43 protein-coding genes and 2 pseudogenes (1 of these 45 cut by a window edge) are annotated in these 57,671 nt (G+C 32.0%); 21 read left to right on the top strand and 24 right to left on the bottom strand.

What is annotated here, in order from left to right; genetic code table 11:
* From Q4Q47_RS01540 to lysA, 5 genes are all read right to left on the bottom strand, one after another.
* Positions 1-1,028 carry the beginning of a S41 family peptidase gene (locus tag Q4Q47_RS01540; RefSeq protein WP_303304893.1) on the bottom strand. 2,215 nt of this gene lie to the left of the window's left edge, so the window shows 1,028 of its 3,243 coding nt (coding positions 1-1,028); the start codon lies at positions 1,026-1,028; its stop codon lies off the left edge, out of view.
* A gap of 47 nt (positions 1,029-1,075) precedes the next feature.
* Entirely contained in the window at positions 1,076-2,497 is a 1,422-nt protein-coding gene (locus Q4Q47_RS01535) for an amidohydrolase family protein (protein ID WP_303304892.1), read from the bottom strand.
* A 34-nt stretch (positions 2,498-2,531) separates the two neighbouring features.
* Positions 2,532-3,830 carry an APC family permease gene (locus Q4Q47_RS01530; RefSeq protein WP_303304891.1) on the bottom strand — a complete coding sequence of 433 codons (1,299 nt, stop codon included), beginning with the start codon at positions 3,828-3,830 and terminating at the stop codon, positions 2,532-2,534.
* Between the two features lies 1 nt (position 3,831).
* Positions 3,832-5,016, bottom strand: a complete 1,185-nt coding sequence (locus Q4Q47_RS01525; RefSeq protein WP_303304890.1) for a DUF1624 domain-containing protein — start codon at positions 5,014-5,016, stop codon at positions 3,832-3,834.
* Between the two features lie 221 nt (positions 5,017-5,237).
* Positions 5,238-6,479: a diaminopimelate decarboxylase gene (gene lysA, locus Q4Q47_RS01520; protein ID WP_303304889.1), complete on the bottom strand. Its 1,242-nt coding sequence runs from the start codon at positions 6,477-6,479 to the stop codon at positions 5,238-5,240.
* 363 nt (positions 6,480-6,842) lie between these two features.
* On the opposite strand from lysA, the gene sucC reads away from it, so the two are divergent.
* The gene (sucC, locus tag Q4Q47_RS01515; protein WP_303304888.1) at positions 6,843-8,033 is read left to right on the top strand and encodes an ADP-forming succinate--CoA ligase subunit beta; all 1,191 of its coding nucleotides are present in this window, start codon (positions 6,843-6,845) and stop codon (positions 8,031-8,033) included.
* Positions 8,034-8,119: 86 nt separating this feature from the next.
* Here sucC and Q4Q47_RS01510 read toward each other — a convergent pair whose 3' ends face one another.
* Positions 8,120-8,434, bottom strand: a complete 315-nt coding sequence (locus Q4Q47_RS01510; RefSeq protein ID WP_303304887.1) for a DUF1456 family protein — start codon at positions 8,432-8,434, stop codon at positions 8,120-8,122.
* Between the two features lie 370 nt (positions 8,435-8,804).
* Here Q4Q47_RS01510 and Q4Q47_RS01505 point away from each other — a divergent pair, with 370 nt between their 5' ends.
* Positions 8,805-9,212: a TerB family tellurite resistance protein gene (locus Q4Q47_RS01505; RefSeq protein WP_303304886.1), complete on the top strand. Its 408-nt coding sequence runs from the start codon at positions 8,805-8,807 to the stop codon at positions 9,210-9,212.
* A gap of 78 nt (positions 9,213-9,290) precedes the next feature.
* Here Q4Q47_RS01505 and uvrB read toward each other — a convergent pair whose 3' ends face one another.
* From uvrB to Q4Q47_RS01465, 8 genes are all read right to left on the bottom strand, one after another.
* Complete coding sequence (uvrB, locus tag Q4Q47_RS01500; protein WP_303304885.1) at positions 9,291-11,294, bottom strand: excinuclease ABC subunit UvrB; 2,004 nt, start codon at positions 11,292-11,294, stop codon at positions 9,291-9,293.
* A 27-nt stretch (positions 11,295-11,321) separates the two neighbouring features.
* Positions 11,322-14,876, bottom strand: coding sequence for a T9SS type B sorting domain-containing protein (locus tag Q4Q47_RS01495; protein WP_303304884.1), 3,555 nt, complete (start codon positions 14,874-14,876; stop codon positions 11,322-11,324).
* Positions 14,877-15,061: 185 nt separating this feature from the next.
* Positions 15,062-20,170, bottom strand: a complete 5,109-nt coding sequence (locus Q4Q47_RS01490) for a T9SS type B sorting domain-containing protein (RefSeq protein WP_303304883.1) — start codon at positions 20,168-20,170, stop codon at positions 15,062-15,064.
* Positions 20,171-20,338: 168 nt separating this feature from the next.
* Complete coding sequence (locus tag Q4Q47_RS01485) at positions 20,339-25,234, bottom strand: T9SS type B sorting domain-containing protein (protein ID WP_303304882.1); 4,896 nt, start codon at positions 25,232-25,234, stop codon at positions 20,339-20,341.
* 506 nt (positions 25,235-25,740) lie between these two features.
* Positions 25,741-28,191 carry a T9SS type B sorting domain-containing protein gene (locus Q4Q47_RS01480; RefSeq protein WP_303304881.1) on the bottom strand — a complete coding sequence of 817 codons (2,451 nt, stop codon included), beginning with the start codon at positions 28,189-28,191 and terminating at the stop codon, positions 25,741-25,743.
* Between the two features lie 4 nt (positions 28,192-28,195).
* A complete protein-coding gene (locus tag Q4Q47_RS01475) occupies positions 28,196-30,952 on the bottom strand; it encodes a T9SS type B sorting domain-containing protein (RefSeq protein ID WP_303304880.1) in 2,757 nt (918 codons plus the stop codon).
* Positions 30,953-30,979: 27 nt separating this feature from the next.
* Entirely contained in the window at positions 30,980-31,813 is an 834-nt protein-coding gene (locus Q4Q47_RS01470) for an ABC transporter permease (RefSeq protein ID WP_303304879.1), read from the bottom strand.
* A 19-nt stretch (positions 31,814-31,832) separates the two neighbouring features.
* Entirely contained in the window at positions 31,833-32,729 is an 897-nt protein-coding gene (locus Q4Q47_RS01465) for an ABC transporter ATP-binding protein (RefSeq protein ID WP_303304878.1), read from the bottom strand.
* 123 nt (positions 32,730-32,852) lie between these two features.
* On the opposite strand from Q4Q47_RS01465, the gene Q4Q47_RS01460 reads away from it, so the two are divergent.
* Complete coding sequence (locus Q4Q47_RS01460; RefSeq protein WP_303308432.1) at positions 32,853-33,914, top strand: hypothetical protein; 1,062 nt, start codon at positions 32,853-32,855, stop codon at positions 33,912-33,914.
* Between the two features lie 32 nt (positions 33,915-33,946).
* Here Q4Q47_RS01460 and Q4Q47_RS01455 read toward each other — a convergent pair whose 3' ends face one another.
* The 5 genes from Q4Q47_RS01455 to Q4Q47_RS01435 all read right to left on the bottom strand — a co-directional run bounded on the left by Q4Q47_RS01455 (position 33,947) and on the right by Q4Q47_RS01435 (position 38,067).
* The gene (locus Q4Q47_RS01455) at positions 33,947-34,459 is read right to left on the bottom strand and encodes an IS1096 element passenger TnpR family protein (RefSeq protein WP_303304877.1); all 513 of its coding nucleotides are present in this window, start codon (positions 34,457-34,459) and stop codon (positions 33,947-33,949) included.
* 36 nt (positions 34,460-34,495) lie between these two features.
* Positions 34,496-35,512 (bottom strand): COX15/CtaA family protein, encoded by a 1,017-nt coding sequence (locus tag Q4Q47_RS01450; RefSeq protein WP_303304876.1) that lies wholly within the window; start codon positions 35,510-35,512, stop codon positions 34,496-34,498.
* Between the two features lie 4 nt (positions 35,513-35,516).
* Positions 35,517-35,966 carry a GNAT family N-acetyltransferase gene (locus tag Q4Q47_RS01445; protein ID WP_303304875.1) on the bottom strand — a complete coding sequence of 150 codons (450 nt, stop codon included), beginning with the start codon at positions 35,964-35,966 and terminating at the stop codon, positions 35,517-35,519.
* A 1-nt stretch (position 35,967) separates the two neighbouring features.
* Positions 35,968-37,386, bottom strand: coding sequence for a CCA tRNA nucleotidyltransferase (locus tag Q4Q47_RS01440; RefSeq protein ID WP_303304874.1), 1,419 nt, complete (start codon positions 37,384-37,386; stop codon positions 35,968-35,970).
* Between the two features lie 120 nt (positions 37,387-37,506).
* A complete protein-coding gene (locus Q4Q47_RS01435) occupies positions 37,507-38,067 on the bottom strand; it encodes an L-threonylcarbamoyladenylate synthase (protein WP_303304873.1) in 561 nt (186 codons plus the stop codon).
* Between the two features lie 125 nt (positions 38,068-38,192).
* Here Q4Q47_RS01435 and Q4Q47_RS01430 point away from each other — a divergent pair, with 125 nt between their 5' ends.
* The 9 genes from Q4Q47_RS01430 (at position 38,193) to Q4Q47_RS01390 (ending at position 47,443) form a co-directional block, all read left to right on the top strand.
* Positions 38,193-39,125, top strand: coding sequence for an FkbM family methyltransferase (locus tag Q4Q47_RS01430; protein WP_303304872.1), 933 nt, complete (start codon positions 38,193-38,195; stop codon positions 39,123-39,125).
* A gap of 20 nt (positions 39,126-39,145) precedes the next feature.
* Positions 39,146-39,952 carry a glycosyltransferase family 2 protein gene (locus Q4Q47_RS01425; protein WP_303304871.1) on the top strand — a complete coding sequence of 269 codons (807 nt, stop codon included), beginning with the start codon at positions 39,146-39,148 and terminating at the stop codon, positions 39,950-39,952.
* Positions 39,942-40,706, top strand: a complete 765-nt coding sequence (locus Q4Q47_RS01420; protein ID WP_303304870.1) for a Kdo domain containing protein — start codon at positions 39,942-39,944, stop codon at positions 40,704-40,706. The genes Q4Q47_RS01425 and Q4Q47_RS01420 overlap by 11 nt, the downstream gene beginning before the upstream one ends.
* 162 nt (positions 40,707-40,868) lie before the next feature.
* On the top strand, positions 40,869-41,849 hold the full coding sequence (locus Q4Q47_RS01415) for a GDP-mannose 4,6-dehydratase (protein ID WP_303304869.1): 981 nt from the start codon (positions 40,869-40,871) through the stop codon (positions 41,847-41,849).
* Position 41,850: 1 nt separating this feature from the next.
* A complete protein-coding gene (locus tag Q4Q47_RS01410; RefSeq protein WP_303304868.1) occupies positions 41,851-42,936 on the top strand; it encodes a DegT/DnrJ/EryC1/StrS family aminotransferase in 1,086 nt (361 codons plus the stop codon).
* A complete protein-coding gene (locus tag Q4Q47_RS01405) occupies positions 42,926-43,861 on the top strand; it encodes a glycosyltransferase family 2 protein (RefSeq protein ID WP_303304867.1) in 936 nt (311 codons plus the stop codon). The genes Q4Q47_RS01410 and Q4Q47_RS01405 overlap by 11 nt, the downstream gene beginning before the upstream one ends.
* 6 nt (positions 43,862-43,867) lie before the next feature.
* Complete coding sequence (locus tag Q4Q47_RS01400; RefSeq protein ID WP_303304866.1) at positions 43,868-44,605, top strand: class I SAM-dependent methyltransferase; 738 nt, start codon at positions 43,868-43,870, stop codon at positions 44,603-44,605.
* Positions 44,602-46,014 (top strand): hypothetical protein, encoded by a 1,413-nt coding sequence (locus Q4Q47_RS01395; RefSeq protein WP_303304865.1) that lies wholly within the window; start codon positions 44,602-44,604, stop codon positions 46,012-46,014. The genes Q4Q47_RS01400 and Q4Q47_RS01395 overlap by 4 nt, the downstream gene beginning before the upstream one ends.
* 577 nt (positions 46,015-46,591) lie before the next feature.
* On the top strand, positions 46,592-47,443 hold the full coding sequence (locus tag Q4Q47_RS01390) for a glycosyltransferase family 2 protein (protein WP_303304864.1): 852 nt from the start codon (positions 46,592-46,594) through the stop codon (positions 47,441-47,443).
* A gap of 39 nt (positions 47,444-47,482) precedes the next feature.
* Here the strand turns inward: Q4Q47_RS01390 and Q4Q47_RS01385 are convergent, their stop codons facing one another.
* Positions 47,483-48,238, bottom strand: a complete 756-nt coding sequence (locus Q4Q47_RS01385) for a glycosyltransferase family 2 protein (protein WP_303304863.1) — start codon at positions 48,236-48,238, stop codon at positions 47,483-47,485.
* A 38-nt stretch (positions 48,239-48,276) separates the two neighbouring features.
* Positions 48,277-49,374, bottom strand: coding sequence for a UDP-galactopyranose mutase (glf, locus tag Q4Q47_RS01380; RefSeq protein WP_303304862.1), 1,098 nt, complete (start codon positions 49,372-49,374; stop codon positions 48,277-48,279).
* A 68-nt stretch (positions 49,375-49,442) separates the two neighbouring features.
* Between glf and Q4Q47_RS01375 the strand changes: the two genes are divergently transcribed.
* A complete protein-coding gene (locus tag Q4Q47_RS01375; RefSeq protein WP_303304861.1) occupies positions 49,443-50,486 on the top strand; it encodes a beta-1,6-galactofuranosyltransferase in 1,044 nt (347 codons plus the stop codon).
* 12 nt (positions 50,487-50,498) lie between these two features.
* Here Q4Q47_RS01375 and Q4Q47_RS01370 read toward each other — a convergent pair whose 3' ends face one another.
* Both Q4Q47_RS01370 and Q4Q47_RS01365 read right to left on the bottom strand, forming a co-directional pair.
* Positions 50,499-51,542 carry a glycosyltransferase family 9 protein gene (locus tag Q4Q47_RS01370; protein WP_303304860.1) on the bottom strand — a complete coding sequence of 348 codons (1,044 nt, stop codon included), beginning with the start codon at positions 51,540-51,542 and terminating at the stop codon, positions 50,499-50,501.
* A gap of 70 nt (positions 51,543-51,612) precedes the next feature.
* Positions 51,613-52,428 carry a 2,3,4,5-tetrahydropyridine-2,6-dicarboxylate N-succinyltransferase gene (locus Q4Q47_RS01365; protein WP_303304859.1) on the bottom strand — a complete coding sequence of 272 codons (816 nt, stop codon included), beginning with the start codon at positions 52,426-52,428 and terminating at the stop codon, positions 51,613-51,615.
* Positions 52,429-52,738: 310 nt separating this feature from the next.
* Here Q4Q47_RS01365 and Q4Q47_RS01360 point away from each other — a divergent pair, with 310 nt between their 5' ends.
* The 7 genes from Q4Q47_RS01360 to Q4Q47_RS01330 all read left to right on the top strand — a co-directional run bounded on the left by Q4Q47_RS01360 (position 52,739) and on the right by Q4Q47_RS01330 (position 57,261).
* Positions 52,739-53,068, top strand: coding sequence for a hypothetical protein (locus Q4Q47_RS01360; RefSeq protein WP_303304858.1), 330 nt, complete (start codon positions 52,739-52,741; stop codon positions 53,066-53,068).
* A gap of 153 nt (positions 53,069-53,221) precedes the next feature.
* Complete coding sequence (gene ruvX / locus Q4Q47_RS01355; protein ID WP_303304857.1) at positions 53,222-53,632, top strand: Holliday junction resolvase RuvX; 411 nt, start codon at positions 53,222-53,224, stop codon at positions 53,630-53,632.
* Between the two features lie 172 nt (positions 53,633-53,804).
* The gene (gene def, locus Q4Q47_RS01350; protein WP_303304856.1) at positions 53,805-54,395 is read left to right on the top strand and encodes a peptide deformylase; all 591 of its coding nucleotides are present in this window, start codon (positions 53,805-53,807) and stop codon (positions 54,393-54,395) included.
* A gap of 55 nt (positions 54,396-54,450) precedes the next feature.
* Entirely contained in the window at positions 54,451-54,888 is a 438-nt protein-coding gene (locus tag Q4Q47_RS01345; RefSeq protein WP_303304855.1) for a DUF5606 family protein, read from the top strand.
* Positions 54,889-54,986: 98 nt separating this feature from the next.
* Positions 54,987-55,658 (top strand): Crp/Fnr family transcriptional regulator, encoded by a 672-nt coding sequence (locus Q4Q47_RS01340; RefSeq protein WP_303304854.1) that lies wholly within the window; start codon positions 54,987-54,989, stop codon positions 55,656-55,658.
* A 75-nt stretch (positions 55,659-55,733) separates the two neighbouring features.
* Entirely contained in the window at positions 55,734-56,627 is an 894-nt protein-coding gene (locus Q4Q47_RS01335; protein WP_303304853.1) for an anti-sigma factor, read from the top strand.
* 73 nt (positions 56,628-56,700) lie between these two features.
* Positions 56,701-57,261, top strand: a complete 561-nt coding sequence (locus tag Q4Q47_RS01330) for a TlpA family protein disulfide reductase (RefSeq protein ID WP_303304852.1) — start codon at positions 56,701-56,703, stop codon at positions 57,259-57,261.
* Positions 57,262-57,341: 80 nt separating this feature from the next.
* Here the strand turns inward: Q4Q47_RS01330 and Q4Q47_RS23765 are convergent.
* A pseudogene (locus tag Q4Q47_RS23765) lies at positions 57,342-57,482 on the bottom strand (lycopene cyclase domain-containing protein); the annotation flags it as partial.
* Here Q4Q47_RS23765 and Q4Q47_RS01320 point away from each other — a divergent pair.
* A pseudogene (locus Q4Q47_RS01320) lies at positions 57,426-57,638 on the top strand (IS3-like element ISPto4 family transposase); the annotation flags it as partial. The pseudogenes Q4Q47_RS23765 and Q4Q47_RS01320 sit on opposite strands and share 57 nt — an antisense overlap.
* Positions 57,639-57,671 lie beyond the last annotated feature (33 nt).

Below are 57,671 nucleotides of genomic sequence, written 5' to 3'. Positions count from 1 at the left end.
TCTCCTTTTTTTGCAGGAATAGTGATAATGTCTCCTCTAAAATCCGTTACGACACGTGTGCCAGATGGAGAAATTGCCCCGCTTCTTATATAATTATTACCAGATACATAACGCGGCCTTAACTCTAATAAGTCAGTAGTAATATTAATGTTAAGTTTGGTTACATTACGAGAAGCTATATTGTAGACATGCAAGTAGCCTGCTTGTTCAAATATGATATTATCTTTATTGGCAGATAAACTAATAACAGAAAAATCTTTAAACTGAGTCAATTGACTAATTGATTTTGTGCTTACATGATAGCTGTATAAATTAAACTCACCATTTCTATCACTTTTAAAATATATATAATCTCCAGACCATTGTGGATTGCTATCATTACAGCCACCAGTTGGTTTTGATATTTCTTCTACTTTATGTGAATTATTATTGTATACCCAAATACGAGAAATGCTACCACCTCGATAATGTTTCCACTGATTAAATACATCGTAAATTGGAGTATAAGCAAGCTGTTTTTCGTTATCTGAATAGGATGCCCAAAAAGCATTTGGAATTTCTGATTGGGTAACGGTGCCACCGTTTACTGATATTGAGAATAGCTGAAAATATCTATTGGTATGTGAATTGCGTTGGGATACAAAAAATACAGTAGAGCCATCTGCTGAGAAATCACGAACCAAGTCGTTATAAGGATGCCAAGTCAGTCTTTTTGGTATGCCACCAGAAACAGGTACTACAAAAACGTCCGAATTACCATCATACTGTGCATTGAATGCAATTTTAGTTCCGTCGGGCGAAAATATGGGGTTAGATTCTATACCTTCATCAATAGTAAGTCGTTTAGGGTTAGAACCATCTTTATTGGCTACCCATAAATCTTCAGCATAAATAAATGCAATATGAGAGTCGCTTATAGCTGGTTGAGACAATAAACGTGTGCCCTGAGCATAACTGCTTATTGAAGAAAATAACGTGATACAAAAAATTAAGTTTAGAACTGATGATTTTTTAATTGATGTTTTCATTAACTAGGTTTTTAAATAATTATACTTGAAATATTTATATGATTTGGTTAGTACAATCCTACTTTTCCTTTTACCGATTCGAATAGTTTTTTGGAATCAAAACCAACACCATCTTTAAACACAATTTCCATATTTCTAATATTTTTTATATCAGACTCTAAATCGGCATCAATTAGGATAAGGTCGGCAATTTTACCTATTTCTAAGGTACCTATGCTAGAATCTTGTTCAAGAAACTTCGCACCATTAAGTGTGCAAATCTTTATGGCCTCCGGAATAGAAAAACCACCTTCAACTAAAATTTCAATAGTTCGTTGGTTAGCATAACCAGCAACGGTACGCCCAGCACCTGTAGGATCTGTTCCCGCAACCAGTTTACCACCTTTTTCATAAAAACGTTTTATCCAAATTAAATTTTTATTAAACCGATGAAGATGTTGAGAATCGTTATTAGCAGATCTATCATAGATGCCTTTAACATCTTTAAGTACTTGAGGGGCAACAGCATCTTCTCCGCCTCCAGGAATTAGTTCTCGATCCGTCCATGGTTCAAAAACATTTGGTGTTGTTGTTATGGTCGTTCCATTTTTTATTAATAAATCTATAAGGGCATTTATTTTAGGACTATCAACAGGTTCATTTGTTAAAGATTTTCTGGATTCGAAGGGGTCACATATGTCAGATTCTTTATTTTCAATAAAATCAGATGCTGTCATGAAACCATGTTCTAAATTATCAATACCTAAGTTAGAAGCTTCTTCGTATGTTATAGAACATATATGACCTGTCACTTTTAATCCACGTTTATGAGCTTCTTCTATACACACTTTCATGTCTTCTTTAGTAACATTGTTATACAGTTTGAATGATGTTACACCTCTATCTGCCCAAAAATTAACAATTTCGGATACCTCTTTAGTGTCTTTAATAAAACCCAACTCTGCAATTGGTGGCCCTTCTCTTTCTATAAAAGGACTTGTAACGTCCATTTTTGGGCCAGTCATTTTTCCCTCATTAATCCATTTTTTAACATTTAAATCGCTTTGAGGTTGAATACTTCCTCCGGTGCGCATGGTGGTGACACCTCCTGCCAAATATAGCCTTGGGAAAGTGAATGTCATTTGTCCAACACTAAACCAATTTTCAAAGAATTTAGTATAAAACATATGTTCATGTAGCATGACTAGTCCTGGGATAACTGTTTTTCCTGAACCATCAATTATTAAAGTTTTTGATGGTATTTTTATTGTTTTTGAATGGCCAATGCTTTTAATTTTATCATTCTCAATAATAATAGTCTGATTGTTTTTTATATGGCCTCCAGTACCATCAATTACTTTTACATTGGTAATAGCAACACTATTTGTGTCTACGAGAATAAAATTTTTGACCTGAGGAGTAAAGTTTTGGGCATTTAATTGAAACGTTATTAATAATAATAATAATAATGTCAAAAATTTAGAGTTCATACTGTTACGACTTAATTTAAGTGTAGCGTTTATTTTAATCTACTTTGTTTAGTTTTCTAAATATACCATAAATAATGGTTAAAATAGCTATAAACGCAGCTGTTACTATCATTTCTTTTATTGATAAATTAGACAGGAAGTATAAAATAATAATAATTGAAAGTATAGGTACTGTATAGCCTCCAGGGATTTTGAATTCACCTTCTTTAGGTTTTTGTGATTTACGCAATTTTATAACTGATAATGCTACGCCTAAATAAATAATTAGCATAGCGCTGCTGGCAATAACTGCTAATTTTTCAAAACTACCTGTTGCTGAGAATGTAAAACCTATAGTTGCATATACGATAATCGCTATATATGGTGTTTTAAATGATTTATGAATTTTAGACAATGCTTTTAATGGGATCACTTTGTCTCTGGATAACGCATACGGAACTCTTGGATTATTAAGTATCGAGCCACTTAAGAAACCAAACATGGAAACGATAGCTCCTATAAATAATATGGTAAATCCAATAGGACCAAAAGCAACTTTAGCTGTTTCTGCAAGTGGAGATGCTTTAAAATTGGGTAAATCACTACCTAAAACTCCTTGTGATACGGTTTGAATTAATACATAGATGCATACTACCGTTAAAATACTAATAAAAATAGCCTTAGGAACGGTACGTTTTGGGTTTATAACTTCACCGCCAACAACAAGCCCTGTTTCTGCCCCTTGAAAAGCAAAGAATAAAATCAATGATGCTTCTCCTAGCTCTCTAATACCTGGCATGGCATCAATATATAGATTGTTAAATGATACGCCTTTCCATCCAATGAGTATTAGTAAAAGTAAGGGTATTAATTTGGCAAGCGTATTAAATTTCACCAGGCCTATACCTTGTTTTAATCCAATAATGTTAATACAAGCCAGTCCAAAGAAAATTATAAACAGAAATAATAATCGAACCCAGTCATTTTCAAAAACGGGATAAGCAGATGCTAATATATTCACTAAGGCATTCGATACTGCTGCGTCTGCAAACAAGGTGCCACTTATGGCAAAAATACCTCCTATAAACCCGGCATAATTACCAAATGCCGTTTCAATATAGGTGTAAGGCCCCCCCGTATTGGTTATCTTACTACCAGCTTCAGCAAAACATAGCATAACAAATGCTATTAAAATACCACAAAAAATATAGGCTATAATACTAGAAGCACCCATTTTTGAAGCTATAACAGCTGGCAGCGCAAAAATACCTGCACCTATAATGATATTGATAATATTGGCAGATAATCCTAAAACACCAACACTTCTTTTTAAATCTTCTTCTTTTTTATTCATATTATAAGTAGCTTAACCACCATTTATTTTTATTATTGGTTTTGTAAATCATATATTTTTTAGATGGGAAATATAGAAGTGCTATAACGCCTATCCATACTAAATAAACAATAAATAGTGAATAACCGTAATTAGCAAAATTTGGGTTGTTAAAAGCGTTAGAAGATAGTATCATGTCTTTCCAATTACCTCCAAAAATTAAAAGGCCAAGAATGGCTAAAACATGTATGACGAACACATGCAAGAAATAGTAAAATAGAGGAACACGTCCAAATACTAAAAAGAAGTCTGAAATTTTATTTTTAATAGTTTCAATACCATATAAAAATAATAGCGAAGGACCAATAGTTATTAATATAAATACTAACGAAGGCGGGTATTTAGTGATTTTAAAAAACGATAGAATAGTCTTTGTTGTGGTATCTTGAGCAGACCACGGTACTAAATCACCGTAAACGTTGAGCCCTCTTAAGATAAAGAATAGTGCTATTGAGCTAATACCCAATATAGCTAACCATTTTTTACGTACGGCAATATTAAAACCTTTTTTATAAAAAGAGCCAAAACAAAACCCTAAAGCCATGACTCCAATCCAGGGAATAATTGGATAAGCAAATACCAGAAAGCGAGCAGAATCTACAGGCATAAACTGTTGTTGGTGTAATATATACCATATTATGGACTTAAAACTTGTTCCTTGCATAATTATCCCATCTAAAATGTTGTGACCTGCAACTAATATGATACCAATAATTAGGATCACTCTTTTGGGGAGATAAATTAAAAAAGATAGAAAAACCATACTTAAACCAATAGCCCAAATTACTTGAAGTGCTATAAAGCTATAGGTCAAGTCAAACCACCATAATAAATTATTCAAAACTAGTTCTAAAAAAATTAACCATATCCCTCTGGTCAATAAAAATTTGAACAACTCAGGCTTGCTCCTTTTTGTAGCGTATAAATAAGCAGAAGTACCTGCTAAAAAGACAAAAACAGGTGCGCAGTAATGTGTTATAAACCTGGTAAAGAATAAAAAGGGAGTTGTAGTGTCTAAGTTTGTAGGGTCACTACTAAAAGCACCAAAATGAAAAAAGTCTCTAACATGATCTAATGCCATAATAACCATTACAACACCTCTTAAAATGTCTATAGATTCAATGCGTGTTGATTTTACTAGAGCCAATCTTTTATGTTTTTTGATTAGTTACTGTAAAAGGAAAAAATTAAATAAATTCAAAGGCATATCAATGTTAGTGAATTTATTGCATAAAAAAAAATAGCCAACAATGAACGTGGGCTATTTAGTAATATGTTTTTAGACCTGTCAGGTTTTTAAAACCTGACAGGTCTTATAATAAGAAGTTAACGTAAAATTAATTTTTGTCAGGTACTTGGATAAAATACTTATTTTGCTAGAGTTGTTTGTTTTTCTTTTTTAACAGCGAAATCAATTTCAATTTGATTTTTAGTAATATCCTCAAAAGTTTCTCTTTTTCTAATTAAATGTGCTTTGTTTTTATACCATAAAACTTCAGCAGGTCGGTATCTGGAATTATAGTTACTGGCCATAGAGAAACAATAAGCCCCCGCATTTTTAAAACATAAAATATCACCTTCATTAATTTCATTGATACGTCTGTTATTTCCAAAAGTGTCTGTTTCACAAATATAACCTACCACTGTATAAAAACGTTCACGTCCTTTTAGGTTAGATATATTTACAATATCGTGGTGAGATCCATAAAGCATGGGTCTAATAAGGTGATTAAATCCAGAATCTACTTGTGCAAATACTGTTGAGGTTGTTTGTTTTACAGCGTTTACTTTAGTTAAAAAACTTCCGGATTCGCTTACTAAAAATTTACCAGGCTCAAAAGCTAAGGTTAGATCTTTTCCATAATTTTTGCAAAATTCGTTGAACCTTGCTGTTAGTTTTTTTCCTAACTCTTCAATATTGGTTTCAATATCTCCCTGTTTGTAAGGTACTTTAAATCCAGAGCCAAAATCAATAAAATCTAAATTTTTAAATTGTTTAGCAGTTTCAAATAATATTTCACTGGCATATAAAAAGACTTCAATATCCAAAATATCGCTACCTGTATGCATATGTATACCATTAATAGTCATTTTAGTATTTTCTACGATACGTAAAATGTGTGGTATCTGATGAATAGAAATTCCAAATTTAGAATCGATATGCCCAACCGAAATATTACTATTACCACCAGCCATAACATGTGGGTTAATACGAATACATACAGGTGTTTTTGGATGTTTTGTTCCAAATTGCTCTAATATTGAAAGGTTATCAATATTGATTTTAACACCTAATTTAGCCGCTTCTTCTATTTCAGTTAAGGATACGCCATTTGGTGTGAAAATAATCTGTTCAGGTAAAAAACCTGCAGCCAGACCAAGTTGAACCTCTTGAATAGATACTGTATCGATACCAGATCCTAGTGTGTTTAAAAGTTTTAATATAGATATATTAGATAATGCTTTAACTGCATAGTTAATCTTAAGCTTTTTTACATTTTTAAAGGCACTAGTAAGCCTTTTGTATTGGTTTTCAATTTTTTCAGCATCATATACATAAACTGGACTCTCAAAATCTTGTGCAATTTTCAGCAATTGATTTTCTAACATAATTTTTCTAATTTTTGTCAAAGATATTTTATTAGAATAAATAAAAAGCAAATAGTTAAAAAATTATACAAATTAAACACATTGTTAATTATTTAACAATTAGATGTGCCATATTGCTATTGAACTCATTTAGACTTTTTGGATTTAAGCGAAAATTAGAAGTTTTTGTCTCTGTTGAAGACTTTTTTGAGTTGCATAGCAGAGCTACGGAAGGAAAAAAAGACAAAAACAGAGTTGAAAACAGCCATTTTTTAGCAAATTGAAAAAGTCTAAATGAGTTCATTGGTAAGTTTTCATAATTAAATATTAGGGTAAGTAATTGCTATTATTTACATTTGCCTTTCTTAAACGATTAAGCGAATTATGAATTTACACGAATATCAAGGTAAAGAGATATTAAGTAGTTTTGGAGTACGTATACAACGTGGTATAGTAGCTCAAAATGCTAATGAAGCAGTTGCTGCTGCAAAACAATTAACAAGCGAAACAGGAACCAGTTGGCATGTTATTAAGGCCCAAGTTCATGCTGGAGGACGCGGTAAAGGTGGCGGTGTAAAACTAGCCAAAAATTTGCAAGAGGTTGAAGATATTGCAGGGCAAATTATTGGGATGGATTTAATAACGCCTCAAACGTCTGCTGCTGGTAAAAGGGTACATCAGGTTTTAATTGCTGAGGATGTTTATTATCCAGGTGAAAGTGAAACTGATGAGTTTTACATGTCTGTATTATTAAATAGAGGAACCGGACGTAATATGATCATGTATTCTACTGAAGGTGGTATGGATATTGAAACTGTTGCAGAAGAAACGCCAGATTTAATATTTACTGAAGAGGTTGATCCAACAGTTGGTTTATTACCATTTCAAGCTAGACGCGTTGCTTTTAATTTAGGGTTATCTGGTTTGGCTTTTAAAGAGATGACAAAATTTGTTGCTGCTTTATATACAGCTTATGTAAAATCTGATTCATCTTTATTTGAGATTAATCCGGTTTTAAAAACAAGTGATAATAAAATAATGGCTGTAGATGCTAAAGTAACTATTGACGATAATGCACTTTATAGACATAAGAACTACATTGATTTACGCGATGTGCGTGAAGAAAGTGCTATAGAAGTAGAAGCTGGAGAACTTGGCCTAAACTATGTAGATCTAGATGGAAATGTTGGCTGTATGGTAAATGGAGCAGGGTTAGCCATGGCTACAATGGATTTAATAAAACAAGCAGGAGGAGAGCCAGCTAACTTTTTAGATGTTGGTGGTACTGCTGATGCAGCTCGTGTGGAAGCGGCTTTCAAAATTATACTAAAAGATCCGGCGGTAAAAGCTATTTTAATAAACATATTTGGAGGGATCGTACGTTGCGATCGTGTGGCACAAGGTGTTATTGATGCTTATAAAAATATGGGAACGATAAATGTACCTATCATTGTGCGTTTGCAAGGAACCAATGCCGATATCGCTAAGGAATTAATAGATAATTCTGGTTTGGATGTGATGAGTGCCACAGAATTTCAAGAGGCAGCTGATAAAGTACAGCAAGTTTTGGCTTAATTCCTGTGAAGGCAGGAATCTAAATATAATAAAAGAGCAACATTAATGTTGCTCTTTTTTGTGTATTAGATGAGTTGAAGTTTTTGTTAATTTCGGGCTTTTTTAGAAATTACATCAGGTTTAGATTTATTTTCTAAAGATTTGCTTTTGGAGTTTTGTATTTTACTCTTTTCTCCCTTCTTAGGCATAGGACCTCTTAAATGAATGACAAGCCCATTTAAAAAATTACGTAAAATTTGATCACCACACTCCATATATTTAGGGTGGTCTTCTTTTCTAAAAAATGCTCCCAGTTCACTTTTAGATATTCTGAAATCGACCAGGCTTAAAATTTTTACAATATCATCGTCACGCAGTTTTAAAGCAACACGTAATTTTTTTAAAATATCATTATTTGTCATAAGATTGATTTCTACTTCTGTTAATACTTAAAATGGTTCAATTAATTCAAAGGAATATGCCTTTTTGGCGTTTTCTTCGCTTTTGCAAAGATACCTTAAATATTAATTTTTAATGATTTGTATGAAAGATAAGTTTTTTGCGACTAAACACTTGTAAGTTAGGTGTTTGTGAGTGTTTTTTTTAGCAAAAGTAAATTGATGTAAATGACGAAATGCAATTTTATTAGACGAATAAAACACAATTATTGATGAAATAAATAAAAGTTACGACAAAATACCTATGGTTTTTCGATAAGTTACATTATATAGACGATTATTAAATTACTGTTGTGTGTACCTTTATAGTATAATTAATTAATCCCCTAAAGAAATGATTAATAGAGTAGAAAAACTAAGTCTTTTGTCCGAAATGATTGCATTTGCAAAGTATGATAAAGACATAAAAAATATAGAATATAATTTTCTATTAGGTGTTGCGAAACAACTCGATATAGCACGAGAAGATTTTGAATATTTAATAGACCATCCTGTTACTTATACGCATTTAAAATCTCATAGTGAGCGTATTGTTCAGTTTCATAGATTGGTATTATTAATGAATATTGACCAAGAAAATGAAGGCAACCCTTCCGGTGCGATAAAATTATATAACTTTGGTTTACGTATGGGACTAAGCCATGAGTCCATTACTAAGGTACTTTATTTAATGGAAAGTTTTCCAAATAAAATTGTACCACCTGATGTGTTGATTGATATTTTTAAAACACAGTATAATTAATAATAATCTGCTAAGTTCTTATTATAAAATGTGTTTTATTTGAGGCCCTCCTTGTGGGGGTATGGAAAAGCTAAAAGTTTAAACTTTTAGCTTTTCTAGTTTATCTTGATAACCTTTAATTTCGTCACGTAATTTTGCGGCAATAATAAAATCTAAGGCTTTAGCAGCTTCTTCCATTAATTTACGCTTTTCTCGGATTTTCTTTTCTAATTCTGGTTTCGTTAAATACTCGCTTTCTGGTTCTGCAGCCTTTAATGCCTCCAACTCATAGCTGTATGTACTTACTGAATTCTTTGACAAAGCATTATCTAAACTTTTATTGAGTGCTTTGGGGGTCACATTATGTTTTGTATTGTAAGCAATTTGTTTTTCACGTCTGTAATTAGTTTCATCAATAGTCTTTTGCATACTATTAGTAATTTTGTCTGCATACATGATGGCTTTTCCATTCAAATTCCTTGCGGCTCTACCTACAGTTTGTGTCAATGAACGCGTTGACCGTAAAAAACCTTCTTTATCTGCATCTAAAATAGCAACAAGAGATACTTCGGGTAAATCCAAACCTTCTCGTAAAAGGTTCACACCGACTAACACATCAAATAGCCCTTTGCGCAAATCTTGCATAATTTCAACACGCTCTAAAGTATCTACATCGCTATGAATATATCGGCAGCGTACCTGTATTCTGTCTAAATATTTCGTTAGCTCTTCTGCCATTCGTTTTGTAAGCGTCGTCACTAATATGCGCTCATCTTTCTCAATTCTTTGTTGTATTTCTTCTATTAAATCATCGATTTGATTTAAACTTGGTCGTACCTCAATAATAGGATCTAATAACCCTGTCGGACGAATAACTTGTTCTATATAAATACCATCTGTTTTTTGAAGTTCATAATCTGCAGGCGTAGCACTTACATAAATAACTTGATTTTGAATGGCTTCAAATTCTTCAAATTTTAATGGACGATTATCCATAGCCGCAGGCAGTCTAAAACCGTATTCAACCAGATTTTCTTTTCTGCTTCTATCACCACCATACATAGCATGTACTTGAGAAATAGTAACATGGCTCTCATCAACAACCATTAAATAATCATCTGGAAAATAATCTAATAAACAGAAGGGGCGCGTACCGGGTAACCTACCGTCAAGATAACGTGAATAGTTTTCTATACCCGAGCAATAACCCAATTCACGTATCATTTCTAAATCGAACTCTGTACGTTCTTTAAGTCGTTTGGCTTCTAAATGTTTACCAATTTCTTTAAAATAATCATGTTGTTTTACCAAATCATCTTGAATATTTTTAATAGCACCTTGAAGCACTTCAGGTGAGGTGACAAACATATTTGCAGGATAAATGGTAAGCTGATCATATTTTTCTATAACCTCGTTGGTCTGAATGTTAAAAGATTCGATATCTTCAATTTCATCGCCAAAAAAATGAATCCTAAAGGCATCATCGGCATAACTAGGAAAGATGTCAACGGTATCGCCTTTTATTCTAAAGTTTCCATGTTTAAAATCAGCTTCTGTTCTAGAATATAAACTTTGCACTAATTGATGTAATAATTTCGTTCTGGAAATAACCTGATCACGTTTTATGGCCACCACATTTTTTTGAAACTCAATGGGGTTTCCAATACCATAAATACATGAAACCGATGCAATCACCAGAACATCGCGACGACCAGAAAGTAAGGAAGATGTGGCACTTAAACGCATCTTCTCAATTTCTTCATTAATGGATAAATCTTTTTCTATGTAAACACCAGAAACAGGAATATAAGCTTCTGGTTGGTAGTAATCATAATATGAAACAAAATACTCCACAGCATTATCTGGAAAAAACTGTTTAAACTCTGAGTATAATTGGGCTGCCAGTGTTTTATTATGTGCTAAAACTAAGGTTGGACGTTGCACTTCCTTTATAACATTAGCAACAGTAAAGGTTTTTCCAGAACCTGTTACACCAAGTAATGTTTGATATTTTTCATTAGAAGTAATACCATCAACCAGTTGTTTTATGGCTTGTGGTTGATCTCCTGTAGGGCTAAATTCAGATTCAATTTTAAATTGCATGTTGCAAAATTAAGCAAAATAAGTAAGCTATCGCTTTAAAGTAAAATGACCTGAAAACTCTCTACCGTCTTGTAGAAAAACTTTAAACCAATAATCATCAGTTGGCAATAGCGTACCATTAAAAGTACCATCCCAACCATCAGATTGCACGGTAAGTTGTTTTAATAATTTTCCATACCTATCGTAAATTAAAACAGTACTATTTGGTTGAAATGTGGCATTTATGCCTTTAATTTTCCAATGATCATTAATAGTATCGCCATTGGGTGTGAAAAATTTTGAATGGCCAATAACAGAAATATCTAAAGTTGAGATACCACAAATAGCATCACGAACATAGATCGTGTAAAAGCCTGCTTTTACATTATTGAAGGAAGGATCCTCTTGATAAACTGTAAAAGGAGCGTCTTCTCCTCTTAGAGCATATTCATAATCACCAAGTCCGAGGTTGGTAGGATCGATAATAACCGAGTTGTTTTCGGATAGGTCTGTAATGGTAACGTCATCTTGAGTAATGGTTGCTTTTTCTGAAGCTTTCACATCTACATGCAAGGTTCTGGAGCAACCCGTGCCATCAGTTTTAGTTAAGGTGATTGAGTACCTTCCAGGGGTTGATACTGTTAATGTAGAATTATTAGAAAGTATAGAACCATCTTCATAAGCCCACTCATAAATAAACGGTTCGTTAATATTAGTCTCAATAGGGTCTAACATGACGGTAAATGTTGGATCGGAAGTACAGACAATTTCTTCCGGGTTAATGGTGAATTCCGGTAAAGGGTTCACTACGAGTTCAATAGTTGTAGTAGCTGTACAAGACATATTATCAGGGTTTATAACCTCTACTACAATCGTTTGATTTCCTGAAATCAAGGGATTTGGTAAGGAAGGACTGTCTATAATTGAGTTGCCATTTTCATCAACATAATCAAAATAGATTTCTGTACTAGATTGAGTTCCAAGAACCGTACTACTAAATACAGAAGTATCAAAAGGAAATACACCATCATCATCCAAATCACCCGAGTCACCATCACATACTATTAGGGGTGAAACAGGATTTGCTATGGGTTGGATATCTACTTTGAACTCAATAGCTGTTTCATCATAGCAAGCACCGTCAGGATCTAAGGTGTTATTGTTTGTTACTCTAGCTATAACAGTTTGGTTAGGTGTTAAAAAGGGGGTTGGTAATGTAGCTGAATTGATCACGGTAATACCATCAATATCTAAATAGGTGAAATTTACAGAAACATCAGTTAAAGATTGTCCGTTAAGTAAAGTTGTTTCAATTAAAGTTGTATCAAAAGGAAACATACCATCGTTAATATCTATATCATTATCACATTCAATTTGAGGGGGAATAGGGTTGGCAAAGGGCAAAGCTTCAACAGTTAATAAATTCGGAAATGCTTCTAATCCCAAACAATTATTACCTAAATCACTTTTTACGCGCACCCAAATGTCTTGCGTATTTGGTGAATTTGTATTTTGATGATTAGCAATATCTAGGATTTCGTTTGTCTCTAATTCAGCGTCCAATTGACTTTCATAAAAATGGACAGTCACATTAAACGTAGAAAATATAGTTGTAGAAATATGATTTTTAATAAGTGATATATCAAACGTAGAAACACCGTCTCTATCGTCTAGGCCGTCATCACATTGATATATAGAAGTAGGGTTGTAAAGTGCAAGTGCAGCACTTGAAGGTGTGACTTCCAAAGTAATTGAAACCAAACTAAAACACCCATTAGAATCTTCAACTCCAATCCAAACTATTTCAGGGGTAAATGGCGTTGAATTTTGAAAAATCTGTGGATTAGGAATTGGATTGTTTACACTACTATCCAAATAATAAGAAAAGATAAGATTTTTAGCAACATGATCAGGATCTATTTCTTCTTTTATAGAATTTAACGTTAAATTGAATGAAGCTACACCATCATTGGAAGTATCATCACATTGCGAATATGTGCTGGGAGTATTTAAAATAGGTAATTCAAAAACCTCAATTTTAAAATAAGTATCTGTATAACAATTATTTAACCAATTGTTGGTCATTCTCACATATATGGTTTGTCCACCAGAAACATTATTTGAAAATGCATTAGGAGTGAGTATTGGCGATAGATATGTTGCATCTGTGAAATAGGTTAATGAAAAATCTGAAGCAGATTGTCCATTTAGAATTTCAGTTTCTCTTTGAGTTAGATCAAAAACAATAAACCCATTGGTATCGGTTCCCACAGAGGTGTTATCACATTCTTGTATTGGAGTTATATTGGCTGCACCCAAAGGGAAAGCAGAATCATAAACTTCTAAATCAAAACTAGATATATCAAAACACGATGTGTTTAAATCGTTTTCAACGCGAGCAAATATGGTCGTATTTCCGCTTTCAAAAGGGCTGGTAATTGGGGCATTTCCAGAGTTTGCATCAGCTCGAGAACGATGATAAGTTATTTGTGCTCCTGATGTTGGACTTATTATTACATCTTGCAAAGTTAAATTGAAAGGCATGGTGCCATTATTATCATCATCACATAGTTGTATGTCAGGTGCCGTGTTGATATATATTTGATTGTATGTGACTTCTTCAGTAAAGAAATGACATTTATTATTGAGTAAGTTAGTTGAGTTGTGTGCAAATTTAAGCCGAATAGCATGCGATGTATTATTGTTTTCAGGAATGGTATAATTTAGAGTGTTCGATGTTTCATTAGAGATATCAGTCCATATTCCAAATGTTGTTGATTCTTGCCATTGCATAACAAAATTATTAGGGATGTTTGCAGATATGTTTATAGTTAAATCGTTAGAGTCTGTGACACAAAAGGATGTGTTATTGACTATACTACTTGTTGATTGATCTATAATATCGATTTGAGGACCACAGGGCCTTACTTCAATATCATCAATAGCCAGATCATTTCCAGCAGTTCCAGAAACATTGTTTTTTAGCATAAAATAAATATTTTCAGTTCCAACTGGTGCTGAAAAAATTAAATTTCTTCTATGCCATCTATTTGCTCCAATACCTTCAATAGGGCCAGAATCTGCCTCTATTGGAGTACCAAGATTATCATCGTTAATATCCGTAAATCCTATTATTAATTTAATATTAGGATCAATAAAATAATCAGGCGCATTTGTTTTTGCAAACCAAGCCGAAAGCTCATATTCTATATCAGGACATAAACCATCAATTTTTTGAGCATAAAAAACATTTAAATCTTCCTTGGCATCACAATAATATAGATAACCATTAAAATTCCCTGTATGGTCTGAGAAACTATCATTCCAACTTGCGCCACCTGGTGCAGCATCTTTTGGATTTTTCATAATACTATATTGATCAGGACCAATGCTCCCAGTTCCAACATAAGTGTACAAATCTGCTGGCCTAAAATTTGGATGTACATTGTTAATTGGATCTTGATTTAATGATGGACCTAACCTACTAGTGCCATTCCCGAAATTTTCAATGAAGACGGGGTCTCCTAATGAACATACTTGAGCTTCAGAAGGGGTACTTATAAAAGCTATAAGGCAAAATAATACTATGAATATTTTAGACATATCATTTTCATTGAAAACAAATATATGGAAAAACAACAAATGTGTTCGAGAACACTAATCTGTACTTTAGTAATTTTCTTAAACGATTTAATATGTCATTTTAGTTTTCGAATTGTGCAAAAAACAAAAAGGTTGTCATGTGTCATCATTTATAAATGACTTAATCACAATAAAGAATTTAAGAGTTATCGCTTTAAAGTAAAATGACCTGAAAACTCTCTACCGTCTTGTAGAAAAACTTTAAACCAATAATCATCAGTTGGCAATAGCGTACCATTAAAAGTACCATCCCAACCATCAGATTGCACGGTAAGTTGTTTTAATAATTTTCCATACCTATCGTAAATTAAAACAGTACTATTTGGTTGAAATGTGGCATTTATGCCTTTAATTTTCCAATGATCATTAATAGTATCGCCATTGGGTGTGAAAAATTTTGAATGGCCAATAACAGAAATATCTAAAGTTGAGATACCACAAATAGCATCACGAACATAGATCGTGTAAAAGCCTGCTTTTACATTATTGAAGGAAGGATCCTCTTGATAAACTGTAAAAGGAGCGTCTTCTCCTCTTAGAGCATATTCATAATCACCAAGTCCGAGGTTGGTAGGATCGATAATAACCGAGTTGTTTTCGGATAGGTCTGTAATGGTAACGTCATCTTGAGTAATGGTTGCTTTTTCTGAAGCTTTCACATCTACATGCAAGGTTCTGGAGCAACCCGTGCTATCAGTTTTAGTTAAGGTGATTGAGTACCTTCCAGGGGTTGATACTGTTAATGTAGAATTATTAGAAAGTATAGAACCATCTTCATAAGCCCACTCATAAATAAACGGTTCGTTAATATTAGTCTCAATAGGGTCTAACATGACGGTAAATGTTGGATCGGAAGTACAGACAATTTCTTCCGGGTTAATGGTGAATTCCGGTAAAGGGTTCACTACGAGTTCAATAGTTGTAGTAGCTGTACAAGACATATTATCAGGGTTTATAACCTCTACTACAATCGTTTGATTTCCTGAAATCAAGGGATTTGGTAAGGAAGGACTGTCTATAATTGAGTTGCCATTTTCATCAACATAATCAAAATAGATTTCTGTACTAGATTGAGTTCCAAGAACCGTACTACTAAATACAGAAGTATCAAAAGGAAATACACCATCATCATCCAAATCACCCGAGTCACCATCACATACTATTAGGGGTGAAACAGGATTTGCTATGGGTTGGATATCTACTTTGAACTCAATAGCTGTTTCATCATAGCAAGCACCGTCAGGATCTAAGGTGTTATTGTTTGTTACTCTAGCTATAACAGTTTGGTTAGATGTTAAAAATGGGTTTGGTAATGTAGGTGAATTGATCACGGTAATGCCATCAATATCTAAATAGGTGAAATTTACAGAAACGTCAGTTAGAGATTGTCCGTTAAGTAAGATTGTTTCAATTAAAGTTGTATCAAAAGGAAACATACCATCGTTAATATCTATATCATTATCGCATTCAATTTGAGGGGGAATTGGATTGGCAAAGGGCAAAGCTTCAACAGTTAATAAATTCGGAAATACTTCTAATCCCAAACAATTATTACCTAAATCACTTTTTACACGCACCCAAATGTCTTGTGTATTTGGTGAATTTGTATTTTGATGATTAGCAATATCTAGAATTTCGTTTGTCTCTAATTCTGCGTCCAATTGACTTTCATAAAAATGAACAGTCACATTAAACGTAGAAAATATAGTTGTAGAAATATAGTTTTTAATAGTGGACATATCAAATGTAGAAATACCGTCTCTATCGTCTAAACCATCATCACATTGATATATAGAAGTAGGGTTGTAAAGTGCAAGTACAGCACTTGAAGGGGTGACTTCCAAAGTAATTGAAACCAAGCTAAAACACCCATTAGAATCTTCAACTCCAATCCAAACTATTTCAGGGGTAAATGGCGTTGAATTTTGAAAAATTTGTGGATTAGGAATTGGATTGTTTGCGTTACTATCTAAATAATAAGAAAAGATAAGATTTTTAGCAACATGATCAGGATCTATTTCTTCTTTTATAGAATTTAATGTTAAATTGAATGAAGCTACACCGTCATTGGAAGCATCATCACATTGCGAATATGTGCTGGGAGTATTTAAAACAGGTAATGGGTGAACGGTTAATACAATTTCATCAGAATATAAACCACAACTGTTTCCAGCTAAATTTAAAAAAGCTCGATATTGATAGGTGTTATAAGATAAAGGCGTATTCGTAATATTTAAATCAGCTGTTTGAGACCCCATATAAATAGTATTATCAACTACGGTATTCCAGTTAATACCATCAGTACTAACTTCCCATTGAATAGTGTCAAATGTTGATGATACTGGAGATATTATGGCATTTGAAAGTTCACAAATTTCAGTATCAACGGGTTGCGTTGTAATAGCTATAGGGGCAACATTTAAATAATTACTATTAGGAATGGTATAACCATCACTAGCATTTGTAACTAATCCGGTAGCATTTGTTGTGACCAAATTGTCTCCTAATAAATCGTCCCCATTTGCATCAGAAAAATCAGCTTCAATGACATCGCTACAGGTATCACCATCACTATCTAAATCAAGATAAGTAAATATGGAATCATTATCTAGATCATTTGGTGTATACCCAATGATGTTACTGTCGGGAGCAGTTTCAGCGGCATCCGCCCATCCGTTTGTACCATAAGTTGGACCATCTTCAACACCATCTAGATTGGTATCGGATAATGTAGTACCAAGCTGCCCAGATTCTATTAAATCGTAGATCCCATCATTGTCACTGTCTAAATCGTAAAAATCGAAAACACCATCAGTATCAGAATCTAAAGGCAAAATGTTAATATCAAAAATGTCATCTAATCCATTAATATCTATATCTGTATTTGATAATGTTATCAGTGTACCTCTATTTTCAATAATATCTGGAAGTCCATCATTATCACTGTCTAAGTCAAATTCATCTTTAATACCATCTAAATCTGTATCTTTTTTAAAGCAGGTAAGGGATATCTCACCACTAAATGTGGAAGCTGTAGTTGTGTTTATTAATTTATGGATAAAAGAAAACCCATCAACTTGATTAGCAAAAAATTGATAAGGCGTATTGCCTGAAGGGGTAGGGTTTATTTTAAAATGAATTTCGGATCCCGAAATTTGAGTCACATTTGCTTCAAAAACACCATCAAAATTGGAATCGATTAATAAGCGATCATCGGGGTCTATGAGTGTGATGTTTTTATTTACAGGTGAAATTTTTGCAACAAAAGATTCACCAGTGGTTGCCACATGTGTAATTGCTGTATCTTCCATGAATTTCACATTCACTGATTCAGTAAAAGCTAATGAATATGTACTTTCTGCATGAGCTGCCGGTTGAACAATGCTTGTAAAACCACCAGAGTTTGTGCCTGTAATGGTATTTGTTGTATTTCCAGAACTATTATTTTGAATGAATGTCGATGAAGTTATTGAAGTATTAACGGTATTATCCTGAAAAATAAGTTGTGGTTGGTTCGTATTCGCAATATTTACAGTAACATCACCTCTTGATTCTGTACAATTAAGTATACCGTCATTATCATTATCTATATCAATGTTATCAATAATACCATCATTGTCAATATCGTCTGGACAGATGCTTACAGGTACTTCTGCCGATTCTAATCTTTCTAATGTACATGTAATGATGCCAATTAATTTATATTTCCCTGGTACAGTTGGTGTTAAAACGGGTGTACTTATAGATAGGTTTTGGAACCCAGATCCATCATCAAACCACCATTCAAAACTATCAAAGTTTTGAGTGTTAGCAGCTTCTAGAGTGATATTGGGAATACAATTTCCCAAGGTTGCAAATTGTGCGTCAAAATTAATTTCTGGTGCCGAAGGAAAGCCAGAATAAAAACTTCCGGATGTTGCTGCGCCATTAAAATTAAAATAAGCGCAATATAATTCATCACTACTTTCTACAGATATATTTCCAAAAAGGCCAGTAACTTTGTAAGTGACATAATCGGATTTCCCATTAACAGCACTCGGACCAATTGTAGAAAAACTTGATATGGGCGTGTTATTAATAGTTATGGTAGCTCCAGATTTTGTTACTACGGTAATACCTCCTGTATAATTAGTGCCCCCAATATGTTCAATATTTGCTATATTATCCAGATTACCTCTGGCTTCACAGCTTAATGGTGGTACAAAAAACATCCCTTGATTGGCTTCACTATTTGTAGCTCCTACACCTTGATAAGCAAAAGTAGGTAAAGAGGTTTCTACATACATATTGCCATTAGCATTATAGTTGTTTCCCTCTATTAAATAATAATCTCCTGCATTAATTGTTGCTATTGGAGTATTGCCATTTATACTTATAGTTGTATTATCTGTATGTGCTACTATTAAAATATTCTCCCAGGCGTTATCACCATCACCTTTAACAAAAATATATTCTGTACCGACTTTTGATAAATCAACAATTTGGTCTATTCCATAATCTCTACTGTTACCGTTATGAAAGCTACCATTAGCAGAACCACAATTTACTACGACGGGTTTATCCGAATTTATTAAACACCCTATTAATCCATCGCGGTTAATAACTGAGGAACTACTGTTTGTTGCTATAGTATAACTTTCACCTTTGTTTAAAGTGGTGTTTATAGGAGTGGTTCCCGTATAATTTTTTATAATAATACCGGCAGGAAGGTTACTAAAAGTGACTAGTGTATTATCTTCGGTTGCCATGACAGATGCAAAATTCAAATAATTGTCTTGAGGGTTTTCATTGGTATAACTACCTACTCTAAAAGTAGTCCCTAATGCAGAAAGCCCTTTACTAACTAAAGCCCCAGCCTGAGCACCTCCACCTGCATTCATTCTTACAGATACATAGATAGTACTTTCAGCTTCAATAATATACCCCTTATTATTAACGACTACGCTGGTTTGTGATGAAGGAATGAATAACTGTCCATTTCCAAAACCTAAGGAGATTTGTTGAGGGGTTGTATTAGAAACATTACCAGTTATATAGCTAGAGATGGGTTGACCTACAGGTTTAATGGTAAATGGAACATCTGTTGCACTGGGTGTTGATAAATAGATATACTGATCTTCTGGATTGGCATTTCCAAACTCGGCACTTGTTAATGGTGGGATATAATGTGTTTTACTTAATTGCGAATAACCTTGTGTGGTAATAGTAATTATAAATATTAACAATGTTTTTTTGTAAAAAGCAGATGATTGCATAAGTCTATTGTTAATAAGTAAACTAAATACTAAAATATAGTATTTAGTTTACTTAGACTTTATAAAACCAAGAAGGTTTAATCTTTTTAGATAAAAAGATTAAAATGGCGATTATTTAGTAAAATAATTGTTGCAATTATCTTACTTTAATAATAAAATAGGGTAGTATTATCGTTTTAATGCAAAGTGCCCTTGAAGATTAAAAGCATTACCATTCTGAATTACCTCGGCAGAGAACCAATAATCATCAGAAGGCATGTTTTCCCCATTATAGGTACCGTCCCAACCAATAGATGTGTGTGGTAAAGTTTTAAGAAGTTTACCATGTCTGTTGTAAATATGTACAACTGTACCTGGTAAGAACTCAATACCTACAATGTGCCAAGTATCGTAAAAACCATCACTATTCGGGGTAACAAATTTTGGAACATCAAAAACCATAACATCTTGTGTCACATCCATACATCCATTTAAATCTCTAACAGTGACCGTATGCATTCCAAATGTGACATTTTCAAAGATATTGGATGTTTGCGGTTCCCCATCATCTAAGATAAATACATAATTGCCAGTATTATTAGTATTAATGTCAACTGTAATACTATTTGGATCTGCAAAATCAACCGTTGTAGTAAAGTTTATAGTAGCGGCTTCAGATTCTATGACAGAAAAAGGATGCGTATAAGGGCAATTACCGGTGATATAGGATCTGGTAACTGTCACTGAGTAATTTCCTATATCATTAATATCATTTAGTAATATTTCTGATGTTGTTGCACCTGTAGACCATAAATAGGTATCATCAGGATGACCAGTTTCTGCACTAATTACCAAAGGTAAATTATCTGTACATAATGGAACAATATCATCAATAGGGATGACTGGTAAAGGGTTGATACGCGTTGTAAATTCTGTTGTATCAAAGCAACCTGTATGATTGTTTTCAATACGGGCATAAATGGTTTCTCCATCAGATGCTAGATAATTATTGTTTATAGCATTGGTCCCTGCTCCGGCATTAACAGAATCATTATAATAGGTAATATTATAGTCTGGGGCGTTTTGAGTTCCCAAAATGGTATTAGCAGTTAAAGTTAGTAAATCAAACTCAAAAAGGCCATCAAAATTATCATCACAAGTAATTAAACTTGCAACTGTATTAGCGACAGGGTTTGGGTTTATTTGTAAATCAAATGAAGGTGCAATAAAGCAACCTGTTACAACATCCGACACCCTTATAAAGATAGTATGACTACTTGCTGTATAATTAAATATATTATTTAGTGGTGCCAGATTATTGTCGGCATCGCCTTGTGTATTGTGATATGAAATATTGATTGAGCTAGGGTCATCCACAATCATAGCATCGACAGTTGATAAATCAAAAGTATCTGTATCATTATCACATATGGGTATCACTCCTATGTTATTAATAGGAGGGGGAAGGTTTACTCTTAATTCCAATGGAACAACACTGAAACAACTAGTTAAAGTATTTGCTACTTTAATATAAACGGTTTTAGCGCCTGAATTAAAACTTGATGGTGTCGTTATTTCATTGGTATTATCTAAGCCATCATTTTGATTAATATCGCCTAAATCTTCAAAGTAATTTATTATAAGATTGGTTTGAATTCTATCTAAAATTTCAAAATCTGCCGTTGTTAAATCAAATGCAGTGATACCATCGTAATCTTCATCGCAAAGTATTAAGGCCGTTGGGGTAGTAATATCTGGAGCAGCAAGAATATTGATGCTGACCTCTTCTATGACAAAACATAGGGAATCATCGCTTTCAATCCTAGCGTATAAAGTTTGTGGGTTTCTGGTATTTGTATAAGTGAGAGGTAGTGCATTATTATTGTTCTCAGCATCCACTCGGGTAAAATGGAATGTGATATTTAAAGGTTCTGGAGGGGTAGAACCTTCTATCTCTAATATTTTTTCGTTTAAATCGAAAGTATCTATACCATCATTACTAATGTCATCACATCTTAAAAAAGGAGCTGGGACATTATAAACTGGGTCTGGTGACACTTGTAATATGAATGATGCGGTGTCAAAACAGTTAGCATCCGTTATGTTTTCTACACGTACATAAATGGTCTGCGGGCTCGATGTATTTTGATATATGTTGTTTTTATCAATTGATAAAGTAAAAGCGGCATCTTCAAAATAAAAAACTTCTTTACCTGTTTGCCCATTTAAAATTTCTGCATCTTTATCAACTAATAAGAAATCGGCAGTACTACCACCACCTATTTGACAAATTTGAAAGTTACTAATGGCTGGAATATTGGGTAAGGTATTAATAATAACTTCAAGTTCAACAATATTATAGCACCCAGAAGTATTTGTAGTGCTTTCTACTCTGATATAAATAGTCTGAGTGGTTGCATTAAAAGCCGTAACGTCGCTTGAAGGAATAGGGTTTGTAAAGGTATTAGCATCATCAAAAGACGTAAAAAAATCTATGTCTAATCCAGTTGGGTCCGTTACTACTTCAGGGATTTTATCCTCAAGATTTATAATAGAAAAACCATCGTCATCAGTATCACAAATTAGAAAAGGTGTTGGTTGTGTCGCGGCAGGCGCTAAAACAACTTCAATTTGAAAAGAATTTATAGTAGCACATAGAGGGTTAGCGTTATTTTCAATTCGAGCAAAAATAGTTTCTATTGAGTTCGCATTTGTATAAAAAGGTGGTAGCTCATTTAATTGGGTATCTGCATCCGCAAAGGAGGTGAAATAAGTAACCGAAAAATCCGGATTACCATTTGTTACCATATCGTCAAGTGAATGTAAATCAATACTAACAATGCCATCATCGTCCGTATCACAATAAGGGATAGGATTTGCAGGATTAAATTGTAATATGGGGTTTAATAGAAGTGTAATATCACCAACTTCTGTACAGTTACCATTATCCAGACGCACATATAATACTTTAGGACTTAAAGCTTCATAAAACGTACCCTTGGGAATAGGATTAACATTATTATCTCTATCTGGCTCTGTTTCATAAAATGTTACAGTAGCTGGATTAGGTAAATCGTTATTTATTTCGGTTTCTACAGTAGTTAGATCAAACCTAAATATATCGTCACTAATATCATTATCATCACATGTAGCAAAATCTCCTAAGTCTGTACCAGTTAAAAGCAGGTTGGTATGAATCTCAAGAGAGATAATAGAAGCACAGAGTGTCGTATCATCTTCTATTCTTATGTAAATAGTTTGTTGTTCAAAGTTTGTATTTTGATAATTCGTTTCATTAGTAATAGGATTAATACCAGCATTTGCATCGTCAAAGCTCTCATGAAATGTTGGGGTTACATTGGCAGGTAAACCACCGACAATATTATTTAAAGCATCTGTTAAATCAAAATTGGCTGTCCCATCTAAATCTCTATCACAGGCATCCAGATATAAAGTCTCTCTATCTACTATGGGGCTAATTGTAATGTCAACCGATAATGTTGCAGAACTATTAACACAACCTGTTAATGCGTCTATCACACGAACGTAAACTACTTCTGCATTTGGAGGTGCATTTGTATTAACATATGGTGATGATATAGGATTGTTACCCGTATTGGCATCTGCTGGATTACGGTGATAAGACACTATAAGATTATTTTGACCATTGGTTATTTCATTATCCTTTTGTGTTAGGTCTATGATGGCAAAACCATCAGGAGAATCATCTTCATCACAAATTTCTAAGTTTGATGGAGAGGTTATATTAGGAACTGGATTTACAACTAAGTCAAAAGTAGTATAAGCAAAACAGTTACTGTCTAAATCGTCTATTCTAACATAAATAGTTTGTCGCGGACTAACTGTATTGGGGATTTGGGTAGTAATAGCATTAATATTGCCTCTGGCATCTGCATCTGAATAATGATATGTAAACGTATAACTTGAAAAGGGAATGTTATTAATGAGCTCCGTATTTTTAGTTGAAAGATCAAATATTTCAACACCATCACCACTTACATCATCGCATAATTGATAATCACTAATAGGCGTAATAGGTTCTTCTGTATTTAATGTGACATTTATTTCATCTTCTTCAGGACAACTCGCACCATTTAAGTCCACAGTCACTACAACTCTATAGGTACCACTTTGTATGGCATTATAGGTAGGGTTTATAGCGCCAGCTATTAAGTTATTATCTAAGTACCAGGCATAAGTAGCTAAAGGGTTTTGTATATCTGCATCTAAAAGCGTTGCGCTGGCACAAGTTTCTATATCTTCACCTAAGTCTAAAATTTTAAAACTATCTCCTTCAATAAATACTGCGGAATCAAAAGTGCCATCATTTTGATCTGCAATGATTATTTTAATATGATATTCGACATTAGGCATAATGGTCGTTGATGCCGTTAATACGTTGGTTCGTCCAACATAATTTGTGTCACCTATATTGTAACCATCAAAATACTGTTCGTTTTGAGGTGCACAGGCAGGCAGTAAGTTAGGGCGTATGTTATTTGTGTTAACAGGATCTGACGTACCTGGTACTAAAGCAATATTTTGATAAGGTCCCGTACTGGTCGCTTCTCTAATAAGAAATACAAAGCCATCAGAAACTAGACAGGGATTAATACCATCATAGTCTTCTGAAGCAAATAAATAGTTAAATTGGATTTGGTTGGATATAGATACGATGTCAAATTCTATAGATGTCGCATTAAGTGTATTTGTAATACCCAAAGCGGTTTCTAAATCCGGATCTGTTCCCCAGGTTGTAGAACTTTCACTAAGCGTAGGCGTGATGACACCGTTTCCACCAGATGCTGCACTACCAGTTGAGAGCATGATACCATTTTCAAAAGGGAAATTTGAGCTGGCACGCTCAAAATAACCATAGCTCGGTAAACCATGGGTATTACCATTAACTGATGATGTTATATTAGAAATATCTACACAACCATCTACTAGGTTATCTTCTATAAGTTGCTGTAAACCAACATTACTGTCTACTGATATTTGCTGAGCAAGTATAAAGTTGTTACCGCAAATGAATATAAGCAAGAAATAGTAAATAAATCTCATGGTTTGTAGGTATTCTTTTTTATTCTTTTAGACTAATATTTACTTAAATAGAATAAAGGGTAAATTATGCTCGGAAAGTAGCTGTTTTTTGGGTGAAACACAAAAAAACACAACGAAACGCATTTTTATTAGTTTTGAGGTCTTTTTTTAATGAACTTATCTTGATTTTTTTATTCAAGCGAAAAGTCATGTGCCAGCAGGCAGGAGCTTCTAGATGAAGACTTTTTTGAGCATCATAGTATTGTTACGATGTAATAATACCAATTCTCATTAGATATTACCCTAATAAAACGCCCTTTTTTCCTTTATATCTCAGCATAAAAAGAAACCGTAACTATGGCTATGGTTTCTTTTTCTGTTTCGTATAAAGAAAAAAATCATCATTTTCTTTTACGGTAATATCAAACAAGAACTGGTATAAAAAGACAAAACATGGGAATAAAATAGCCTGCCTCGTTGCAGAACGGGGATGATTTTGAAGCAGATCATAAAAAGCCAAGATGAGCTCAATGCTTTAGGGTAAAATGATTCTTAAAGACTCTTCCGTCTTGTAATTCAATGGCAAACCAATAATCATCAACTGGTAAACTTTCACCATTAATAGTGCCATCCCAACCCCTGCCAACAGGATTGATTTGTTTTATTAATTTACCATACCTATTAAAAATACGAATTTTGGTATTTGGTTGAAACATACTTGAAACACCATATATTTGCCAAGTGTCATGAATGCCATCATTATTGGGTGTAAAGAATTTAGGGAAACCAATAACTGAAACTTTATCATTAGTTAGACCACAATCATTTTTCACATCTTTTACAGCTATAGTATAGATGCCAGGAGGAACATTTTCAAAGATATTATTTGTCTGGTATGGAAATGCTATAACATTGTTTTCGTCAAGTAATCTATATTGATATGTTCCTTCCCCAGATACGATTACAGTAATGGTATTGTTTTGAGAGGCATCAACGACATTGATTTCTTGAAAAGTCGCTATGTTAGAAGGTTCAACAATAATTGTTCTATTTTTAGTGCATCCATTAGCATTAGTAACCATTACGTTATAAGTACCGGGTTCATTTATTGGAATTTCATAAGAGGTTTCACCAGTAGACCAATTATAAGTATAATTAGCAGGAGAATCGTTTAAAAGAGCAGCATTGATAGTAATGGTTTGAGGAAACGTATTTAAACAATAATAGGTTAACGCTTCAGTATCAATGTCTGGTAATCGGTTAACAGTAAGTACTATCTCGCTAATACCATAGCAGTTATTTGCATTTTCTACACGCGCATAGATGGTTTGTGAATATGGTATGGTATTCGTAAAAGAAGTGCCTAAATCATTTTGTTCTAAAAGCGCATCATCATAGGTCTCAAAATAAGAGATCGCTAATCCAGGAGGAAGCCCATTAAGAATAGCAGTATTTGCATCACTTAAGTTAAAAATATGATATCCATCTTCTGTACCATCATCATCACAAACAGGAGGTAAGGCAGTATCATTAGAGTCTGTAGTACTTACTTCAAGTGTTAGTTCACAATGACTTAAACAACCAGTGTTATTATTGATAACTTCTACATAAATTATTTGAGGATTTGACCTATTTATATATGAATCACCAGAAACCTCTATAGTTCTAGCTGAATCTGTATAGAACCTGGTAGAACGGTTAGAAATATGACCTGTTAGATCATCATTGGTTTCATTAAGATTAAATATTGTGAAGTCATCAATGGTCCCATCTTCATCACACTGTAATATATTATGATTAAAGGCTTCTGGGTTTGGATTAACTACTAAATTTAAAGGCGTAATACTTTTACAATCTGGATTTAAGACATCTTCAATTCTAACAAAAATTTGCTCATTAAACGCTGTTACATTTGGATATAAATTTTGAAGTGGAGATGTTTTCGTTTCTGCATTAGTTTGAGAATTATAATAGGTTATATTAAAATCTGCAGGATTTTGACCATTTAAAATTTCATTATTTTTTAAGGTTAAATCAAAACGAATATGCCCATTTTTATCATCACCATCATCTAAATCATCACAGAGAACAAAGTCTGAAGGTGCCATAAAATGGGGACCAATATTTACATTTAAATCAAAATCAGCCAATTCAAAACATTCTGTACTATTATCGGTTATTCTTGCATAAATCGTTTGCGGATTACTAATGTTGGTATATGGGCTAGTTAATTCATTTATACCAATATTGGCATCACTTGCAGACTTGTGATAGGTTATAGTAACATCGGTTTGTGTGCCTAGAATTGCGGGTGTATTATCAGTTAAATTAAAAGTAGTGAAGCCATCATTAAACGGCGTTACTACATCACAACTTTCTAAACCTAGCGGTGTTCCATTTGTTGTAGATTCATTTGTTGGTGGTTCGGAGAATTGAGCGGTACCCGTCCATTCTAAACTAAAGGGACTATTACCTATAGGTCTGTCAATTACGATATAATAAGTTTCTCCAACCTTTACGTCTAACCATTTTACAAAACTATTACCATTAGCTCCAGGACCTTCAGAAGTATCTGTAGATGAACTGTTCATACCTGTTAAATTATTACTTTGATTGGCACTTTGAGGGTTTGTTGTTGAGCATCTTATGGCTTGCCCTATATTACCACAGGATACATTAGGGCCAAAAACAAAAAAATCATAATCTTCAATAATATTAGTACTATTAGGAGTTAATGTAAAACCTAATGTTCCATTTGTAATCATAGTTACTTTTAGCCAAATACTATTGTTTTCTTGGCTAGAGCAACTATTAGAACCATTTAACTCCTGAGTTCCAACACCGTTAACATCTAACGTTATGTTAGAATTTCCGCAAGCTATTACTGAATTAATACAGTCTGTAGGCTCTTGTGCAAAAGTATAATTACAAAGCATTATCAATGTAGAAAAAAAGAAAAGCTTTGTAAGTAGATCCAATGGTTTAATATTTTAGGGAGAAATGATTCTTAAAGACTCTTCCATCTTGTAATTCAATAGCAAACCAATAATCATCAACTGGTAATCTTTCACCATTACTGGTACCATCCCAACCTGTACCAATAGGGTTTATTTGTTTTATTAATTTACCGTATCTATTAAAAATCCGAATTTTGGTGTTTGGTTGAAACATACTTGAAACACCATATATTTGCCAGGTGTCATGCATGCCATCATTATTAGGTGTAAAGAATTTAGGGAAACCGATCACAGAAACTCTATCGTTGGTTAGACCACAATCATTTTTTACATCTTTTACAGTTATAGTATAGATGCCAGGAGGGACATTTTCGAAGATATTATTTTCCTGGTATGGAAATACTACAATATTGTTTTTGTCAAGTAATCTATATTGATATATGCCTTCACCAGATACGATTACAGTAATGGTGTTATTTTGAGAGGCATCAACGACATTAATTTCTTGAATAGTCGCTACGTTGGAAGGTTCAACAATAATCGTTCTGCTTTTAGAACATCCATTAGCATTAGTAACCATTACGTTATAAGTACCGGGTTCATTTATTGGAATTTCATAAGAGGTTTCTCCTGTAGACCAATTATAAGTATAATCGTTTTGCAAACTATTTAAAATACCTGCATTAATTGGCATGGTTTGAGGATACTCATTTAAGCAATAATAATAAGTTAAATCTTCTGTGTCTATCTTAGGTAATTCTTTGACAATAAGTGTTACTTCCCCTATACCAAAACAAGCATTGTTATTTTCTACACGTGCATAAATGGTTTGATTATAGGGATTATTTTCATTTGTATAGGGTGTTCCTAAATTGTTTTCTTCTAAAAGTGCATCCTCATAAGTTTCGTAATAGGTTATTGGATAAGTAAAACCATTAATAGTTTGAATATTAGTCGTGATATCATTTAAATTGAACATATTGATACCATCTTCAGACCCTAGCTCATCACACGCATCATCATAAGTATAAGGTCGAATGTTTTCAATGCTTAAATTCAAAGTCAATTCAGCAGTATCATAACAGTTTGTATCTATGTTATAAACTTCAACATATATTTGGCTGGGAATATCTGCATTAAAGATATAATTACTACTATTTGGAACTTCATTATTTCTACTACTATCAGTAAAAAATCTAGTGGCTAGTTCCGGAATGCCACCGGTTAGATTATCGTCGGCCTGGGTTAAATCAAATCTTGTAAACCCACCTAAAACCCCATCTTCATCACATTGCGTAAGGGTGGTATCATGAGCTATCGGGTTTTGGGAAAAGCTAACAGTTGCAATGCCTTCAAAGGTATCATCACATTCACCGGTATTTAAATCAATAAATACTTTGTAAAGCCCTGGAGTAGAGACCTCCAGATCGAAATCCGATTCTGCTAAAGGGTTTCCATTTAAAGACCATGAATAAATGGCTCCAGGAGTGTCATCTGCTCTCAATGTATAAGTTTCTCCATCACATAATTGTAATCTCGTTGTAGCTACAGTACTATTTCTTATAATATCAATTTTTTCAGCAAAGAAAGATGTTATAAAAGGCGGTAAGCCTTGTCTTGAGTTACGACTTAAACTTATAGCATTATGATCGTAATCACATGAAGCCCCCAAAGCATTGGGGTTATTTATAACAGACAAAAAGGGAGAGCCAATAGTATATGTTCTGCTCATTGACCTATAAATTCTACCATCGGGTCCTAATTGTAAACTACCTCTATACATTTGTCTGTTATCTATGACGACCTCAGTAGCACTTATATTGCTGGCAGTTAGATCATACTGTAATAGTGCGCTATATTGTTCTGCTGGATTTCTAAATTCTTCATCTGTTTGAGGGTCGTAATAAGCTGATACATACAAAACATCATTATTTTGAGAAAACTCAACACCATAAGGTGAGTGTCTTTTTCCCGGACGAGAAAAGTTGATATTTATTTGGTTTTGATTACTAACAATCCCCGTATTTACATCAAAATCGTAAAGAAATAAATCGCTTGTTGAATTAGCGCACACTAGTTTTGTGCCATCTGGAGACAATTTCAAATAGCCTCTTTGATCGGATACAAAAAGGTCTGTAAAAGTGGAAGAAACGGGTGTTGTGTTTATACCCGTATCTGTGACTTCATAAGCGTGAAATGTATTAAAAACATCATCTGCGGGATTTCCATTTAAAGAAGATAAGGTAATCACCCAAAGTGCTTGTGTTTCGCAATCTTTTACAACAGCACTAATTTTTTCGGTACTGTTAGGAAGTAAATTAATATTTTTTGATGTGACATCTCCAAAGCCTCCATTTAGTCTCATATCAACTTCAGAATAGTGAAACCCTCTATCTGGATCACCACTTAAAGAGGTGTCAGCAGTAAAAATATAATAGATATTGGGATCTTTAGGTTTAGGAATTACGATGGCTGATTGTGTACTGGAAGGGTCGCCATATAGACCATTTCCTGCTATCCTATTTGCATTTGGCATAGGTCTATGTAATCTATCCCATACCGTTATACCATCGGTATAAAATAATAAATTACCATCAACATCAGAAATTGTAGTACAGCCTTCATCCGTACTTAATTGACCGTCCGTTAGATCTGAAATAGTTCCATCAGCATTAAAACGGATGCCAGCATGATCACCAAAATACCAATTTGCTGCCTCGTTTTGAGAAAAAGCTGTATGGCTTGTAATAATGAATATTGTTAATACGATGATTTTTCTCATATATTTTGGCAATGGCTACCAAATATATTATAAATCTCGCTTTTTTAATAATCTATACGATAAAAAGATAAATAGAGCAGTCCAACCTAAAACAATAGCAATTTCATACCAATACACATAGTAGTCATATGTCAAGTCTTCTCCTAATTGAGCTGCCAATTCTTTTGCTGCGGATAGCCTTGATCCAGGTTCATCAATTAAATTCCACATGGATTTGAATGGTAAAAATTGATATATACTATTTGTTTCATCAAAACCTTTATAATAACCGCTAATCATAAAGTAACTAATGAATTCTATTAAAAATAAAACAGCCATAGCAGCAATGGCAAAAGCGGAACGTTTAATGAGTACTCCTAAAAATAGACCGAAAGAGAAAAAACACATTAGTTTTATAAAGAATGCCAACAAAAACTCTAGATCGGTAAAAATGATTGCTGGTTCGGTAAAACTAGAATAGATTAGTCCTAAAATAATAGAAACTAGAAACACAAAAATTGTTGAAATTGCTGCAAAAGAAAGAACCATATAGAATTTTGACAATATAAATTCTTTTTTACTTAAACCATCAATTAAGTTTTGCTTTAACGTTTTATTGCTATATTCATTCGCTGTCATTGATACAATAACCATCAAAAGAAAAATTTTGAAAAAAGCAGCAACAAAAGTATTGAAGTGCCAGATATATGGAAAATTAAAAATCCCTAGTTCGGCTAAGTGAAATTTGATTGGACCAATATCAAATTTTATTGATGCTATTAGTGCAATTGATATTAATAATAAAAAGTATATTGCTATTAAAACCTTACTTGCTCTATTATGTTTTATTTTTTGAAATTCTATATTTAAAAGTCGTAACATGTGGTGTATTTTGGTTCTATTAGTTGTTGTCAGTTAATTGCAAGAATTGTTCTTCTAAACTTTCTTTACGCTGTACCAGGTGTGTGAGAATAATGCCTTTTTCAAATAAATATTTGTTGAAATCTTCAGATGACATAGGTGTATTTAAGAAAGCTGTTACTAAGTCATCTTCAACCTTGATATTTTCGAACGACGTATTATTTTCTAATAACGTTATTAATTCGTTCTGTTTGTTCGTTTTTAATTCGAAAAAACCATGACTGGAAATCATTTCATCTACACGACCAGAATATAACTTAGCCCCTTTGCGAAGTACAACAACGTGTGAACAGACTTTTTCAACTTCATCTAATAAATGAGATGCTAGAAGTATGGTTGTTCCTTTTGCCGCAATTTGTTTTATAATTTCTCTAATTTGATGTATGCCTTGTGGGTCTAATCCATTGGTTGGTTCATCTAAAATGAGAATCTCTGGATCATTTAAAAGTGCAGATGCGATGGCCAAACGCTGTTTCATTCCTAAAGAATAGGTTCTGAATTTACTGTCTTTTCGCTCTAAAAGCCCAACAACTTCTAACTTTTCTTCAACTTTATTATAATCAACGCCTTTAATTTTGCAAACTAACCTTAAGTTTTGAGCTGCCGTCATGTATGGATAAAAATTTGGACGCTCAATGATAGCTCCAACTTTTTTTAGAGCATCATGAGTCGTTGTATTTCCATCAAACCAATGAAAATCACCTTGTGTCTTATTTACAACGTTTAAAACTATACCCAAAGTTGTGGATTTTCCACTTCCATTTGGTCCTAAAATGCCATAAACATTGCCCTTGTTTATAGTGAATGATAAATCTTTCACCGCTGTTAAATACCCGAATTTTTTAGTGAGGTTGTTAATTGTTAGTATGGACTCCAAGTTATTAGATTTTTAATGCTGCATAAAAATAGCATTGATTAGTTGTTAAAGTATGACGACGGTCTGATTATTTTGTTACAGACTTGTTAAATAAAAGTTTTAAATTTGAGTAATTATATAATTATGCAAGATTTAAAGATATCTAAAAAAAAACCATCGTTTCCTGTAACAGCTAAATTACACGATTACCTAACCAGATATGATAGGAATACAAAAATTCCTATTTTCTATGATGATTTATTGCGTTTTCAAGGTTCTGTTGTGGTTTATGATAAAGAGGATAATGACACACTTTGGATTAGAGTTTATTATAATGAATTTGAAAGAGAAGAAATTGATTTATCATTAAAAAAGGTTTATACCATTTTGCATTCTGATGGCAATGAAAACATCATTCCTTTTTTAAATGTTGATGCGATTGATTACTGTACATTCGGAAATTCTAAGCCTTTTAGAGTTAAAGTTAGAAATATTTTAAATGACAACTTTACTCATTTTTATATTAAAACTATGGATGCATCGCGGATATATGGCTTAGAATTGGAGCATATGTTATCCCCACATAATCTCAATTTTTTGGTTTATAAAAATACGTTAATTGAAGAGCATATTGCCGGTATACCTGGAGATGAGTTTATAAAAAATATGTTGCCTAAGTGTAGTAAGTCTGAAAAGGCCCAGATAGCTAAAGAATTTGTAAAGTTTAACGAACGTTGCATGATTAGGCTTTTAGGAGATATGCGCTCATACAACTATGTTATTGTACCAACACACGATTTTGACCATGTAGTATATACGATTCGAGCTATAGATTTTGACCAGCAGTGTTATGAAGGAAAGTTTAATATTTACAGACCTCAGTTTTTTAAAGAAAATTTAAAAATGGTTGAATTAGTTGCTGCAAGTATTCAAAAACTCTCCATTGATCAATACAAAACAGAAGAACGCTCTATTTTAGTAAAACGATTAAAAAGTTTTGCAGTAAGAATAGAAAAATTGTTAGATTGTATGATGCATGATGTTATTTCTAACGAAGAAAACATAAACTTATTAAAGACTACGATCTTTGATTATACTCATGATGTAAATTTTAAACGTAGTAAAAACATGGGAGAAATACTTAAATACGCTTTAGAATTTTTAACTCGTAATTATGAAAATATAAAACTGGAGAATTTAAAATAGAAGTTTAAATCACTTCATGGAATAAAGGAGCATTAATTCCAGTTTTCATCAAAATCTAAATTGTTATAATCGTCAACATCAATACCATCTTCAAATTCATCAAAATCGTCATCTGTGTCTGCTTCAAATGACTTATCGGGAGCTTCATCTGGTACCTGACCTTGAACAAACATTAAATTAGGGTAATCCGCACCTTCTGCTTCTTCAACAATTTCAGCTAATTCAACATAGAATGTCCACATACTCATAAAGTCGTACAGATAAATCAGTTTTGTTTGTACTTCATGTACAACACTACTAATTTCGGTTTCATTCATTAAACGGGCAGAGTTATCTTCACTTAAATCGAACAACGAAATTTCTTCACCTTGGTTCCATTGCTCGTCACTTAAATAAAAAGACGCCATTTCTGTACCATTAAACCCGAAGGATTGTGTAATGATATTATGCAAATCTTCAAGAGTATCTGTTTCGCGAATTTCTAAATCGCGAAAAATATCATCTTCGGTATCATTATCTAAAATAACTCTAAATCTATAAATCATGGTAAAAAATATCTACAAAGGTAAGCTTTTTTTGACTTATTTGGAAAAACGATGCATGGTAAAAGTCATAGCACTTAATAAAAAGAAAGCGCCTATTTGATGTGCGACACCTAACCAAACGGGTACTTGTAATAATATAGTAAATACACCTAATAAAAACTGAATGCATACTATTATTAACAACATGTTTATGCCTTTTGATTGGTATCTTGTTAGGTTTAATTTTTTTGATTTTTTCCAAATTAAAACAATAAACAAAACAACTATGTACGCTAAAATTCTATGAACAAACTGAACGCCACTTTTTCCTTCAATAAAGTTTTTATACAAAGGACTTTGTTCAATATAAACGGTTTGGTGCATAAACTTACCTTCACTCATCATAGGCCAATGGTTATGTATAAAACCGGCATCTAACCCAGCTACAAACGCACCATATATTATTTGAAGTATTATAAAGGCGAGACTTAATCTTATAAGGTTTCTAAATGCTTTATTTATTTTCTTTCTATTTGGAAATATTAAATCCAGGGCCACCCAAAAAGTATATGCAAATGTTATAAAAGCTGTTGTTAAATGTGCCGCCAAACGGTAATGACTGACGTCCGGATTATCTACTAAACCACTTTTAACCATATACCACCCCAAAAAACCTTGAAAAGCTCCAAGACAGAGTAAAACGATAGATTTTTTCACAGTGGCTTTTGAGAGTTGTTTTTTTATTAGGAAGTATAAAAAAGGAATAAAAAATACGAGTCCGATAAACCGGCCGATAACACGATGTAACCATTCCCAGAAATATATATCTTTAAAATCCTGAAGGGTAAATTGATTGTTTAATTTTTGATACTCAGGGTATTGTTTATACAGATTAAAAGCTTCTTGCCATTCAACATCATTCATGGGCGGAATTGTTCCAGAAATGAGTTTGTAGTTAGATATTGATAAACCAGAATGGGTCAATCTTGTAATGCCTCCAACGACTACCATAATAAAAATAAGCAGGCAACCTGTAAGTAGCCAATAGATAACCTTTTTGTTGTCTTTTTTCATATCATTACAGCACTTTTTTAAAACAAATACTATTTGTCACATCTTTATACTGTCCATAATTGGGTATGACCATATAACCGTTTTTTTTATAAAACTGAATAGCTTCTATTTGTCTCTTTCCTGTTTCTAATATGCATGCTTCAAAATTTAATTCTTTAGACCAGTCTTCTAATCCTTTTAGAATTTTAGAAGCGACTCCTTGTCCTCTGGTTTCAGGAAGTGTAAACATACGCTTGATCTCAACTTCATTTTCGGCATGTTTTTTAAAAGCACCGCAACCAACAGGTTTGTTATCGACATAAGCAACGATTATATTTTTTAATATATCAATGTTGTTATATTGATCATAAAATTCATGATCATCTCCATCTACCACCTTTAAATAGGCATTTAATAATTTTACTAAATTGACAAAGTCTTTATTATCATAATTGGTTCTAATGAGTTTAATCATTTTAATGAGTCGTTTTTAGCCCTAATCGTTTTCCTTCCTTAATCATTAATTCATATGCGGCGTCATATTCGTTTGGAATATCTCCTTCTAAAATGGCCTCTTTTATAACCTCTTTTATTAAACCAATTTCACGTGATGGTTTTATATTAAATGTTTTCATAATCTCTTCTCCTGTAATTGGAGGTTGAAAATTTCTAACATGGTCGCGTGCTTCAACTTCAATTATTTTTTCTCGAACTATTTTAAAGTTGTTGTGATATTTATTAAACTTTTTAGGGTTTTTGGTTGTAATGTCCGCTTCGCAAAGTGTCATTAGGTCATCAACATAATCACCAGCATCAAAAACCAAGCGACGTACGGCAGAATCTGTTACAATATCTTGTGCCAATACAATAGGACGCGAACTCATAAATACCATTTTTTGTACAAACTTCATTTTCTCATTCAAAGGCATTTTTAACCTTTTAAATAAATGATATACCATTTTTGAACCTTCAAATTCATGTGTATGAAATGTCCAGCCAACTTTTTTGTTGAATTTTTTGGTTGGTGCTTTACCAATATCATGTAATAAAGCCGCCCAACGCAACCAGAGGTTATTGGTGTTTTTTGCTATGTTATCAACGACTTCTAAAGTATGATAAAAATTGTCTTTGTGTCGCTGTCCTTCAACTTCGTCAATACCTTTTAATGCTGTAAGTTCTGGTATTATATAATCTAACAATCCGGTTTTTTCCAGTAAAAGAAATCCAATAGAGGGTTTTTTACTTTCAAGAATTTTATTTAATTCTGTTACAATACGCTCTTTGGTTATAATCTTAATTCGGTAGCTATTTTTGGTAATAGCGTTTAGTGACTCCCTTTCTATTGTGAAATTTAATTGAGAAGCAAAACGAATAGCGCGCATCATACGTAATGGGTCATCACTATATGTAATATCCGGTGTTAAAGGTGTGCGAATCATTTGCTTTTCTAAATCTTTAATACCATCAAAAGGGTCTACTAAATCACCAAAATTGGATACATTCAAATTTAGAGCTAATGCATTTATAGTAAAATCACGACGGTTTTGGTCATCTTCCAAAGTGCCATTTTTTACTATAGGGTTTCTGCTATCTTCATTGTAAGACTCTTTACGAGCTCCAACAAACTCGATCTCGATATCATCGTATCTTAGCATGGCGGTACCATAGGTCTTAAAAACCTGTACTTTTGGCTTGGTTGGTAGGTTTTTTGCAACTTGTTTAGCTAGTTTAATGCCATCACCAACAGCCACAATGTCTATATCTTTTGCACTACCTCTTTTTAATATAAAATCACGTACAAAACCACCAATAACATAACTGTCTAAACTTAATTCTTTAGCAGATTGAGATATGATTTTGAACACGGGATGTTGTAAAGCTTGTTTGTAGTTCATTTTTTTTGTTGCCACGAATTCACGAATATTTTATAATACAATTCTTTTGTGATCTAATAAATCTCTATGAAAGTTGGTCAATAATGTTAGACATAAATATTCGTGTATTAGTGGCTAATTTTATTCACGTATAATCTTAACAATACCACTGTTACTCAATTTAATAATAGATGACGGCTTATTACAGCTTTTTTCGCGCTGCAAATTTACAACATAGTCTACACCTTTTATAACCTCTTGAGATATTTCTTTAAATGATTTTGGGGTTGCTTGCCCGCTTATATTTGCAGATGTTGAAACGATTGCCGTGTTAAGTTTTCTTGAGAGTTGATAACAAAATTCATCATCTGGAATTCTAATGGCTATAGTACCATCTTCAGCAATCAAGTTAGTAGCTACATTTTGAGCATCATCATAAATAATGGTTGTTGGCTTTTCAGAGATATCAATAATATTCAAAGCAACTTCAGGTACTTTTTTTATATACTTTTTTAGCATTCTATCATCAGCTACTAAGCATATTAAAGCCTTACTGTCTTCACGTTGTTTTAGTTCGTAAACTTTTTTAACAGCGGCTGCGTTCGTCGCATCACAACCAATGCCCCAAACTGTATCTGTAGGGTAGAGTATGAGTCTGCCTTCTCTTAAAGCTTGCAAAGCATTATTTATTTCATGGTTCATAATTATTATAACCTAGTTTTAGTTATAAATCTGTCTAATTAATTAAAGTGCAAAATTAAAATTATAATTTACAAATGGAACTAAGCTTAACTTGTTTATTTTTGCCATAATTAAAATTTTTAAAAATGAGATTTACTAATAAGGTTTTGAGTGTTTTGTCTGATATAACAAGAAAGTTGCCTTATCATCGTAAGCTAAACCAAATTTATAAACATCTTAATAGATTATTACTTGCTTTAGGAGCTAAACCTATTGTAAAGGCCAAAATGAAAGATGATACAACAATACTTGTAGATTTAAGTACTAAAACGGAAAGAATATCATTTTATACAGGGCAATATGATCCTGATTTAATATCTATTATTCATTCATTGTTTAATCCGAATACATGTTTTTTAGATATTGGAGGTAATATTGGTTATTATTCTGTTTCAATAGGGAATTTTATCAGATCAAAAAAGGCTTCAGGAAAAGTAGTCGCTTTTGAACCTTTTGAAGGTAATTATTTAAGGCTTATTAATAACTTAAAGGAAAATAATTTAGGAGAGATCTGTGAGGCTAATCAATTTGGATTATCCAATAAATCTGAAAAAACAGAAATCACATTAAGAGAAGATTTTAAGCATGGATCTAATACTGGAAATGCTGCAATTAGAACTAGTGAAGCTATGGATGAGGGCTTTAAGGTATCTCCAATTAAACTTGAGAGGTTAGATGATGTTTGGTGTAAAGATTATAGTCATTATGGAAACATAGATCTTATAAAGATGGATATTGAAGGGCATGAGGATTTTTGTTTGGAAGGTGGTAAAGAAACAATTAACAAACATCGACCAACTATACTAATGGAAGTTAATAAGCCATATTATGAAGCTCGAGAAGTTGAATTAGATGAATTATTTTTTCCACTTATTCCAAAAAATTATAATATTTACAAAGAGAGTGGGACAAAATGGAGTCGTATTGAATCTTTGAATGATTGCTCTAGATTAGATAATGTATTTTTAATACCAGTAGAAAAATTAGAGTTAGAAGCGTATCATATTTTCAAAAATTGAGATTGGTAATTAGTATTAAAATGAAATATAATATAAAAACAACTTTAATAATCTCTACCTATAATTGGTCAGAAGCCTTAGAGTTAGTTTTAATAAGTATTAAAAATCAAATAGTATTCCCAACTGAAGTTATTATTGCTGATGATGGTTCTGGAAAAGATACTAAAAACCTAATACAAAAATTTCAAACCAATTTTCCTGTTCCATTGATTCATGTTTGGCAAGAAGATCATGGATTTAATAAATCCATGATTTTAAATAAAGCAATTGTAAAAGCTAGCGGAGATTATATAATTCAATCTGATGGTGATTGTATATTGCATTCTTCATTTGTTAAAGATCATTTAAAATTCATTAAAAAAGATTGTTATTTATTTGGAAGTAGAGTTAATATACAAATGCCCCATTTAAAGAGTTTGTTTTCTAAAAAACAAGTAAAATTTCATCCCTTTTCTAGAGGAATAAAAAAGAGAACTAGATCTATACATATTCCTGTTTTAACTAATCTTTATAAAATAAAAAATGGATTTTCAAAAAAATTTAGAGGCTGTAATACATCATATTTTAAAAGTGATTTTTTAGCTGTCAATGGTTATAATGAAGATTTTAAAGGTTGGGGTAGGGAAGACTCAGAATTGGCTTTGCGTTTTCATAATTATGGATTGAAAGGAAAACGACTAAGATATTGTGCTATCGTATTTCATATATTTCATAATGAAAAATCTAAAGATAGACTGGAAGTTAATAATGATATTGAAAAAAGAACGATTGATGATAAAATTGTTTGGTGTGAAAATGGTATAGATAAATATTTAGGTGAAGCGTAATAAAGTAATACATAAGAAATTTAAAGCTAATAACGCTTTTTTTGATGACATAATAAGCAGTTTTGATATTAAAGGTGAACCTTTTGGTAATCAAGATAGAAATTCTTTAAAGTTATTTAATTTAGACAAAAAGTTAATTAATGTAAAGTCTTTTAGAATACCCAATATTGTAAACCAAATTGCCTATCGTTTTTTCAGGAAAAGTAAAGCACAACGTTCCTATGAATATGCTAATAAACTTAAAGCGTTACATATTGGTACGCCGGAGCCTATAGCTTTTTACGAATATAAAACACCTTTTCTGTTTAAAAAAAGCTATTATATAAGTGAACAGATTGACTGCGATTTAACTTATAGAGAATTAACAACAGACTTTAATTATCCCGATCACGAAAATATACTTAGAGCTTTTAGCAGATTCACTTTTGATTTGCATGAAAAAGGCATTCATTTTTTGGATCATTCTCCGGGAAATACACTGATAAAAAAAACCGATAAAGGTTACATTTTTTATTTAGTTGATTTAAACCGCATGGAATTTAAACCACTTGATTTTGAAACCAGAATTAAGAATTTTTCTAAATTAACGATTCATAAATCTATGGTGGATGTTATGAGTGATGAATATGCAAAATGTGCCGGAGAAGATTATAGTAAGATATTCAATTTAATGTGGAAAGAAATTGAAGCTTTTCAAAATAGATATCATCGAAAAAGAAGACTTAAAAAGAAACTTAAGTTTTGGAAGAAATAGTAATTATTTTCCAAATTAATCATTAAAATAAAGGGTTGGCTTAACTCTTTTTCATGTCCAAAGGCCTTGGATTATTTTAAGTTCAAAAAAAAATCAAAAATTTAGTAGGGTATTTTTATAGATAACTGTTTAAATAATTTAAACAGTGATTTATTTTAATAAATGAAATTTAAAAATAAGAATGTCCTAATTACTGGAGGGTTGGGATTTATTGGTTCTAATTTGGCGATAAAGCTAGTAGAATTAGGAGCAAATGTTACAATTATTGATAGTGTCATTCCAGAATATGGGGGGAACTTAAAAAATATAGAGTCTATAAAAGATAGAGTTAAAATTAATTTTTCTGATGTTAGAGACGAATTTTCGATAAAATATTTAATAAAGGATCAAGACTTTTTGTTTAATCTGGCAGGACAAACAAGTCATATTGATTCAATGACTAACCCTTTCCAGGATTTAGAAATAAATGCCAAATCCCAACTGTCAATTTTAGAAGCTTGTAGAAAGAACAATCAAAATATTAAAATTGTTTTTGCAAGTACCCGTCAATTATATGGGAAACCACAGTATTTACCTGTTGATGAAAACCATCCAATAATTCCTGTTGATGTTAATGGCATAAATAAAATGTCCGGTGAAAACTATCATTTACTTTATAATAACATTTATGGGATTAAAACCTGTGTTTTAAGATTAACCAACACTTACGGTCCTAGATTAAGAATTAAGGATGCCAGACAAACTTTTTTAGGAATTTGGGTTAGAAATATTATTGAGGAAAAGCCTTTTTTGATTTTTGGAGATGGATTACAAGTTAGAGATTATAACTATGTAGATGATGTCGTGGATGCTTTTATTTTATCCGCACTTTCTGATAAAACGAATGGACATATATATAATTTAGGAGAACCTAATCCTATAAACCTCAAAGAAACAGCATCGATATTAATTGAAGAAAATAAAAAAGGGACTTATAATATGATTCCATTCCCTGAAGAAAGAAAAAGTATCGATATAGGAGACTTTTATGCCAATTTTAATAAAATTAATCAAGATTTAGGATGGTATCCAAAAACACCTTTTCGAGAAGGTATTAAAGAGACCTTAACTTATTATAAAAAAAACATAGCTAGCTATATTTAATATGATCCCCTTCAACAATTTTAAATTACATTATCAAGACCTTAAACCTAATATAGACGAAGCCATAACCAGAGTGATGGATAGCGGATGGTATGTTTTAGGAAAGGAAGTAGTCGCTTTTGAAAAAGAATTTGCGCAATATCTTAATGCTAAACATTGCGTTGGAGTAGCTTCAGGTACCGAGGCTATTACACTTGCTTTAATGGCTAATAATATAGGAATCGGAGATGAAATAATAACAACCAATATCACAGCATTTCCAACCATTACTGGTATTGTACAAGCTGGAGCAAAGCCCATTGTTGTAGATGTTTTTAAAGAAAATGGTTTAATTGATTACACAAAAATAGCTTCAAAAATAAATGAAAAAACAAAAGGAATAGTTCCGGTACATCTATATGGGCAGTCCTGTGATATGGATTATATTATGAAAATTGCTAAACAATATAATCTATGTGTCATAGAAGACTGTGCACAGGCAACCGGAGCTACATACAAAAATAAAAAATGCGGAACCATTGGAAACTGTGGAGCCTTTTCTTTTTACCCAACAAAAAATTTAGGAGCACACGGTGATGCAGGAGCCATAACAACTAATAATGAAGAGACTTATAATAAATTACTTTCTCTAAGGAATTATGGCCAAACTAAAAGGTATTATCATGATTTTAATGGTATAAATAGTAGGCTGGATGAGCTTCAAGCAGCTATTTTAAGAGTAAAACTACCTTTTTTAAAACATTGGAATAAAAAAAGAGCTCAAATAGCTTCTTATTATAAAGAACATCTTAAAGGCGTTACATTTTTAAAGGAAAACGAATATGGCGAATCTGCCAATCATCTATTTGTGATTAAAGTAGCAAATAGGGATCATTTTTTGAAATATTTAAATAACAATGGTGTGGCTGCATTAATACATTACCCCATTCCTATTCATAAACAAAAAGCTTTTTTATATCAGAAAGATGAGGTATTAGAAGTTTCAGAGAACTTTTCAAGTGATATTTTAAGCTTACCTATATATCCAGAATTATCAGAAAAAAACCTTCAAGAAATAGTTACAATAATAAATAAATATGAGTTATAAAGAAGCTATATCTATTGTAATTCCAGTTTACAATGGAGAAAAATCTATAACAAACTTAGTCGAACACCTTATAGATACCTTATCAATATCATATCATTTAGAAATTGTATTGGTTAATGATTGTTCTCCTGATAGTTCAGAGGCTGTTTGTGTCTCTATTTTTGAAAAACATAAAAACATCGTTAAGTTTTTAAGCCTTTCAAAAAATGTAGGAGAGCATAATGCTGTTATGGCTGGGTTAAATAATATTACAGGAGATTTTACTGTTATTATGGACGATGATTTTCAAAACCCGGTAAGCGAGGTTATTAAATTAATAGAATTCGCAATTCAATCACAGAATGATGTTGTTTACACATATTATGATAAAAAAGAACATTCTTTTTTTAGGAATTTAGGAAGTCGATTCAATGATAAAATGGCGACTGTTTTGCTTAAGAAACCTAAAGATCTTTATTTATCTAGTTTTAAGATTATTAATAAGTTTTTAGTTAAAGAGATTGTTAAATACAATTTACCATTTCCATATATAGATGGATTAATTTTAAGAACTACTAATAATATAGGAAAGCTTAAAGTAAAACATAATAAAAGAACAAATGGCGCCTCTAATTATACACTAAAAAAGCTAGTGTCTCTTTGGATGAACATGTTTACTAATTTTTCTATTTTACCACTTCGTTTTTCAATGATAATTGGCTTTACTTTTTCGCTATTTGGTTTCGGATATGGTCTGTTTTCAATTATAGAAAAATTATATAACCCCAATTTGCCTACAGGTTATGCGGCTTTAATTGTTTTAGTTTCAGTTTTTTCTGGAATCCAATTAATGGCTTTAGGAATGATAGGAGAATATTTAGGAAGAATGTTTATGTCTCAAAATAAAAAGCCCCAATATTCGATAAGAAAAATGTATACAATATAACATTCAATGAATAAGCAAGAGTATAAAAACATGTATCAGCAAGAGAATAATTTTTGGTGGTATAAAACATTACATAATCTAATCATTGCCACAATAAAAAAAAGAAAAGACATAAACCTAGCTATTTTTGATGCAGGTTGTGGCACTGGAAGACTCATGGAGTTATTAAGTGATTATGGAACAGTATCCGGTATTGATTATTCAGAAGATGCAGTGATATTTTCTAAAAAAAGAGGATTGAAGCATATTTCCAGAAACGATTTGAATGATTGGGAACCAACAGAGAAATACGACGTTATAACCTCTATTGATGTGTTATATCATTCTGCAATAAAAGATGATTACAAAGTACTTCAAAAATTTTACGATGGTTTATCTACTGGAGGAACTTTAATTTTAAATTTAGCAGCATTTAATATTTTAAGAAGAGAACATGATGTTATTGTGCATACTAAAAGACGTTATAGAAAAAAAACATTTGTAAAGAAATTAGAAGCTGTTGGGTTTTGTATTGAAAAAGCAACCTATAGAATGCCACTTTTGTTTTTAATTATTCTTCTACAAAAGTTGATACATAAGATTTTTCCACCTAAAAAAATAGCATCAGATGTGCAAGAGACCCCCAAATGGATTAATGCTATTTTTTACTTTTTAGGAAAAATAGAAAATAGTTTCATATTGAAAACGGGAAGTATACCCTTTGGTAGTTCATTGTTTATAATTGCTAAAAAAGAGTCATTATGAAAGACTACCTATTTAATAAAAAGACTATTTATTATAGCCTATTATTTTCTTTTATAATAATAATGGGGGGATATCTTCTCATTGTTTATTTGTACCCATCAACTACAAATGATTCTGGATACTATTTAAAAATAGCTTACGATTTGGCACATGGGCTTTCTTTTTTTAAAGAATTAAATTGCAGTTACTCGCCTTTGGTTATGTATATACTTTCGGTGCCATTTTATTTTAATAATGATATTGGATTAACATTTTTATTCACTTATGCTTTTGCTATTTTTCCTTTAATAGGCATCTTGTTTTTTCAAATACTAAAGTTTTATAATAGTAATAACGAAGAATGTTTTTTTTTAACCATTTTATTAATAACCGCAAATTTTGTTTTTGAAGGGTTTCATATTTTATTGGAGCCTTATGTTTTGTTATTCCAGTTGATAGCTATTTGGTTATTGTTAAAATGGAAGTTAAAAAAAGGAACTTTGTTTTTGGTTGGCGTGTTTACTTTTTTAGCATTTTATGCTAAACAATATGGTCTTTTTATTATGCCAGCTTTAATGTTTTGGATATATAAAGAATCAAAAAACATTAAACTATCTGCTTTTAATTTTTCTTTTTTAATACTCGGGTTTTTTGTTCCAATATTAATTTTAGTGAGTTATTTTTATACGTATGAAAATATTCCGGTAAAGGTTTTTTTATTAAAACTTTTCGGAATCCAAGCTTTAAAAGGTAATGAAATAGTAACAGGTATAGATTATTCTGTAATTGGAGTATTTAAGAAGGTTGGACAGTTCGTTATAGATTTTCCATTTATTATAGTGGTTGTGATTTTATTTTTTGGCACAAAAATAAAATCAATAAGTAATAATAGTTGGTTTGCTTTGTTACTTTTACTAGGGGCATTTTGCACTTTATACTTTGCTTACTATTCACACTATTTCCAACTAATAATACCATATGTAATAATTTCCATAGTGACATTTTCTAAGGGTTTAATTGAAAAGAAATACATAATATTATTATTTTCAAGCACCGTGTTCTTAGTAGGTGCTTCTCTTAAATTGAAAAACAAATTTGTAGAAAAAAAGGAACATTATAATGAACAGTTAACCAATATACCAATCCTAAAATCTAATATTAGTAGTAAGAATGTTTATTTACATGGTATATCTCCTGCGTATTATTTTTTATGTAAATACAACTCCCCAAATTACGCTGCTTTGGGTTACAAATTCCCAAGTGAATTGACATTAAATGATATTTCTAGAAAACTTTCAGAAGGAGATTGTATTTTAATTGAACCAAAATTTTTTGAACAAAAAATATTTGATTCATACATAAAAAAGAGTGAGTTCACCGTAATAGATGGTGTAAAGCGAAAGAGCGTCCTTCTTTTAGAGAAAAAGTAAATTAATATTTATAAACAAAATGACTTAAAATGGAAGCGTATAGCATCTTTAAATGTGTGTACGATGATTGATAATGTATTCTTAGTGTCTCAAGAGAAACTTAGCTTGGATGGGTATGATGTTTTTGAAAATTAATACTATTTCTCATTTGAAATGACACCATATGATTTTTACAAATAGTAGGCTTTTTTATAAGTTTTAGCTGGAATACTCCAAGAGTTTTCAACCTTTTAAATCTGGTTCATTGCATGCCTATACCAAAAGCAATAAATCGTCTTTATGTTTATTTGTTTTTTAACGTTTTTCTTGATGTATTTCTATCAAGAGAGTTTATTTCTTTCCAAGAACTATTTCCCTTTTTAACAACCTTAATTATTATAAGAATACCAGTCAGAATATAATATAGTGTGTCTGCAATAAGCATTTATTAATGTCTGAATTGTTAAGGGTTTTCGCGAACCAATACTATGAATATGTTAAAATCAAAAAATATTCAATTTTTTTTTAGGGTGTTTTTATAGATAACTGTTTAGTTACTTAAAGAGGTATTTTTTTTAATTACTAAACGTTAAAAATTTTGAAGAAAGATAAAATTAAATCCACCTTAATTATAACGACCTATAATTGGCCTGATGCTTTAGAGTTGGTTTTAGAGAGTGTTAAAAATCAAGTGATGCTTCCAACTGAAGTGATAATTGCTGATGATGGGTCTACCAACGAAACTAAACAATTAATTGAAAGTTTTCAAAGCAATTTTCCTGTACCATTAAAACATATATGGCATGAAGATAAAGGTTTTAGAAGGTCTGCCATATTGAATCTGGCGATTTCTAAAACAGATTCAGATTATATCATTCAGTTAGACGGCGATTGTATTATTCATAAAAACTTTGTGGGAGATCATTTAAAATCTATAGAAAAAGACACTTATTTGTTTGGGTCTAGAGTAAATATTCAGGAACCATTTTTAAATGATTTTTTCAAAAACAAGATCATTACATTTTCTTATCTGGCAAAAGGGATAAAAAAACGCAATAGAAATATCCATTTTCCTGCTTTAGGGGAGATTCTTTATAAAAGAAATAATAAATTATCTAGAAAATTAAGAGGCTGTAATCTATCATATTGGAAAACGGACTTTTTAAAAGTGAATGGCTATAATGAAGATATGATCGGTTGGGGGAGAGAGGACTCTGAGTTTGTAATTAGGATGATAAATAATGGCACACTTGGTAAACGATTAAAGTATAAGGCGATCATTTATCATATTTGGCATAAAGAAAGCTCAAAGGAAAAATTGAACATTAATAATATTATTCAGGAAAGCGCATTAAAAAATAAATTATCATGGTGTGATAATGGTATAGATAAATATTTAATAAAAGCACAAGAAAACATACGTTTTAAAGAAAGTGAGGTTTTTTCATGATGATATATTTCAATACTAAAATTTTGAAAATAAGAATGATTACTTATTTTGATGAAGTCTATAAAGCTTAATATACTTTAAAAAAGTAACATTAAAGGTTTGTACACAAATAACAAAGCCATTTAAACCATCTAAAAAGCCTAATCTTAAAAAGTAAGCTTTAAAAAATGCCCAAGTTGGGTTAAATAGTATTTTCCAAAGAGAAGATTTTTTTCCCAAATCGAAATAAGCTTGAGCAGCAATACTTGAAAAGTTTTCAACCTTTAAATTATGTTCTCTATAATCCCTGTATATCCAGTGCAATAAATCTCCCTTGAGCTTACCGGCTTTGAGGCCTTCTTTTAATGTATATCTGTCATGAGGGTTTATACCTTTCCATTCGCCATTTCCTTTTTTAAACAATCTTAGTTTTTTATCAGGATACCAATCAGAATGTTTAATCCATTGTCCACAGTAATTATTTAATCGGTTACAATAATACCCATCAAAATTCCAATGCTCTTTTGTATATAAAATAGATTTTTTTAGTGTATCCGATAATGCTTCATCCCCATCTAACGATAAAATATAATCGTATTTTGCATGAGAAAGGGCATAATTTTTTTGTTCAATATAACCTTCAAATTTATTCTGAATAAATTTCACATTATAGGCCTCGCATATTTCAGGAGTTTTGTCGGTAGAAAAAGAATCTACAACAACAATTTCGTCTACAACACCCACCAGTGATTTTAAACATTTTTCTAAATGCTCTTCTTCGTTATATGTAATTATGACTCCGGATAATTTAATCATTTGATACGCTATAAATAATTTTTAAACAAGAAATAGTATTAGTTAAACTCTTTTTTGGTTTTTTGTAAAGCAGAAGCTATTATTTGATGCATGTCGTAATATTTGTATTCTGCAAGTCTTCCACCAAATATAACATGAGGCTCTTGTAATGAAAGTTCTTTGTACGCCTGATATTTTTTTTGATTCTCATCATTATTAATAGGGTAATAGGCTTCTTTCTCAGGAGTCCATTGTTCGGAGAATTCTTTAGTTATCACGGTATGCTTTTGCTTGCCAAATTCAAAGTGTTTATGCTCTATAATTCGTGTATAAGGAACCTTAGAGTCATTATAATTTACAACAGCATTTCCTTGAAGGTTTTCAGTATTTAATTTCGTATTTTCAAATCGTAACGAACGATATTCTAAGTTTCCATATTTATAATTATAGAATTCGTCTATTTTCCCAGTAAACACTATTTTTTTAGCCATACTACTCAATTCATCTTTATCTTTAAAAAAATCGACGTTGGTCTTTATATCAATACCTTTTAATAGACCGTCAATTATTTTATTATAACCACCAATAGGAATGCCTTGATAAGCATCATTAAAATAATTATTATTAAAGGTATAACGTACAGGTAAGCGTTTAATGATAAAAGCAGGTAACTCGGTGGCTTTTTTACCCCATTGCTTTTCAGTGTATTCTTTTATAAGTGTTTCATAAACATCCTTTCCAATTAAGGATAATGCTTGTTCTTCTAAATTTTCAGGATTTTTAGAACCAAACTCTTTAATTTGACTTTCTATAATTGTTTTGGCTTCCTCAGGTGTTTTCGTTCCCCATAATTGATAAAAAGTATTCATATTAAAGGGTAAATTATAGAGTTTCCCTTTAGATATAGAAACAGGTGAATTTACATAGTTATTAAACGCTGCAAATTGATTTACATAGTCCCAAATAGCCTTATCATTGGTGTGAAATATATGAGCACCATATTTGTGTACATTAATGCCGTCTACATTTTCACAGTATACATTACCACCTACATGATCCCTTTTATCTATAACTAAACATTTTTTTCCTTTTTTAGTCGCTTCATGTGCAAATACACACCCAAATAATCCGGCACCAACAATTAAATAATCATACATTTGTATACTTTTAAAATTTTTTAGCAAAACTAGGATATAAATTATCTACAAAAAAACTTTTCAATATAATGTATTACATTTCCAGAAACTATAAATCGCTATTCAATGCTGCGGGAAAAGCAAAAACAGATTGTGAATTTTCGTTAGAAGCATTAGGGTTTAAAAATCTTGGATTTAAACAATCATCTATACCAAGCTCTGCAATAGGTACCATTAAGAATTTTTTTGGGATTTCGATGGCTTTGTTAAGACTGCCATTTAAATCTGTTTTATGTACACAATACCCTAATAATAAGTTTAGAAAACTGATTCTGTTTTTTGCAAAATTAAAACGTTGTAAAATAATAACAATAGTTCATGATGTAAGATGTTTAAAGGGAAGAATTAAGGATATAAAAGCCGAATTATCAAAAATTGTATGCTCTGATGTTATTATTGTGCATAACGAAGCTATGAAAGCATGGTTTTTGGAACAAAATACGACTATACCTATTGTGGTATTGGGGATCTTTGACTATGTTTCTGAAGAAAAGCCACTTCAAAATAAAGATGTTAATAAAAGTGACACATATAGAATTGCTTATGCTGGGGGATTTGGTGAAGGCAAAAATTCATACATCTTTGATTTTGATATACTGGAACATAGTAAATACAATTTAAAGTTATATGGTATTGGTTTCGATGCTAATAAACGAAAAGTAAGCGAAGAATCATCTGTTATTTTTTATCAAGGAGCCTTTCCATCAGATCAAATAGCCTATAAAATCGAAGCTGATTTCGGGTTAGTATGGGATGGTATATCAACAGAATCTTGTAGTGGAGATTTGGGAGCGTATTTAAAATACAATAACCCTCATAAAACATCCTTATATCTTTTGTCCGGACTTCCAGTAATAGTTTGGGATAAAGCAGCTATAGCTTCTTTTATAGTTGATAATCATTTGGGAATAAGCATTTCAAACTTAAAAGATTTGAATACTGTTTTAGAAAATTTAACGCCAGAAGATTATAAATTAATGAAAAATAATGTTTTAAGTGTTCAAGAAAAAGTAATGAAAGGACAATTTGTAGAAACAGCAGTAAAGAAAGCATTAGAAAGAGTGAATGGCTAATGAATTCTGTTATTACTTTAAGAATGCCTTTAGTTTGTTTGTGAAAAGTTGAGGTTTGAATTTTTTATATAGCTCGGCAGCTTCATTTTTAAATTTCTTTTCAGGTTTGGTATATAGTTCCGGTTTAAAATCTTTTAAATGAACACTGACGTTATTATCATTTTCGAAAAGATTCCAAGTGGCCTTATCTATCCAAGGGGAGTATATAGCAAAAGTTTTAATATTTAAAGCTTTAGCCATATTAATAGCACCACCTTCATTTCCAATTAAAGCATCACAATGATATGTTATGGCTAAAAATTCTCTTAAACTCTTTCCAAAAACATGAAAGTAAATATTTTTTTGAGTTTCTGGTTTACATAAATCAAATATAGTTTTAGCTTCAGTTTCTTGTTTTGGTATGTAATTAAATAATATTTGCCCAGAAGTTTCTTTAACTAAAGTATCAATGACTTCTGCCATATAACTAAAAGGGTACGTTTTCTTTCCACCACTCCCCAACACACTTATCATATATAAAGATTTGCTAAAATCTATCTGATGATTTTCCAAAAAGTGCTTACTGGTAGAAATTTCCTCTTCAGTTAAATATATTTTGGGCTTTATAAATGTTGTTTCAATACCTAAAGGCCCTAGTAATTGCATTCTATTAACAATGGCCAATCCGGCTTTGCCATTATTATTTTTTTCCCTTTTAATATTATAATGGTAAAAAAGGGAGGTATAATATTTATGGTATGAAATTCTAGTTTTCGCCCCAGAAAAAAGACTTATTAAATTACTGGATAATTTAGAATAGACATCAACAACAATATCATACTTTCTATTTCCTACTGACCTAGCAAGTTTTAGAAGTTTAGCCTTACTAAGTTCTGCCTCTTTAGTAAATAAAAGGAAGTTATCAATGTTGGGATTGTTTTCCACAACCGCAACAGTATGCTCATTTATTAGATAATCCAACTGCCCCTTTGGATATTTTAAGCGAAGTGCTTCAAACAGAATACTGCTTGTAAGCACATCGCCAATCATTTTTTGTTGTATGATTAAGATTTTCAAAATTTACAACTTCATTTTTTTTTTACAAACGAGTAAGTACTGAATACTGAGACTGCATACTGAAAACTTATTAAACAGCTACATCATGCTCTCTTAAAGCATCGTTTAGCGACGTTTTTTTGTTAGTACTCTCTTTACGTTTGCCAATAATCAAAGCACAAGGTACATTATAACTTCCAGAAGGAAATTCTTTAGCGTAACTACCGGGAATAACTACAGAACGAGCAGGTACTCTACCTTTGTATTCAACAGGAGCATCACCAGTTACATCAATAATCTTTGTACTCATAGTTAAAACAACACCAGCACCTAAAACAGCTTCAGTTTCAACACGGACACCTTCAACAACGATACATCTAGACCCAATAAAGGCATTATCCTCTATAATTACCGGAGCTGCTTGTAAAGGTTCTAAAACACCACCAATTCCAACACCACCAGATAAATGTACATTTTTACCTATTTGTGCACAACTACCAACAGTAGCCCAAGTATCAACCATAGTACCTTCATCTACATAAGCGCCAATGTTTACATAACTAGGCATTAAAATAGTACCACTGGAAATATAAGCACCATGTCTTGCAACTGCATGAGGAACTACACGAATTCCTTTTTCTGCATAACCACGTTTTAATGGAATTTTATCATGAAATTCTAACGGACCAGCTTCAATCGTTTCCATTTTCTGAATTGGAAAATATAAAACAACTGCTTTTTTTACCCATTCGTTAACTTGCCAACCACCAGTAATTGGTTCCGCTACTCTCAATTCACCTTTATCTAATAAATCTATAACCTTTCTTATAGCTGAAGTTGTTGTTTCTTCTTTTAAAAGATCTCTGTTCTCCCAAGTCTTTTCTATGATTTGTTGTAATTCTGTCATTGATATTTAAATTTTGAGCAAATATACTAGGTATCATTTAAAAAATAGAACGAAAAAGTCATTATATCAATTATGACGAACTCTAAATTTTTCATCGATTGACGCTAAATTTAATAAAAATAAAAGCCCGTTTTTCCTTTGAAAGAAAAAGATAAATCGATGAAATGCATTTTTGCTGTATTTCGTCTTGCTAAATAGGTCTTTAGTCTGTTTATCGATGAAAATTTGTAGCTCCACTACTAATCGAAAATACGTTGGGTTATAACTAATTTTTTGTGTTTGAACTCTGGTATGGATATATATTTGGAATATGCAAACGACAATAAACAGAATGAAAACAAATACTTACATACTATTAATTTTATTACTTTCCTTTTCTTTAGGAGTTGCTCAAAGCGATACTAATAAGATGAAAACTAATAAAGTTATGTCAGTTTATGTAAATGATGGAGAAGTAGTGGTTGCTAAAGATAATGCAGTAGAAACTGTAAAAGAAAATGATTCATTGTTAATTGATGCTAAGGAATTAAAAGAGTCTATTGCACGTACTAGTGATATTAGATTATATCTTAATCGTGTAAGAAATGTTGAAAATATTAAATTGTTATTTCCGAAAATAAATAAGCCCGTTAAGGCTTAAAAAATAGATTTTAAATATTATTAATGTTAAAACGATGTAATAAAGGCTGTCTGAAAAGACAGTCTTTGTTATTTTATTAAATTTTTAAAGATTAAAACCTCGCAGGCTTGCTTCGAGGCAGTTTATTAAACTATTTTTGTATAAAATAGATATATGGCTCGCATTTTAGCAATAGATTATGGTACTAAGAGAACAGGTATAGCTGTAACCGATGAATTGCAAATTATAGCCTCTGGGCTTACCACAGTTAATACAAAAGAGCTTTTAAAGTTTTTAAAAGATTATACCAATAAAGAACAGGTTGAATTATTTTTGGTTGGAGAACCAAAACAAATGAATAATACCGTTTCAGAAAGTGAAATCCATATTCTTCCATTTATAGATAATTTAAAAAAAGAATTTCCTAACATTCCAATTAAAAGAGTAGATGAGCGATTTACTTCTAAAATGGCTTTTCAAACGATGATTGATAGTGGATTGAAAAGGAATCAGCGAAAAAATAAAGCACTGATAGACGAAATTAGTGCTACCCTTATATTACAGAGTTATTTGTATTCTAAATAGTGACTAGTCGGAAACATAGCAAAACTCACCAAAAATAAATCTTTTGATAAAATTAGTCTGTTTCCGACCAGTCACTAAATAAGTAAGACTTCCTTAAGAATAAATTTTGCATAAATAAGACGGTAAATTATAAGTATTAGTATTTTTGCAAATAATAAATACTAAACAAATAATGATTTTACCAATAGTAGCCTATGGCGACCCAGTCTTAAAAAAGAAAGGAACAGACATAACTAAAGCATATCCAAATCTTGATGTTCTTTTAGATAATATGTTTGAAACCATGTATAATGCTTATGGTGTTGGATTGGCGGCACCTCAAATAGGATTACCAATTAGACTGTTTTTGGTTGATACAACGCCTTTCTCAGAAGATGAAGATTTGACTGCTGAAGAGCAGAAAACACTAAAAGACTTTAAGCGTGTTTTTATTAATGCTAAAATAACTGAAGAAGAAGGTGATGAATGGGCCTTTAATGAAGGTTGTTTAAGTATTCCGGATGTTAGAGAAGATGTTTTTAGGCGGCAAAAAATAACTGTTGACTATGTAGATGAAAATTTTAAATCACATACAGAAACTTTTGACGGATTAATAGCTAGAGTTATTCAGCATGAGTATGACCATATTGAAGGTGTTTTATTTACGGATAAACTTTCTAGCTTAAAAAAGCGTTTAATTAAAGGAAGACTAACCAATATATCTAAAGGTAAGATTAATGTCGATTATAGAATGCGTTTTCCCGATCAAAAAAAGAAGCGATAATATTTGCAAGCAATCAATAAACAGTTGATATTTGCCTCTCTTTCAAAAATTAATTATGAGTTTAGATAAAGTATTATCAATAGGTGGAAAACCAGGGTTATATAAATTAATTGCACAAACACGAGGTGGTTTTGTGGCAGAATCGTTAGTAGATAACAAACGTATATCTGTAAGTGTACAAAACAATGTTAGTATTTTAAGTGAAATCGCCATTTATACTTTAACAGAAGAAGTACCATTAAAGCAAGTTTTTGAAAGTATTAAGAAAAAAGAAAATGGTCAACAATCTTCTGTAAATCCTAAAGATAGTAAAGACGTGTTAGAAGAATATTTCTTTGACGTGTTACCCGATTATGATGAAGATAGAGTTTATGCAAGCGATATTAAAAAAGTGATACAGTGGTATAATTTATTGCAAAAATACGATCTGTTGAATTTTCCAGATTCTGAAGAGGATGAAGAAAGTGAACCAACATCAGACGAAGAAAAATAAAACTTAAGACCTCCAAATTTGGAGGTTTTTTTATGCTTTTTTGTAAGCTTCATTAGTCTTTTTCGACTGTAAATGAGATAACAAAAAAGAATAAATTAATGAAATCACTTTGGTTTTTTGATGATGTCAATCTTTTCAAGGTGCTTTGTCCCCACAAATTTAAAACCTACAAAGCGAATCACGATTTTGATGCTTACAAAAAGAAAGACTATATATATTTTGAAGAGGACTCTGCAAACAAAGTATATCTTATAGAAAGAGGTAAAGTCAAAATAGGGTATTATAGTGAAGAAGGGGATGAAGTTGTTAAAGCTATTTTAACACGTGGGGAGTTGTTTGGAGAAACAGCTATTCTTGGAGAGTCTAAGCGAGAAGAATTCGCCCAATCAATTGATAATACTACCAGTATTTGTCCTATAGGAGTAGATACTATGCATGATTTAATGCGAAATAATCAAACCTTCAGCTTTAAAGTGTACAAAGTCATTGGTTTCAAATTAAAAAAATTAGAAAGACGATTACAGTTACTCTTATTTAAAGATGCTAAAACACGACTTATTGAGTTTTTAGATGAGCTGTGCTCTGACTATGGGTACGATTGTGAAAAAACAGGTGATAAAGTGATTCATCATCCATATACACAAAAAGATATAGCCTCTTTAATAGGAACTTCCAGACCGACGTTAAATATACTTTTAAACGAATTAAAAGAGGAAAAAGTGATTCAATTCACCAGAAAAGAAATAAGAATTCATAAAAATATTGCTTAATGTTAGATAGCTAACATTTTATAAAATCTCTGTGTTATAATTTTGAAGTATTAAAAATTTTAAAAAAATAATACAATGATTAAGAAAATGTTTATAATGGCAATATTGTCAATAGGATTACTAGTTAGTTCTTGTAGCAATGATGATGACAATGCACCGTCAACAGCCAGTTTAACGTTAGAGTTAGATGGTTTAGAAGCTTTAGGTGACAAATATGTTTATGAAGGCTGGATAATTGTAAATGGAGCACCGGTTTCAACGGGAACGTTTAGTTCTGTTACATTTCCACAAACTTTTACTGTAGATGCAACTCAACTAGAAAATGCAACAAAATTTGTGTTATCAATTGAGCCGGCAGGAGAAACTGGAACCGCAGCAGAGATGCCTGCGGATACTAAAATTTTAGTAGGTGATTTTTCAGGAGACAGAGCCCCCGTTAATACAGCTATAGTAGGCGATTTTGGTGGATCTTGGGGGAAATCTTTTCTAAGAACTCCAACAGATGAAGTACCGGGAAGTGGTAACAATGGTAACGATCAATATGGTATTTGGTTCGGTACACCACAAGCGGCAGGTCCTCCAACAGCGGGTTTAGGGTTACCTACATTACCAGCTGGATGGAAATATGAAGGATGGGTTGTAGTAGATGGTGTAGGACCATTAACAACAGGAACGTTTACTAGTTTCACAGCTGTAGATGATTCTAATAATTTTAGTGGAACAGAAAATAATGCTGGACCTCCAGTACCAGGTGAGGATTTCTTTAATAATGCACCTGCTGGATTTACGTTTCCATTAGATGTTAGAGGACGTACTGCAGTTATTTCTGTAGAACCAGATCCAGATAACTCTCCAGCACCTTTTACTTTGAAACCTTTAGTTGGTGCAGTGGGGCAAGATACAGCGCCAGCAACTCATGATCTTACATATAGTTCGAATTCTTTCCCTACAGGATGGGCCATTAGATAGGATAAAATTTAGATTATTGTTAAATTTGAGGGCATGGTTTCGATATAGAAACTGTGCCCTTTATTTTATATGTATGTCCAGAAAAAAAATTAGTTTAAAGAATATTATATTTTTAATTATAATTGCAGCCTTAATTATTCCGCAAACCCGGCTGCCTATACAAATTATGTTACATAAAGGACTTGCGCTTTTTGGTCCCTCGGTAATTAAAGATACTAAACAGGCAAACCTAACAAATTATAATTGGAAACTTAAAGGAGAGCAGGGCGCATTTAATTTTGAAGAAACAAAAGGTAAAGTTGTTTTAGTGAATTTTTGGGCAACGTGGTGTCCACCATGCATTGCAGAAATGCCGAGTATGCAAGCCCTTTATAACGATTATAAAGATCGTATTGAATTTATTTTTGTTTCTAATGAAGATGACGCAGTAATCAATCAGTTTTTAAATAAAAATAATTATACTTTTAAAGTGTATAATCCATTAACCAAGTATCCGGAATCTTTTGATGTTACAAGTATTCCACGAACTTTTTTAATAGATAAACAAGGGGATATTGTAATTGATAAAGGAGGTGCTGCAAATTGGAATAGCGATACCGTTAGAAAAACTATTGATGACTTGTTGAAAGAGTAAAATATCTTTTGGTCATCTAAACGGTTCATTATAAATAAATTCAAAAGAATAAGCGTAAATGCGTATACAGTATCTTCAATTGGAATGGTGAATAATCTAATATTCAAATTTTCTGAATCATTATACCAAACGACTTCGTCTACAATAAAACTACCCGTTAATATACCATTTATAAAACTTGGTTCTTGACAAGAAAAAGAAGAGCTATTTCTGAAAATCATATTTTCCATTCTGATAGAGGGGCGCAGTATGCTTCCAATACTATGAAAATGAAAATGGTATTCAATAAAAATAGTAAGATTACTTAATCTATCAGTCGAAAAGGAAATTGTTGGGATAATGCAGTAGCTGAGTCTTTCTTTAAAATATTAAAATACAATGTATCTATCTCGAAGATATTTTTTTACATG

The organism is Flavivirga spongiicola, from assembly GCF_030540825.1.
Classification (GTDB): Bacteria; Bacteroidota; Bacteroidia; order Flavobacteriales; family Flavobacteriaceae; genus Flavivirga; species Flavivirga spongiicola.
This window is presented reverse-complemented; position numbering and strand designations above follow the sequence as displayed.

Bases quoted from the DNA above. Each gene is read 5' to 3' on its own strand.
- Q4Q47_RS01475 (WP_303304880.1), bottom strand. From the start codon at position 30,952: ATGAGAAAAATCATCGTATTAACAATATTCATTATTACAAGCCATACA.
- Q4Q47_RS01365 (WP_303304859.1), bottom strand. From the start codon at position 52,428: ATGACAGAATTACAACAAATCATAGAAAAGACTTGGGAGAACAGAGAT.
- Q4Q47_RS01400 (WP_303304866.1), top strand. From the start codon at position 43,868: ATGAATAAGCAAGAGTATAAAAACATGTATCAGCAAGAGAATAATTTT.
- Q4Q47_RS01360 (WP_303304858.1), top strand. From the start codon at position 52,739: ATGCAAACGACAATAAACAGAATGAAAACAAATACTTACATACTATTA.
- uvrB (WP_303304885.1), bottom strand. From the start codon at position 11,294: ATGCAATTTAAAATTGAATCTGAATTTAGCCCTACAGGAGATCAACCA.
- Q4Q47_RS01340 (WP_303304854.1), top strand. From the start codon at position 54,987: ATGAAATCACTTTGGTTTTTTGATGATGTCAATCTTTTCAAGGTGCTT.
- Q4Q47_RS01485 (WP_303304882.1), bottom strand. From the start codon at position 25,234: ATGAGATTTATTTACTATTTCTTGCTTATATTCATTTGCGGTAACAAC.
- Q4Q47_RS01460 (WP_303308432.1), top strand. From the start codon at position 32,853: ATGCAAGATTTAAAGATATCTAAAAAAAAACCATCGTTTCCTGTAACA.
- lysA (WP_303304889.1), bottom strand. From the start codon at position 6,479: ATGTTAGAAAATCAATTGCTGAAAATTGCACAAGATTTTGAGAGTCCA.
- Q4Q47_RS01425 (WP_303304871.1), top strand. From the start codon at position 39,146: ATGAAATATAATATAAAAACAACTTTAATAATCTCTACCTATAATTGG.
- Q4Q47_RS01445 (WP_303304875.1), bottom strand. From the start codon at position 35,966: ATGATTAAACTCATTAGAACCAATTATGATAATAAAGACTTTGTCAAT.
- Q4Q47_RS01440 (WP_303304874.1), bottom strand. From the start codon at position 37,386: ATGAACTACAAACAAGCTTTACAACATCCCGTGTTCAAAATCATATCT.
- Q4Q47_RS01415 (WP_303304869.1), top strand. From the start codon at position 40,869: ATGAAATTTAAAAATAAGAATGTCCTAATTACTGGAGGGTTGGGATTT.
- Q4Q47_RS01410 (WP_303304868.1), top strand. From the start codon at position 41,851: ATGATCCCCTTCAACAATTTTAAATTACATTATCAAGACCTTAAACCT.
- Q4Q47_RS01495 (WP_303304884.1), bottom strand. From the start codon at position 14,876: ATGTCTAAAATATTCATAGTATTATTTTGCCTTATAGCTTTTATAAGT.
- ruvX (WP_303304857.1), top strand. From the start codon at position 53,222: ATGGCTCGCATTTTAGCAATAGATTATGGTACTAAGAGAACAGGTATA.
- sucC (WP_303304888.1), top strand. From the start codon at position 6,843: ATGAATTTACACGAATATCAAGGTAAAGAGATATTAAGTAGTTTTGGA.
- Q4Q47_RS01450 (WP_303304876.1), bottom strand. From the start codon at position 35,512: ATGAAAAAAGACAACAAAAAGGTTATCTATTGGCTACTTACAGGTTGC.
- Q4Q47_RS01455 (WP_303304877.1), bottom strand. From the start codon at position 34,459: ATGATTTATAGATTTAGAGTTATTTTAGATAATGATACCGAAGATGAT.
- Q4Q47_RS01405 (WP_303304867.1), top strand. From the start codon at position 42,926: ATGAGTTATAAAGAAGCTATATCTATTGTAATTCCAGTTTACAATGGA.
- Q4Q47_RS01330 (WP_303304852.1), top strand. From the start codon at position 56,701: ATGTCCAGAAAAAAAATTAGTTTAAAGAATATTATATTTTTAATTATA.
- Q4Q47_RS01335 (WP_303304853.1), top strand. From the start codon at position 55,734: ATGATTAAGAAAATGTTTATAATGGCAATATTGTCAATAGGATTACTA.
- Q4Q47_RS01510 (WP_303304887.1), bottom strand. From the start codon at position 8,434: ATGACAAATAATGATATTTTAAAAAAATTACGTGTTGCTTTAAAACTG.
- Q4Q47_RS01430 (WP_303304872.1), top strand. From the start codon at position 38,193: ATGAGATTTACTAATAAGGTTTTGAGTGTTTTGTCTGATATAACAAGA.
- Q4Q47_RS01435 (WP_303304873.1), bottom strand. From the start codon at position 38,067: ATGAACCATGAAATAAATAATGCTTTGCAAGCTTTAAGAGAAGGCAGA.
- Q4Q47_RS01375 (WP_303304861.1), top strand. From the start codon at position 49,443: ATGTATTACATTTCCAGAAACTATAAATCGCTATTCAATGCTGCGGGA.
- Q4Q47_RS01535 (WP_303304892.1), bottom strand. From the start codon at position 2,497: ATGAACTCTAAATTTTTGACATTATTATTATTATTATTAATAACGTTT.
- Q4Q47_RS01395 (WP_303304865.1), top strand. From the start codon at position 44,602: ATGAAAGACTACCTATTTAATAAAAAGACTATTTATTATAGCCTATTA.
- Q4Q47_RS01490 (WP_303304883.1), bottom strand. From the start codon at position 20,170: ATGCAATCATCTGCTTTTTACAAAAAAACATTGTTAATATTTATAATT.
- Q4Q47_RS01345 (WP_303304855.1), top strand. From the start codon at position 54,451: ATGAGTTTAGATAAAGTATTATCAATAGGTGGAAAACCAGGGTTATAT.
- Q4Q47_RS01385 (WP_303304863.1), bottom strand. From the start codon at position 48,238: ATGATTAAATTATCCGGAGTCATAATTACATATAACGAAGAAGAGCAT.
- Q4Q47_RS01470 (WP_303304879.1), bottom strand. From the start codon at position 31,813: ATGTTACGACTTTTAAATATAGAATTTCAAAAAATAAAACATAATAGA.
- glf (WP_303304862.1), bottom strand. From the start codon at position 49,374: ATGTATGATTATTTAATTGTTGGTGCCGGATTATTTGGGTGTGTATTT.
- def (WP_303304856.1), top strand. From the start codon at position 53,805: ATGATTTTACCAATAGTAGCCTATGGCGACCCAGTCTTAAAAAAGAAA.
- Q4Q47_RS01530 (WP_303304891.1), bottom strand. From the start codon at position 3,830: ATGAATAAAAAAGAAGAAGATTTAAAAAGAAGTGTTGGTGTTTTAGGA.
- Q4Q47_RS01505 (WP_303304886.1), top strand. From the start codon at position 8,805: ATGATTAATAGAGTAGAAAAACTAAGTCTTTTGTCCGAAATGATTGCA.